The sequence below is a fragment of the Arcticibacter eurypsychrophilus genome, assembly GCF_001730525.1.
Lineage (GTDB): Bacteria > Bacteroidota > Bacteroidia > Sphingobacteriales > Sphingobacteriaceae > Arcticibacter > Arcticibacter eurypsychrophilus.
The window spans coordinates 57,672-109,846 of the sequence record NZ_MDFN01000018.1 but is presented as its reverse complement, the minus strand read 5'-3'; the positions used below and the strand labels follow the sequence as shown (position 1 = coordinate 109,846).

Annotated in this window: 44 protein-coding genes (1 of these 44 only partly in view); 32 read left to right on the top strand and 12 right to left on the bottom strand. The window is 38.7% G+C overall.

Annotated features, from left to right (window positions below; all coding sequences use genetic code 11):
• Positions 1–327: 327 nt before the first annotated feature.
• The 4 genes from BFL47_RS11505 (at position 328) to BFL47_RS11495 (ending at position 5,050) form a co-directional block, all read left to right on the top strand.
• Complete coding sequence (locus tag BFL47_RS11505; RefSeq protein WP_245681356.1) at positions 328–792, top strand: VOC family protein; 465 nt, start codon at positions 328–330, stop codon at positions 790–792.
• Between the two features lie 439 nt (positions 793–1,231).
• Positions 1,232–1,384 carry a hypothetical protein gene (locus BFL47_RS19805; RefSeq protein ID WP_170827312.1) on the top strand — a complete coding sequence of 51 codons (153 nt, stop codon included), beginning with the start codon at positions 1,232–1,234 and terminating at the stop codon, positions 1,382–1,384.
• Between the two features lie 88 nt (positions 1,385–1,472).
• Complete coding sequence (locus BFL47_RS11500) at positions 1,473–2,048, top strand: class I SAM-dependent methyltransferase (protein ID WP_069659941.1); 576 nt, start codon at positions 1,473–1,475, stop codon at positions 2,046–2,048.
• A 473-nt stretch (positions 2,049–2,521) separates the two neighbouring features.
• The gene (locus BFL47_RS11495; protein ID WP_069659940.1) at positions 2,522–5,050 is read left to right on the top strand and encodes a cellulase N-terminal Ig-like domain-containing protein; all 2,529 of its coding nucleotides are present in this window, start codon (positions 2,522–2,524) and stop codon (positions 5,048–5,050) included.
• 120 nt (positions 5,051–5,170) lie between these two features.
• On the opposite strand, the gene BFL47_RS11490 is transcribed toward BFL47_RS11495, so the two are convergent.
• On the bottom strand, positions 5,171–5,632 hold the full coding sequence (locus BFL47_RS11490; protein ID WP_069659939.1) for a helix-turn-helix domain-containing protein: 462 nt from the start codon (positions 5,630–5,632) through the stop codon (positions 5,171–5,173).
• A gap of 139 nt (positions 5,633–5,771) precedes the next feature.
• Here BFL47_RS11490 and BFL47_RS11485 point away from each other — a divergent pair, with 139 nt between their 5' ends.
• Positions 5,772–7,118 (top strand): glycoside hydrolase family 27 protein, encoded by a 1,347-nt coding sequence (locus BFL47_RS11485; RefSeq protein WP_069659938.1) that lies wholly within the window; start codon positions 5,772–5,774, stop codon positions 7,116–7,118.
• A 60-nt stretch (positions 7,119–7,178) separates the two neighbouring features.
• Here the strand turns inward: BFL47_RS11485 and BFL47_RS11480 are convergent, their stop codons facing one another.
• Complete coding sequence (locus BFL47_RS11480) at positions 7,179–8,312, bottom strand: BamA/TamA family outer membrane protein (protein ID WP_069659937.1); 1,134 nt, start codon at positions 8,310–8,312, stop codon at positions 7,179–7,181.
• A 64-nt stretch (positions 8,313–8,376) separates the two neighbouring features.
• Between BFL47_RS11480 and BFL47_RS11475 the strand changes: the two genes are divergently transcribed.
• The 20 genes from BFL47_RS11475 to BFL47_RS11380 all read left to right on the top strand — a co-directional run bounded on the left by BFL47_RS11475 (position 8,377) and on the right by BFL47_RS11380 (position 28,263).
• On the top strand, positions 8,377–9,351 hold the full coding sequence (locus BFL47_RS11475; RefSeq protein WP_069659936.1) for a deoxyhypusine synthase family protein: 975 nt from the start codon (positions 8,377–8,379) through the stop codon (positions 9,349–9,351).
• Between the two features lie 237 nt (positions 9,352–9,588).
• A complete protein-coding gene (locus BFL47_RS11470; RefSeq protein WP_069659935.1) occupies positions 9,589–10,956 on the top strand; it encodes a cytochrome c3 family protein in 1,368 nt (455 codons plus the stop codon).
• A gap of 33 nt (positions 10,957–10,989) precedes the next feature.
• Positions 10,990–14,007: a TAT-variant-translocated molybdopterin oxidoreductase gene (locus BFL47_RS11465; RefSeq protein ID WP_069659934.1), complete on the top strand. Its 3,018-nt coding sequence runs from the start codon at positions 10,990–10,992 to the stop codon at positions 14,005–14,007.
• 29 nt (positions 14,008–14,036) lie between these two features.
• Positions 14,037–15,509, top strand: a complete 1,473-nt coding sequence (gene nrfD, locus BFL47_RS11460) for an NrfD/PsrC family molybdoenzyme membrane anchor subunit (RefSeq protein WP_069659933.1) — start codon at positions 14,037–14,039, stop codon at positions 15,507–15,509.
• A 3-nt stretch (positions 15,510–15,512) separates the two neighbouring features.
• A complete protein-coding gene (locus BFL47_RS11455; RefSeq protein ID WP_069659932.1) occupies positions 15,513–16,049 on the top strand; it encodes a DUF3341 domain-containing protein in 537 nt (178 codons plus the stop codon).
• A complete protein-coding gene (locus BFL47_RS11450) occupies positions 16,042–16,629 on the top strand; it encodes a c-type cytochrome (RefSeq protein ID WP_317042934.1) in 588 nt (195 codons plus the stop codon). Before BFL47_RS11455 ends, BFL47_RS11450 begins: the two co-directional genes overlap by 8 nt.
• 17 nt (positions 16,630–16,646) lie before the next feature.
• A complete protein-coding gene (locus BFL47_RS11445) occupies positions 16,647–17,882 on the top strand; it encodes a quinol:cytochrome C oxidoreductase (RefSeq protein WP_069659930.1) in 1,236 nt (411 codons plus the stop codon).
• Positions 17,883–17,922: 40 nt separating this feature from the next.
• Complete coding sequence (locus BFL47_RS11440) at positions 17,923–19,242, top strand: cytochrome c oxidase subunit II (protein WP_083257136.1); 1,320 nt, start codon at positions 17,923–17,925, stop codon at positions 19,240–19,242.
• A gap of 21 nt (positions 19,243–19,263) precedes the next feature.
• Positions 19,264–21,159 (top strand): cytochrome c oxidase subunit I, encoded by a 1,896-nt coding sequence (locus tag BFL47_RS11435; protein ID WP_170827311.1) that lies wholly within the window; start codon positions 19,264–19,266, stop codon positions 21,157–21,159.
• 56 nt (positions 21,160–21,215) lie between these two features.
• On the top strand, positions 21,216–22,088 hold the full coding sequence (gene cyoE / locus BFL47_RS11430) for a heme o synthase (protein ID WP_069659929.1): 873 nt from the start codon (positions 21,216–21,218) through the stop codon (positions 22,086–22,088).
• A 13-nt stretch (positions 22,089–22,101) separates the two neighbouring features.
• Entirely contained in the window at positions 22,102–22,680 is a 579-nt protein-coding gene (locus BFL47_RS11425) for a cytochrome c oxidase subunit 3 (RefSeq protein ID WP_317042933.1), read from the top strand.
• 7 nt (positions 22,681–22,687) lie between these two features.
• The gene (locus BFL47_RS11420) at positions 22,688–23,377 is read left to right on the top strand and encodes a cytochrome c oxidase subunit 3 (RefSeq protein WP_069659927.1); all 690 of its coding nucleotides are present in this window, start codon (positions 22,688–22,690) and stop codon (positions 23,375–23,377) included.
• A 19-nt stretch (positions 23,378–23,396) separates the two neighbouring features.
• Positions 23,397–23,747, top strand: coding sequence for a cytochrome C oxidase subunit IV family protein (locus tag BFL47_RS11415; RefSeq protein ID WP_069659926.1), 351 nt, complete (start codon positions 23,397–23,399; stop codon positions 23,745–23,747).
• Entirely contained in the window at positions 23,744–24,445 is a 702-nt protein-coding gene (locus BFL47_RS11410; protein ID WP_069659925.1) for an SCO family protein, read from the top strand. The genes BFL47_RS11415 and BFL47_RS11410 overlap by 4 nt, the downstream gene beginning before the upstream one ends.
• Positions 24,446–24,457: 12 nt before the next feature.
• On the top strand, positions 24,458–24,997 hold the full coding sequence (locus BFL47_RS11405) for a DUF420 domain-containing protein (RefSeq protein ID WP_069659924.1): 540 nt from the start codon (positions 24,458–24,460) through the stop codon (positions 24,995–24,997).
• A gap of 12 nt (positions 24,998–25,009) precedes the next feature.
• A complete protein-coding gene (locus BFL47_RS11400; protein ID WP_069659923.1) occupies positions 25,010–25,282 on the top strand; it encodes a hypothetical protein in 273 nt (90 codons plus the stop codon).
• Complete coding sequence (locus BFL47_RS11395) at positions 25,282–25,677, top strand: DUF983 domain-containing protein (RefSeq protein ID WP_069659922.1); 396 nt, start codon at positions 25,282–25,284, stop codon at positions 25,675–25,677. The genes BFL47_RS11400 and BFL47_RS11395 overlap by 1 nt, the downstream gene beginning before the upstream one ends.
• A gap of 432 nt (positions 25,678–26,109) precedes the next feature.
• The gene (locus BFL47_RS11390; protein ID WP_069659921.1) at positions 26,110–26,772 is read left to right on the top strand and encodes a DUF2461 domain-containing protein; all 663 of its coding nucleotides are present in this window, start codon (positions 26,110–26,112) and stop codon (positions 26,770–26,772) included.
• A gap of 9 nt (positions 26,773–26,781) precedes the next feature.
• Positions 26,782–27,600 (top strand): OmpA family protein, encoded by an 819-nt coding sequence (locus BFL47_RS11385; RefSeq protein WP_069659920.1) that lies wholly within the window; start codon positions 26,782–26,784, stop codon positions 27,598–27,600.
• A 141-nt stretch (positions 27,601–27,741) separates the two neighbouring features.
• Positions 27,742–28,263 (top strand): flavodoxin domain-containing protein, encoded by a 522-nt coding sequence (locus tag BFL47_RS11380; RefSeq protein ID WP_069659919.1) that lies wholly within the window; start codon positions 27,742–27,744, stop codon positions 28,261–28,263.
• On the opposite strand, the gene BFL47_RS19295 is transcribed toward BFL47_RS11380, so the two are convergent.
• Both BFL47_RS19295 and BFL47_RS11375 read right to left on the bottom strand, forming a co-directional pair.
• Positions 28,235–28,537 carry a DUF4286 family protein gene (locus BFL47_RS19295; protein ID WP_083257135.1) on the bottom strand — a complete coding sequence of 101 codons (303 nt, stop codon included), beginning with the start codon at positions 28,535–28,537 and terminating at the stop codon, positions 28,235–28,237. The two genes, BFL47_RS11380 and BFL47_RS19295, sit on opposite strands and share 29 nt — an antisense overlap.
• Positions 28,538–28,564: 27 nt before the next feature.
• Positions 28,565–30,469 (bottom strand): tetratricopeptide repeat protein, encoded by a 1,905-nt coding sequence (locus tag BFL47_RS11375; RefSeq protein WP_069659918.1) that lies wholly within the window; start codon positions 30,467–30,469, stop codon positions 28,565–28,567.
• Between the two features lie 186 nt (positions 30,470–30,655).
• On the opposite strand from BFL47_RS11375, the gene BFL47_RS11370 reads away from it, so the two are divergent.
• The 3 genes from BFL47_RS11370 to BFL47_RS11360 are packed head-to-tail and all read left to right on the top strand — an operon-like array spanning position 30,656 to position 34,897.
• Positions 30,656–32,530, top strand: coding sequence for a S9 family peptidase (locus tag BFL47_RS11370; protein WP_083257139.1), 1,875 nt, complete (start codon positions 30,656–30,658; stop codon positions 32,528–32,530).
• A gap of 6 nt (positions 32,531–32,536) precedes the next feature.
• The gene (locus BFL47_RS11365; protein WP_069659917.1) at positions 32,537–34,204 is read left to right on the top strand and encodes a sensor histidine kinase; all 1,668 of its coding nucleotides are present in this window, start codon (positions 32,537–32,539) and stop codon (positions 34,202–34,204) included.
• A gap of 3 nt (positions 34,205–34,207) precedes the next feature.
• A complete protein-coding gene (locus tag BFL47_RS11360) occupies positions 34,208–34,897 on the top strand; it encodes a response regulator transcription factor (protein ID WP_069659916.1) in 690 nt (229 codons plus the stop codon).
• A 2-nt stretch (positions 34,898–34,899) separates the two neighbouring features.
• Here the strand turns inward: BFL47_RS11360 and BFL47_RS11355 are convergent, their stop codons facing one another.
• From BFL47_RS11355 to BFL47_RS11335, 5 genes are all read right to left on the bottom strand, one after another.
• Positions 34,900–35,796 carry a UbiA prenyltransferase family protein gene (locus BFL47_RS11355; RefSeq protein ID WP_069659915.1) on the bottom strand — a complete coding sequence of 299 codons (897 nt, stop codon included), beginning with the start codon at positions 35,794–35,796 and terminating at the stop codon, positions 34,900–34,902.
• Between the two features lie 27 nt (positions 35,797–35,823).
• Positions 35,824–37,077, bottom strand: coding sequence for a metallophosphoesterase (locus tag BFL47_RS11350; protein ID WP_069659914.1), 1,254 nt, complete (start codon positions 37,075–37,077; stop codon positions 35,824–35,826).
• 14 nt (positions 37,078–37,091) lie between these two features.
• Positions 37,092–38,600 (bottom strand): AAA family ATPase, encoded by a 1,509-nt coding sequence (locus BFL47_RS11345; protein WP_069659913.1) that lies wholly within the window; start codon positions 38,598–38,600, stop codon positions 37,092–37,094.
• 20 nt (positions 38,601–38,620) lie between these two features.
• Positions 38,621–39,721 (bottom strand): vWA domain-containing protein, encoded by a 1,101-nt coding sequence (locus BFL47_RS11340; protein ID WP_069659912.1) that lies wholly within the window; start codon positions 39,719–39,721, stop codon positions 38,621–38,623.
• Positions 39,722–39,932: 211 nt separating this feature from the next.
• Positions 39,933–41,258, bottom strand: coding sequence for an OmpA family protein (locus BFL47_RS11335; RefSeq protein WP_069659911.1), 1,326 nt, complete (start codon positions 41,256–41,258; stop codon positions 39,933–39,935).
• A 512-nt stretch (positions 41,259–41,770) separates the two neighbouring features.
• Between BFL47_RS11335 and BFL47_RS11330 the strand changes: the two genes are divergently transcribed.
• A complete protein-coding gene (locus tag BFL47_RS11330; RefSeq protein WP_083257134.1) occupies positions 41,771–42,946 on the top strand; it encodes an acyltransferase family protein in 1,176 nt (391 codons plus the stop codon).
• A gap of 55 nt (positions 42,947–43,001) precedes the next feature.
• Here BFL47_RS11330 and BFL47_RS11325 read toward each other — a convergent pair whose 3' ends face one another.
• The 3 genes from BFL47_RS11325 to BFL47_RS11315 form a co-directional block, all read right to left on the bottom strand.
• Positions 43,002–45,473 (bottom strand): TonB-dependent receptor, encoded by a 2,472-nt coding sequence (locus BFL47_RS11325; RefSeq protein WP_069659910.1) that lies wholly within the window; start codon positions 45,471–45,473, stop codon positions 43,002–43,004.
• A gap of 275 nt (positions 45,474–45,748) precedes the next feature.
• Entirely contained in the window at positions 45,749–46,684 is a 936-nt protein-coding gene (locus tag BFL47_RS11320) for an NADP-dependent oxidoreductase (protein ID WP_069659909.1), read from the bottom strand.
• 52 nt (positions 46,685–46,736) lie between these two features.
• A complete protein-coding gene (locus tag BFL47_RS11315) occupies positions 46,737–47,042 on the bottom strand; it encodes a hypothetical protein (protein ID WP_069659908.1) in 306 nt (101 codons plus the stop codon).
• Between the two features lie 302 nt (positions 47,043–47,344).
• Between BFL47_RS11315 and BFL47_RS11310 the strand changes: the two genes are divergently transcribed.
• From BFL47_RS11310 to BFL47_RS11300, 3 genes are all read left to right on the top strand, one after another.
• The gene (locus BFL47_RS11310) at positions 47,345–48,961 is read left to right on the top strand and encodes a DUF6377 domain-containing protein (protein WP_069659907.1); all 1,617 of its coding nucleotides are present in this window, start codon (positions 47,345–47,347) and stop codon (positions 48,959–48,961) included.
• 221 nt (positions 48,962–49,182) lie between these two features.
• On the top strand, positions 49,183–52,164 hold the full coding sequence (locus BFL47_RS11305) for a SusC/RagA family TonB-linked outer membrane protein (RefSeq protein ID WP_069659906.1): 2,982 nt from the start codon (positions 49,183–49,185) through the stop codon (positions 52,162–52,164).
• 10 nt (positions 52,165–52,174) lie between these two features.
• Position 52,175 carries a 1-nt sliver of a RagB/SusD family nutrient uptake outer membrane protein gene (locus tag BFL47_RS11300; RefSeq protein ID WP_069659905.1) on the top strand. 1,502 nt of this gene lie beyond the right edge of the window, so just 1 of its 1,503 coding nucleotides falls inside the window; its start codon straddles the right edge of the window (only 1 of its three bases is visible, at position 52,175); its stop codon lies off the right edge, out of view.

The following is a 52,175-nucleotide window of genomic DNA, read 5'->3' as shown; positions in this document are numbered from 1 at the left end:
AATCGTGGAGGGCGTAGCCCGTATGCATACGGAGTAGATGCAAACTACATTGTGCTCCGACTGCAACAAGCGTTTGGAATAGCTTGAAAATTGATCATTAATTTTGCGCTATAGCACTGAACATAGCCTCTAACAAATGCCAGTAAATCATGGGATTGAAATTATAATATTGCGACAATATTTATTATTTTTGATAAAAATGTCGTTATGGATTTAATTCAGACAAAGACACAACTCCCCGGACTTAGTGAGCTCCTTGGTGGTATAGACTCATTAACTTACCATTGAATTAGACTTCCAGCTTTAAACCTTTCTTAACAAATTAAAATGAGAATTTTGTCCATTATTGTATTGTTAGCTTCTTCTGTAACTGTCATGAATGATTCCAGTGCACAAACAAAACAGCCCGAGGTAAGTGCTAAATTGAACCACATTGCTTTTTATGTAACCAATTTAGATAAAAGCGAAAGTTTTTATCATTCGTTACTAAATCTAGAAAAAATAGAAGAGCCATTTAAGGATGGTGAGCATGTGTGGTTTACACTAGGTGCAGCAGGACACCTTCATTTAATTGCGGGAGTATATAATAAAATGGAACATAATAAGAATGAGCATTTATGTTTTAGCGTTCGGTCAATTGCAGAGTTCATCAAAAAACTTGACTTGCAAAACATCGAATATTCTAATTGGCCTGGTACCGCCAAAGAGCCAACGATCAGAGTTGACGGAGTAAAACAAATTTATTTTCAGGATCCTGATGGCCATTGGTTAGAGGTCAATGATTCAAAATAGTTCATTTCTTCACTTAAAATGATTGATATAAGTGCGCAACTACTGCATACTTATCAATTTAGAGGGATCGATTGAGTCCTCAAATCTAGATTTAACGATATATTGTTAATTATACAGAAGATCTCTTTTCAGCTCCCAAATGGAATCGCTACATGTATAATCGTTCTCAATAAACGATGGATTGTAAATCAGCGATTGTAAAAAGGTATCCTTGTATAAGGATATTATAGTCTTGGCTGCCTCTGACTCAATTATATTGATACTACGGACAACAGGGGACATTTGCGCAGTACCATTAAATTGATTTTATAAGGGTTTTGCAAACCATCGGATTTCAAATTTTCATGATCTGAGGTAGACGCAACATCCACGAGTTTCGTCCGTATAAATTTTAAGCATATTGAAATCACATGAAACTTACTTTAATTCTTGAATTTTTATGCCAACTGACCCAGAAAATATAAAGGATTTGAAAGTGAATCAAAAAGCAAATGGAAATGGTGAAGTTCGGATTATTTTAGATGATCCCAGCAAAGTTGCCAACTTGGTCTTTTTATCGCAAGAAATAGAAAAGTATAGTCAGCGATACTAATCCTCCAAAAAAAAGCGCTATATCTTAGTTGGACAGTCGTATGACAAGTTAATTTTGAAAAGTACTAAGCCATTTTAATCCGAATAATATGAAACGACAATTAAAAATAAAGACGGCTGATAATCTTGCTCCAATTAGAGGTGAAATAGTTGATAAAATTGATCCTAATGCCAAAGTGATTGAATTTGGATGCGGAAAGGGAGATTTGCTGTTTGACCTTTCTCCAAAAATTAAATACGGATTGGGAATTGATAAGTCGGAAGGTCTAATAGAACATGCGATAAAATATAAAAAAAATCAGAATATTTTGAATCTTGATTTTTTATGTGAAGAGCTAGGGGAGAATTACAAGCATTACGAAACTTTCGATTTTTTAATAGCAAGCTTATTTTTTCATGTTATACCACAAAGCCAATCTGTTAGTATGCTTATTGAAATGAAACAAATATCCAACAACCTTTTGATTTGCGCATTTTCCCGTCCTGAGACTATGAACCAAAAGTTATTATTATGGCTCGACCAACGCTTTTCCGGTCATTATAGAAATTTTATCGCCTATCAGGAGAACGGATATTTTGAAGGGATTCTCGCGAAAACCCGGTTTTTAAATATTTTAACGTATAATACCTTTTTGCCGTTTGTGAAAATTTATAAAATTAGTTAAGCGACACACTTTAAAACTTCTTAAAGATAAATCCTCAGTCCCATGACCTATTAAGCCACCCTTTACTGAAGAGGATACTTCCAATTTTCTTTCAAGTCCAAAACGGGCAATTGCTTGTGAGGTTGTTTTGTCTGTAATTGTATTGACATCCAGGGTCTTGAAAAAGGTTGCTGATCTTGTTGGGCAATACAATGCTTGGTTTTAAGCCATTGTCTGTCAGATAATAGGCCAAGGATTCATGATATACTCCAAGTGGCTTCCCTAACATAACGTATCTTTATGTTAGGGTCTAATTCTTTTGGATTAAGGTGCATGTGGGAAATTGCCATTGAACAAATGGGTGGCTTTTACATAAGAGGACAATTTGAAGATTTTTACTACTTTTTGATCATTTTTTGTCCTAGTATTTACTGCTGTTTACCTTACATTTATACATTAGCAACCAAGTCAGGAAAGGAAATTTTTTAATCAACATGAAGAGACTAACCATTTTATTAGTTGTAGTGCTACTAGGGGCATTCAATTATGCCTCGAGCCAGGAATTGAAGCTCAATGATCTTGAGTATTTCGAGACGCAAGGCGTCAATGTCCTTGTGTACAGTAACCTTTTTAATGGGGGATTTAATGACGAGAAGAACGCCGGCATAGAATTGATCCACCATGGCGTAAGAACATCACAGGGCGGCGCTGTCAGACTCTCCAACACGCCAGAGCAGTGGGATCTTGTTCCTGAAATACTAAACCGAAAGGTAGACCGTGCTTCGAAAACCATTGAAGCTACATTAAGGTATAAAGAATATAATTTTGATTCGCGGGTGGTTGTCACAGCTAAGGGGAAAGGTGTGGAGATATCAGTTTATCTGGATAAACCGGTTCCTAAGGCACTTGAAGGCAGTGCCGGATTTAATCTTGAGTTTTTACCCTCTCAATATTGGGCAAAGACTTATTTGATGGACGAGCGCCCCAGTCTATTTCCCCGCTATGTGGTAGGTAACACCATTGCGAGGCCTAACAGTACGAAACCTAAGCAATTTAAGGGGTATGTGACTTCCGACGATAGGGGAACCGGCAAGTTTATTGATCCACTTCCTCTTGAAACTGGCCGTACCTTTCTTCTAGCACCCGATGCACCTGAACGTATGATAAAGATCACTTCCCCGGATGCTGATCTTATGCTTTTTGATGGGCGTATGCTAGCACAAAACGGCTGGTTTGTAGTTCGCAGTTTACTTCCGGCAGGAAAAACAGGTAAGGTTTTGAGCTGGACAGTTGAACCAAATGCCATTAAAGGCTGGGTAAGAGAGCCTAATATCGGTTTTTCTCAAGTGGGTTACATCCCTTCGCAACCAAAGGTCTCTGTCATTGAACTCGACAAGAAAGCTAAGTCAATTACAAGCGCATCGATATTTAAAATAGGCGAGGACGGCAATGCTGCCCAAGTATTCGATGGTAAAATTGTGCCCTGGGGTGACTATTACAAATACCACTATGTGAAATTCGATTTCTCCTCAGTTAAGACTCCCGGGATCTACTATATTCAGTATGGAGACACCAAAACAAATAACTTTTTAATTGGAGATAACGTTTACAATAAGATCACCGATGCGACCAGTGATATATGGATCCCGATTCACATGAATCACATGTTCGTAAATGAAGCTTACAGGGTGTGGCACGGTGAGCCTTTCAAGGACGGTTATCTTCAGGCTCCGCCAAACACAGATCACTTCGACCTTCATGAACAAGGGCCAACAACTGATACCAAATATAAAGCGCTTGAATTGATCCCTGGATTAAACGTAGGTGGTTTCTTTGATGCCGGAGATTTTGACATTGAGACAGGAGCAAACATTGGCGTGGTGCAGAACTTTGTCCAGACATGGGAATATTTTAAACCCTTACGCGATCAGACTTTTGTTGATCAGAAGCAGCGTTATGTTGATTTACATCGTCCGGATGGGACACCAGATGTGCTGCAGTTTATCGAGCATGGAACATTGAACCTGGTAGCTCAGGCAGAGATCCTTGGCCACATGGCACAAACGCTCTCTAACTCTGTTCTCGATAATTACCATCACCTTGGTGACGCAGCTTCGATAACAGATGGCCTTCCTTATAATCCGAAGCTTGGCCCTCATGAAGTAGCCAGTGATGGCCGGTCGAGTGGAGTTAAAGATGGTATGTGGGCATTTACAAGCCGTAATCCTGGCCTCGATCTTAGGGCTGCAACGATGTTTGCTGCAGCAAGCCGGGCATTGAAGGGTTATAACGACGATCTTTCGGCACGAGCGTTGCAACAGTCAAAAAGATTGCTGAAAGAGGCAACAGAACTAAGTGCCAATCAGCCACAGGATACCACTGGCTGGGGAGGGGGATCAGCAAATATGGCCACCAATCTTCAACTTTACATCGCTACCGGGGAAAAACAATATGTCGATAAGTTTCAGGAACTTTTATGGCCTGCACTTGATCGTAACGTGAGTTGGAACCTTTTGACGGCACTGGATGCTATACCGCACATGGATGCATCCTATAAAGAGAAGCTCCGTCCATATGTTGTAAAGTACAAAGAATACATCAATGGGCTTGAAAAGGATAATCCCTACGGAGTACCAATCGGCCTAAGAAACTGGGCAGGGAGCGGTGACGTGGTGAGCTTTGGAACTACCATTTGCTTTGCTAGCAAATATTTCCCTGATATAATCGAAGCTCGCAATGCATACAAGGCCACCAACTATTTATTTGGTTCTCATCCATATCATAATTATTCGTTAGTGGCAACAGTAGGCGCAACTCGTCCGAAAGCAGTCTTTTATGGTAATAACAGGGCTGATTTTTCCTTTATTCCGGGTAATGTTGCTCCCGGATTATTATTCAGAAAACCAGACCACTTTGAAAATTACGATGACTGGCCATTTCTGTGGGGAGAAAACGAAGGCACAATTGGTGGAAATACCGGTTATTTGATTTTTGGATCAGCTTTTAAGGATTTAGTGAAATAACAGATTGTATTGAACAGTTTTGAATCAGCTACTGGTTCAATACTGTTCAATTTTAAGGCAAGTTATAAATGATATACCTACATGGTTAGGTTATTACGCTGTGAAGTTCTGAAATCCTATTTATTTTAAAAAGTAGAAAAAGAACATCGCTTTGACAATTTGGCTCATAGATCTTTTTCCAGTAGTCCATTCGGATATGCTTTCCCTGTCAACACCTGTATCAAAAGCAATCTGCTTAATTCTAATACCTTTTTCTTTCATTTTTTTCTCTAACCAAACCGGGTTAACTACCGAAGTCGGGGAAGGCAGGTGAGGCAAGGTCTCAACCTTGATAGTGCAATCTGGTAGCCATTTATCAAATACTTCATGTGTCTTTTTTAATAGCGTTGCCTCAGTGGCATATTTCCCAGAGCGGGTTTCAGATTGTGTTGATTCGATATAAATGACGTCGCCTTTTACTTTCAATATATTGAATTCGATGTTTGACTGAGATTTATGGACATCAGCAGCAAGGTCTAGTTCCTCAAGTTGCTCAGCAGTCAATCTGTTGCTTAGATTATCAATACCTAGTATTACACTCATTTCGTGGGTCGCTTTTTATTGAAATATCATTATTAACATAATGAATAGGTCTTTGTTTAATTTAGATTTTATTCGTCATATGTACAATTAAAGTTTAAATTTGGTTAGTACCAATTTAAACATTCATCGTCGATTAACCATGTTAAAAAAAGCATTGATTTTTATAATCCTCTGTGGGGTAACAATTTTAGCTCAGGCACAGCCAAAGTCTTCATTTAAATCCTGGGCGCAAACTCCTCCAATGGGTTGGAACAGCTGGGATTGTTATGGTTCAACCGTTACAGAATCTGAAGTTAAATCAAATGCTGACTATATGTCCGCTAACCTGAAAAAGTTGGGCTGGCAATATATTGTGGTTGATATCCGCTGGTTTGTTGAAAACGATAAAGCGGGTGGCTATAATCAAACGGACCCTCGGTATGTGATGGATCAATACGGACGATATTTACCATTCAGCGGGCGTTTCCCTTCAGCGGTAGATGGGAAAGGATTTAGGCACCTGGCAGATTATGTACATAGCAAAGGATTGAAATTTGGGATCCATATTATGCGGGGTATTCCTGTAGAAGCTGTAAAACGGAAGCTCCCGATAAAAGGAACCAATGGAATTACTGCCGATCAGATCTATTCCACTGAACTGCAGTGTAAATGGCTTCGGGACAATTATACCGTTGTGGCTGACAAGCCAGGGGCACAGGAGTATTATAATTCATTACTTGAGTTGTATGCATCATGGGGTGTCGATTTTATAAAAGTGGATGATTTGTCCAGACCTTATCATCAAGGTGAAATTGAGTTGATCCGTAAGGCGATTGACCGTACAGGCAGGCCTATAGTTTTGAGTACTTCTCCTGGAGAAACTCCTGTTGATAAAGCAGATCATATTAAAGAGAATGCCAACATGTGGCGCATGGTTGATGATGTATGGGACGTCTGGAAGGATCTGATTCACCTTATGAATGTAAGTAAAGGTTGGTATGCTCACTCTGCTTCAGGCACTTGGCCTGATTGCGACATGATTCCTCTAGGTAGGATAGCGGTGCGTGGCGAGCGTGGGGTAGACCGCATGACCCGTTTAACGAAAGATGAGCAGGTTTCTTTAATGACGTTTTTTACTATTTTTCGTTCGCCCCTTATGTTTGGCGGTGATTTGCCCTCTAACGATGCTTTCACACTTTCATTGCTCAATAATAAGGAAATCCTTAAAATGCACAAGGAAGGCACCGATGTACACCAGTTGTTCATGGAGAACGGGAAGCTGGCTGTTACTTCGAAGAATAGTAAAACCGGAGAACGCTACCTTGCATTGTTTAATATCGGGGATAAGGATGTGGAAACCATCTCCGTTAATCTTAGTGAACTAGGATTGAAGGGTAAATACAAGATTAAAGAATTGTGGACTGGCAACATATCCCGTGGATCTGAAGCAATTTTTGCTCAACAGATCGCACCGCATTCGAGTAAGGTTTTTAGTATCGTTAAGTAAACAACCTTTTATTGCAGGTGATGGCATTTTAAATAGCATGAACTTTTAATCTGTATGCGTTTAAAAAGCCTCTGCTAAGGCAAGATAAAATCCGGTTTGACGTGCTTCGTTTGGCCTTTTTTCTCCTACTGCATAATCCATACGGAGGGTTAGTCCTCTGCCCGGATCGACAAAATAGCGGACGCCTGCTCCATAATTGGGCTTCAGGTTCGCGAGTTTAAAAGCACCGTTACTGAATACAGTTCCTGTGCCGGCAAATGCTGCGACTCCAAATCGGGGTATGAATCGGTACCGCAGTTCGGCATGGGCAGTAAATAGGTTTTGATCCCGGTATCTGCCTGTGTAATACCCTCGCATGATTTGATCATTTCCTAATTGTGGAAGTAAATAAAATGGAGTTTTCTTTCCGTAGACTCCCTCGAATGTGGATTGGAAGCCAAGTACGGCCTTTTTATTCAGACTTGTAAAATGGCGAAGATCAGCTTTAATTAAACTTCCTGAAAAATCATTTGATCCAAATATAGAGGGTGCATACGAGTAATTCAATCTGAAATAGCTTCCTCCAGTGGTATAGGTATTGGTGTTTCGGGTATCTAGTATCGCCGATGTTCCAAGGTACATTACCTGTGCGGTTTCATTTATTGTGAAATTTCCGGTATCATAAATGCCTCCGGGTTCCTTATCCGAATAGGCATAATTTTCGTATCCAATATTCAGACCTGCATATAAACCTCTAACCATTTTCTTTTCAGCTTCAGCCTGAACGATGAATAGACGCTGAACAATAGGATCTTTATCCGATTCAAGAGTTTGATCGCCCACACCAAAGAAATCGAAAGGAAACTTTTTGTAACGCAAAGTTCCGGCGAAATGGTATTTGTTTCCCGGAGACCAGATATCCGGCTTGATTACAAAGTTAGATTGCTTTTTGGTGGTATAGGTAAGGATGGCGTTTATCGTCGAGCTGCGGGTAGATGTGTCGATTTTATCGGTATAAAAAGAGGTAATGGATAGTCCGCCAAATTCAATTCCGGTTTCCTGTGAATAGGCCGCAGCGGGAAGAATGATAAAACTAGTATTTCTACTTGTATCACTCTCACTGGATAAAAACTTCTTTATTAATTTCTTTTGCGCGGTGCAAATTGAAGTAATGAGAAGAGTTAAACAAAAAATTAGTGTTATGCTTTTGTTCATGAGCCGCTAATTTAGTGTTCAAAGTTTTTAAAATTGCTATTTTTGATGCTTTAAATTAAAATTAATGGAAAGAGGACCTATTTCAAAGTTTATAGAAAAGAATTATTTGCATTTTAATTCTGCCGCGCTGGTTGATGCAGCTATTGGATATGAAAAATATATCGATGCTGGTGGTAAAATGATGATCACCCTGGGTGGTGCGATGAGTACTGCTGAACTTGGGATTTCCTTAGCGGAAATGATCCGTCAGGATAAGGTGTCCATTATTAGTTGCACTGGCGCTAATCTGGAGGAGGATATTATGAATCTGGTTGCACATTCTCATTACAAAAGAGTGCCAAATTACCGTGATTTAAGTCCGCAGGATGAATGGGATCTTTTAGAGAATCACTATAACCGGGTTACGGATACTTGTATCCCCGAAGAAGAGGCTTTCAGAAGGATTCAACAACATATTCATAAGATTTGGGTGGATGCTGAGGCTGCAGGAGAGCGTTATTTTCCGCATGAATATATGTATAAGTTGTTGAACAGCGGTATATTGGAGCAGTATTATGAAATTGATCCTGCAAATTCATGGATGCTTGCCGCTGCTGCAAAAAACCTTCCTATCGTTGTTCCGGGTTGGGAAGATTCAACTATGGGAAATATTTTTGCTTCTTATGTCATTAAACAGCAATTGAAGCCTTCTACGATGAAAAGTGGAATAGAATATATGGCTTATCTGGCGGAGTGGTATACGAAGAACTCTGCTGGTAAGGGAGTTGGCTTTTTCCAGATTGGGGGAGGTATTGCTGGGGACTTTCCGATATGTGTAGTTCCGATGTTATATCAGGATCTTGAAATGACTAATATTCCTTTCTGGGGTTATTTCTGTCAGATTTCCGATTCGACCACTTCTTATGGCTCTTACTCAGGTGCTGTTCCTAATGAAAAGATTACCTGGGGTAAGTTAGATATTCATACTCCTAAATTTATTGTCGAATCTGACGCCACTATTGTAGCGCCATTAGTATTCGCCTGGATTTTAAAACAATAATTATTATTACAGGTTAGCATAAAAATGTCTCCTGCTTGTACTATTTCTTAAGGAGAAATGAGTATTTTAGGAGACATTTTTGTGTTTTTTATGCTTTGTTTAGAATGGATATAAATTGTTTTTCAAAGTCGCTAATGTGTCACAGATCATTTTTTTAATTATATTTTTGTCATCCTTAATTGTGATTTTAAACACAATTTTCAATTTTACATATAAATTAAAGCGTAAAATAATAATATGAGAAGCATCTCATTGATTTTTAGAAGTGTTGTAAAACCGTTTATTTTTGTTTCTGCTCTAAGTTTTGGTGTTCAGGGATATGCACAAGATACCTCTGCTGCCCCGGCGGCGGCGGGTAGTGTTGCTGGAAGTGCCACTGCTGCAGTGGCTTCTACTGCATCTAAGGGAGATGCCAGTGCGGGCGCTGCTATTTTTAAGCAGAAGTGTACTGCATGTCATGCGTTAAATCGTAACGTAGTTGGTCCTGCTTTAAAAGGCATCAGCGAGAGGCAAAGTGAGGAGTGGTTGATCAAGTGGATCAAGAATTCCCAGGCTCTTATTGCTACCGGAGACCCTGATGCTGTTAAAGTATTTAATGAATACAATAAAATAGTCATGACTCCTTTCCCCGAATTAACGGATGGGGATATTATTAATATCCTTGCTTATGTTAAGGAAGAGGGTGATAAACCGGCAACTCCTGCTGCTGGAGCCGCTGGTACTGCTGGTGCAACGGGAACAGCCATTGATACAGGTGGGGTTAGTAATTTTATGCTGGGTGGTTTGATCGTAGTGGTCATCATCACGTTATTGGTTGTGCTGGTATTAAACCGCGTAATCAGTACATTAAACAAACTTCTTCTACAAAAAAAAGGGGTTCCTGTTGAGGATGAAAAGGTTGCTGAGCCGGGAGAAAAGGTTTACGACAAGCTGAAAAGACTTTCGAAGAATAAGAAACTAGTATTTTTTACTGTTCTGTTGGTTACTATTCTACTTGGATCATGGAGCTGGCGTACGATGTGGAATACAGGTGTTCATGAAGGGTATCAACCGGAACAACCTATTAAATATTCGCATCAGTTACATGCCGGTACATTAAAAATTAATTGTCAATATTGCCATACAGGTGCTTACAAATCAAAGAATGCTTCTATTCCTTCTTTGAATGTATGTATGAACTGCCATAATTATGTTCAGGCGACTGAAAAGTATAATGGTGAAATCTCTCCTGAGATTATGAAGATCTATAAGGCACTTGATTATGATCCTGAAACCAAACAATATGGTTCCAATACAAAACCTATACAGTGGGTTAGGATTCATAATCTGCCGGACTTTGCTTATTTCAACCATTCCCAGCACGTTTCAGTAGCAGGAATAGAGTGTCAAAAATGTCACGGTCCAATTCAGACTATGCCTGAAGTATATCAATATGCTCCTTTGACCATGAAATGGTGTATCAACTGTCACCGTACAATGGAAGTAAACGCCAAAGGAAATGGCTATTACGATAAGCTGGAAGAAGTGCATAACTTGTTGAAACAAGGGAAAAAAGTCACTCCTGCAGTACTAGGTGGTATTGAGTGTGGTAAATGTCATTATTAACAATAAATACAGATACAGTTACATATAGCTTAAATGAAGAGCAATAAAAAATACTGGAAAGGCTTAGAAGAGCTGAAAAGTTCTTCTGATTTTGTGGAAAAGAATAAAAACGAATTTGCTGAAGAGATTCCTTTGGAAGATGTCTTGAGTGAAGGAGGACTGAATTCAGTTACACCAAGGCGTGACTTTTTAAAGGCATTAGGGTTTGGTTTAGGTGCTGTTTCTTTGGCTGCTTGTCAAACGGCCCCTATCCGGAAGTCTATTCCTTATCTTATAAAACCAGAAGAAATTACTCCTGGAGTGGCTAATTATTATGTATCCAGCTTTCATGGACAGAGTATCTTAGTTAAAACAAGAGAAGGCCGTCCGATTAAAATTGAAGCAAATCCTGCTGGATTATTTGAAAATACAGGAACAGATGCGGTAACGCAGGCTGCTGTGCTTGACTTATATGATGTATCCAAATTAAAGGGTCCTGTGCTTAATAAGGCGGAAGTGACCTGGGATAACATGGATTTATATGTTAAAGGAGAATTAAATAAGCTTCAGGCATCGGGAAAGAAAATTCGTCTGGTATCGGCTACCGTTACAAGTCCTTCTACTAAAGCGGTTATTGCTGATTTTATTACACAATTTCCGAATACTATGCATGTTCAGGTGGATGCCGTTTCATATAGTGGGGTCCTTCAGGCAAATGCAGCTAGTTTTGGAAAAGCAGTATTGCCCCGTTACCGGTTTGATCGTGCAGATGTGATCGTCAGTGTGGCTGCTGATTTTCTTGGTACATGGATTGCAGGCGAAGAATATAGTCGTCAATATGTAGGAAATCGTAATTCAAAGTCGCTGAAGAAGGGAAAGATGTCCCGCCATATCCAGTTTGAAACAGGTATGAGTATGACGGGTACTAATGCAGATTCTCGCATCCCTGTAAAGCCGTCTGAACAAGGCCCTGCTATTATTGCTTTGTATAATGAAGTTACGGGCAGCACATTAAGTGGCGCAGAGGGACTTTCTGCAAATGCGGTGGCTAATACAGCGATCAAGCTTGCAGCTAAGGAATTAGTTCAGGCAAGAGGACGTGCTTTAGTGGTATGTGGATCTAATGATGTTTCTATGCAGACATTAGTTAATGCGATCAATTCTTCTTTAGGAAGTTACGGTACTACAATTGATCTGGATAATCCTCATTTGAATTATGCAGGTAATGATGCGGTATTTGCTTCTTTTATAAGTGAAATGAATAGGGGTGAGGTTGGTGCGGTATTCCTTTTGAATACGAATCCTGCTTATAGCTATTTTAATGCCAGGGCGTTCACAGATGCATTGTCAAAGGTGCCTTTGCGTGTTTCCTTTTCTGATCGGGAGGATGAAACGGCTAGTCTATGTAATGTGCTTGCACCAAATTCTAACTTCCTGGAGTCTTGGGGTGATGAAAGCGCAGTAGATGGTTACTATACAGTGGTTCAGCCAACTATTAATCCGGTATTTAATACCCGTCAGGCGGAACAAAGTTTATTGGCCTGGTCTTCAAACTCACAGAAAAACTATTATCAGTATGTGAAATCATATTGGGAAAAGAATATATTGCCTACAGCAGGCAAGTCCTGGAAGCAGTTATTGCAAACCGGATTTGCTTATACTGGTGAGAAACCTGCAGGTACGTATGTCTTCAGTGCTTCACTACCTGCTATAGCACAAACTATTGTTACACAAAGTAAAACGCTTGCTAAGGATATAGAAATCCACTTATACCAAAGTATGTCTATGCGGGATGGCCGTTATGCAAATAATGCTTTCCTTCAGGAATTACCGGATCCTGTTTCTAAAGTGACCTGGGATAATTATGCTGCTGTAGCGCCCAAGTATGCTGAAGAGCAAGGTTGGAGTGAGTTTGATAAGATTGAAATCAAAGGGGCTAACGGGCATAGCATCACGCTTCCTGTATTACTGCAGCCGGGACAGGCGCGTGGAACTATATCCATAGCCGTTGGTTACGGACGTGAAAAACCGGGCCAGATTGGTAAGGTAGGGGAGAATGCTTATCCTTTTGCTACCAGTACGAATGGTTCCATCCGCTTTTTTAATACCGCAACGGTGACTAAAACTGGTGAGAAATATGAGCTGGCTCAGACACAAACTCATCATTCTTATGAGGGTCGTGATATTGTAAGAGAAACATCTTTTGCGAGTTATGTAAAAGATCCTCATTCAGGTACTGGTAAACATGCAGGTGGTCATCATGAATATGATTTATGGCCTGAACATAAGAAGATAGGGCATAACTGGGTAATGGCGATCGATCTGAACGCGTGTACGGGTTGTGGTGCTTGTATTGTAGCTTGTAATGTAGAGAATAATATTCCAGTTGTAGGACGTGATGAGGTTAGAAATCGTCGTGAAATGCACTGGCTACGAATTGACCGTTATTATAGCTTTAAGGAAGGCGAGAAATCGGTAACTGAAGAGAAGGAAATTGAGAAGCTGGAGAACATGGATGATATTTCCGTGGTGCATCAGCCGATGCTATGCCAGCATTGTGATCATGCTCCCTGTGAAACAGTTTGTCCGGTTATAGCCACCATGCATTCGTCCGACGGATTAAACCATATGGCTTATAACCGTTGTGTAGGTACGCGTTACTGCGCAAATAACTGTCCGTATAAAGTACGTCGTTTCAACTGGTTTAACTACTGGAATGACTCCAGGTTTGATAATTACCTGAATAATGAGTTTACGCAATTGTTGCTCAATCCGGATGTAACTACCCGTTCAAGGGGGGTTATGGAGAAATGCTCCATGTGTATACAAAGGATCCAGGCTGGCAGACTGAAAGCTAAGTTGGAGAAGAGGCCACTTGTAGATGGTGAAATACAGATGGCTTGTCAGCAGGCATGTTCAGCAAACGCTATCATTTTTGGTGATTTAAACGATCCGAATTCAGCTGTTAGTAATGAATTGCGTAACGAACGTACTTATTATGTGCTGGAAGAGATTAACACTCAGCCGGGTGTTGGTTACCAGACTAAGGTTAGAAACGTAGTAGAAGCTTAATTGATATTAGAATAAGATTTTAAAAGATTATGTCAGCACATAACGAATCCATATTAAGAGAGCCATTAATCACAGGTACGAATATAACCTATTCGAAAATTACTGATGATGTTTTGGTTCCAGTTGAAAATAAGCCCAACATGGCCTGGTGGATAGGTTTTGGAATAGCTTTAACATTGGCTCTTACCTGGGTAGTAGCGATAAGTTACACTTTTTGGGTAGGACTAGGTGTCTGGGGTCTGAATAAAACTGTAGGTTGGGCATGGGATATTACCGGTTTCGTATGGTGGGTAGGTATTGGTCATGCGGGGACATTGATTTCAGCGGTGTTACTGCTTTTTCGGCAGAACTGGCGAAATTCAATTAACCGGTCGGCGGAGGCAATGACCATCTTTGCCGTGATTTGTGCCGCTACTTATATTATTGCGCATATGGGTCGTCCATGGTTAGCCTATTGGGTTTTCCCGCTTCCAAATCAGTTTGGTTCTTTATGGGTTAACTTTAACTCGCCATTGATCTGGGACGTATTTGCGATTTCAACGTATTTCTCTGTATCCCTTGTGTTTTGGTACACAGGTTTACTGCCTGATATTGCTACTATACGTGATAGGGCCTCCGGTTTTAGAAGAAAAGTATATTCAATCCTTTCTTTTGGATGGGCAGGGTCAGTAAAGAACTGGCAACGTTTTGAATCTGTATCCTTGATTCTGGCAGGTATTTCTACTCCATTGGTATTATCGGTGCATACGATTGTATCTATGGACTTTGCTACATCGTTGGAGCCGGGATGGCATACTACTATATTTCCTCCTTATTTCGTTGCAGGAGCTATATTTTCGGGATTTGCTATGGTACAGACGCTTTTGTTAATTGCCCGTAAGGTGATGAAATGGGAGAATTACATTACGATGTTCCACATTGAGTCAATGAATATTGTCATCATTGTAACAGGATCTATTGTTGGGGTAGCTTATTTAACTGAACTATTTGTAGCCTGGTATTCCGGAGTGGAATATGAACAATACGCATTTTTAAACAGGATTAGTGGGCCTTACTGGTGGGCGTACTGGAGTATGATGACTTGTAATGTGATCTCTCCGCAGTTGTTTTGGTTTAAAAAGATTCGTACCAGCATCTGGGCATCATGGGTATTGTCAATTGTGGTAAACATTGGAATGTGGTTTGAACGTTTCGTAATTATTGTGACCTCCCTTCACAGGGATTACCTGCCATCAAGTTGGGCTATGTTTTATCCAACACCAATAGATATTCTGTTGTTTGTAGGATCAATAGGCGTGTTCTTTACTTTATTCCTTTTATTCCTTCGTGTATTACCGGGCATTGCAATGGCTGAAGTGAAACTTCTTCTGAAAACGTCAAGTGATCAGGCTAAGCAAAAACTAATCAGAGAGGGTACGATAGATGCAGAACAGGCTGAGTATTACCAACAGTCTTTAGAAAAATTTGATAGTGTTTCAAAAAGTGATTACGCTAAAACCTAAAACATGAGTAACGTAAAATATATACTAGGTCATTTTGAAGATCCTGATGAAATGATGCACGGGCTTGATAAATTGCTGGAAAACAACATAGGTATCTATGATGTATACACACCCATGCCCATCCATGGAATTGAAGAAAAGCTTGGGTATAAGCGATCAAGACTGCCTATAGCTGCATTTTGTTTTGGAATTACCGGAACACTGACTGCGATATCTATGATTTATTATATGATGGTTTATGATTGGCCGATGAATATCGGGGGAAAGCCATCTTTGGCCATGCCAGACTTTGTGCCAATAGCCTTTGAGCTGACTATTCTGTTTGCAGCCTATGGAATGATGTTTACCTTTTTCTATGCTAATCATTTGTTTCCGGGACGTGCACCAAGGGTAATGGATCTGAGGGCAACTAATGATCGTTTTGTTATTGCTATTGATGCGAAGACGAATCCTTATCCGGATAAAATTGAAAACTTGTTAAAAGATGCAGGAGCTGTTGAAGTGATGCACAACGAAAGGAAGTATGTTAGCTATGAATAAACTCAGGATATTAAGCGCCGCATTAATTGCTGTAGCAGCATCTGCTATGGTCTCTTCATGTGGGGGTGATAAAAAAAATCCAGGTCTGGAGTTTGCCCGGAATATGTACGATCCGATTGCATATAATCCGGATCAGATCAATAAGAACTTTGCAAATGGCCAAACTGCTCAATTACCTCCATCTAATACAATGCCGGTGGGTTATGATAAGGTTGATGAATATCCAAATACACCTGAAGGTTACCTGGCAGCAAGTAATTATTTGTTTAATCCTCTAACAAGAAACAAACAGACGTTAACTGAAGGCCATTCATTGTATCTTAATATGTGTTCACACTGTCACGGTACGCAAGGAAAAGGGGATGGACAAATCATTAAACTGGAGAAATTTCCTGCTCCTCCATCTTATTCTACCGGTAATTCTTCCAGGGGTGGAGCGATGAAAGACTTAACAGACGGAAAGATTTTTCACACGATTACATACGGTTTAAACCTTATGGGACCTCACCGTGCACAACTTAATCCAACTGAAAGGTGGAAAATAGTTATGTACGTTAGAGAATTGCAAAAACTTCAATAGTTAATGTTTTAAGCGAAATGGGAACTCACAATCAACATACTCATAATTTTACACAGCAGTTTGAATTTTCAGGTAAAGCAAAAACCTGGAGCCTAATTGCTATTTTAATAGGCGTTGCAGCAATTGCATACGGCTTCTTATTGGATACTACAGAATATCATTCGGTACGTACATTTGCTAATCTCCTGTTAATGGGATATTACTTCACTTGTGTATGTGCGGCTGGTGCTTTTTTTCTTGCACTGCAATTGGTTACACAATCCGCATGGTCAGCTGGCTTCATTCGGATCCCTCAGGCTTTTGCTAAAGTATTGCCGATTGCCTCGGTTATATTATTGGTGATCTGTGCTGCAGGATTATTCTCGCACAACCTATATCATCATTGGAATGTAGAAGGTATCACAGAGGTAGGAAATGAACACTATGATGCTGCTATTGCAAAAAAGGCAGGCTTCTTGAATACTCCTTTTTTTCTGATCAGGCTGGTGTTTTTCTTAACTATATACAGCACATTTGCTCTCGTCCTAACTCGGTTTTCTAATAGAGAAGATATGTCCGGAGGTTTATCGAACTATAAAAAGAGCTTTAAGATTTCAGCAATATTCCTGGTGATATTTGGATTTACTACTCCAATCTGGGCATTTGATACGATCATGTCACTAGAAGCACATTGGTTTTCTACGATGTTTGGCTGGTATAACTTCGCCGCCATGTTTATCAGTGGTTTATGTGCTATTACTGTCACCGTGATCCTGTTAAAAAAAGCTGGTTATATGAGCTGGGTGAATCATAATCATATCCATGACTTAGGGAAGTTTGTTTTTGCTTTCTCTATATTCTGGACCTATATCTGGTTCTCGCAATTTTTATTAATCTGGTACGCTAACATACCTGAAGAAACCGTTTATTTCTTTAAAAGATGGGAGCCTGAATATATGCCATGGTTTTGGTTAAATATTGTGATCAACTTCCTGGCGCCAGTTTTGATTTTAATGACCCGTGATGCAAAAAGGCGTACTAATACTTTACTAGCGGTATGTATCTTGTTATTATGTGGACATTGGCTGGATTATTACCTGATGATTATGCCGGGTACGGTAGAAAGTAACCGTGAGTTTGGAATAACGGAATTAGGAATTTTTATAGGTTTTGTAGGATTATTTAGCTTTTTGATGATGAGTCAATTGGCAAAGAAACCTCTGGCGGCAAAGAATCATCCATTTCTTGAAGAAAGTTTACATCATTCTATATAGATAGACGAAAAAGGAATTTACATTAGAATCTTATAAAGAAATGCGTTTTAATACATTATTTAAGATCAGAAATACCATTGCGGTGCTTGCTATTGCCTTAATGGCTTTCGGCACGCCTCTGGCTGCCCAAGATACAACAGCAGTGATTTCGAAAGGAGTTTCCGGCCCTGTAAAAGGAGTGGCTGCCGACAATGATTTAGATGCGTTTGCTAAGGGACTGGCAAATATAAGTAAGGATGCAACAACAAATGATGCTACTACAGCTACAATTGATGTTGCTGTTGTGGCTAATCATGATGCTGTATATAAATCAGCTGGGTTTTATGCAATCCTGTTCATTTTGGTATGTATTTTTATTGCTATAACCGGTAAAATCATACGTGTATATGAGATCACTCAAGAAGTTCAAGGAAAGAAGGCAGGATTGAACTGGAACAATATCCAGGGGATTATCTTAGTTTTATTTCTGATATTAGGCTTATATGGTACGTATTGGAGCTACAATACCTGGGGTTGGGTAGTAACTAAAGATTCAGCATCGGTTCATGGAGCAAGAATTGATACTATGATGATTGTTACTGTCGCCATTACTACAATCGTTTTTGTGCTGACACAATTCTTGTTATTCTGGTTTTCATATAAGTACCGGGGACAGGAAAATAGGAAAGCTTATTATTATCCACACAATAATGCCATTGAGCGTTTGTGGACAATTGTTCCCGCGTTCGTTCTCACTGCGCTTGTCGTTTTTGGATTCTTTACTTGGAGAAGTATTACCAATCCTTCTCAGGATGATAGAAACAATGCGCTTTCTCTTGAAGTAACCGGAGAACAATTTAAGTGGAATGTACGGTATTCAGGTGAGGATAATCAATTGGGCTTGAAAAATTATAAGCTAACAACGCCAACAAATGGCTTGGGTATTGACTTTACTGATAAAAAGAGCTGGGATGACAGACTAGGTCCTGAAATCGTTTTACCAGTAAACAAGTCAGTACGGGTCACAATTAATTCAAAAGATGTTTTGCATAGTTTCTATATGCCGGACTTTAAGGTTCAGATGAATGCAGTGCCGGGTATGGCAACTTACTTTCAGTTCACTCCTAGGTTTACTACTGAGGAAATGCGTGAAAAGAGCGGCAATGCAAAATATGATTATGTATTATTGTGCGCTAAAATTTGCGGAAGTGGGCATTACAATATGCAATATAAGGTGAGAGTGGTTAGTGATAAGGAATATAAAGAGTGGATAGTAAAACAACCTCTTTTCTTTAATGATGACATGAAAAAAGAAATGCAGTTAAAGTCAGCATCTGTGTCAAAAGAGACTTTAAGAAATAATAAGTTAGCAATAAATTAGTAAATCAGATAGATCGATAATATGTCAAGCACAGCGATTAATCATACATTGGAACATTCAGGACATGCACATGATGAGCACGCTCATCATCAATCGTTCCTAACTAAGTATATTTTCAGCACAGATCATAAGATGATCGCAAAACAGTTCCTGATTACGGGTATCATAATGGCCGTCATTGGAATGTTTCTTTCTATTCTTTTCCGGATCCAGTTAGGATGGCCCGATCAAAGTTTCCCTTTATTGGAAACATTCCTTGGGAAATGGGCAGAAGGTGGAAGAATAAAACCAGATTTTTATTTATCCTTGGTCACTATACATGGTACCATTATGGTATTTTTTGTACTGACGGCTGGGCTAAGTGGTACCTTTAGTAATCTGTTAATTCCCTTGCAATTAGGAGCCCGGGATATGGCATCACCTCTGGTAAATATGCTGTCTTATTGGTTTTTCTTTACTGCCTGTGTGATTATGATGGGTTCCTTTTTTACGGAAACAGGGCCGGCGAGTGCTGGATGGACAATTTATCCGCCATTGTCTGCTTTGCCTAAGGCGATTTCGGGATCGGGTATAGGGATGACTCTTTGGTTAATCAGTATGGTGTTTTTTATAGCTTCTTCGTTAATGGGAGCCCTGAATTATATCAGTACGATATTGAATATGCGTACCAAGGGTATGGATCTTTGGAAAATGCCCTTAACTATCTGGGCATTATTTTTAACCGCTATACTCGGAACACTTTCTTTCCCGGTTTTAGTAGCGGGAGTTGTGCTATTAATCTTTGATCGTAGTTTTGGAACGAGTTTTTACTTGTCCGATCTGGTTGTGCAAGGACAAATACTGCCACAACAAGGAGGAAGCCCTATCTTGTTTCAGCATCTATTTTGGTTCCTTGGGCACCCTGAAGTATATATTGTGATCATGCCTGCGTTGGGTATTACATCAGAAGTGATCGCCACTAATTCCCGTAAGCCTATATTTGGCTATCATGCCATGGTTTACTCTTTAATTGGTATTACTGTTCTTTCCTTCATCGTTTGGGGGCACCATATGTTCGTAACGGGTATGAGTCCATTCCTTGGGGGAGTATTCATGATCACTACACTGATCATTGCGGTTCCTTCAGCTGTGAAGACTTTCAACTACCTGGCTACTTTATGGCGGGGTAATATTCGTTTTACTCCAGCTATGTTGTTTGCAATTGGATTGGTTTCCTTCTTTATTTCAGGTGGACTGACCGGGATTTTTCTGGGTAATGCAGCATTGGATATTAACTTACATGATACTTATTTTGTAGTGGCACATTTTCACCTTGTAATGGGTTCTGCTGCTATATGTGGTATGCTAAGTGGTGTTTATCATTGGTTCCCTAAGATGTTTGGAAGGATGATGGATGAGAAACTAGGCTATTTACATTTCTGGTTCACCTTTATCGGTGCATACCTTGTGTTTTTCCCGATGCACTTTATGGGACTGGATGGAGTACCAAGAAGATACTATGCTTTCACTGAGTTTGAATTCATGAAAGAATGGTTAACGGTAAATACCTTTATCTCATGGGCGGCTATTATATCTGCATTAGGACAGGTTGCATTTTTATGGAACTTCTTTCATTCTATATTTTATGGAAAGAGAGCGACTCAGAATCCTTGGCAGTCCAATACTTTAGAATGGACTACTCCGGTAGAACATTTACACGGAAACTGGCCCGGAGAGATTCCTACCGTATACCGTTGGCCATATGATTACAGCAAGCCAGGAAGTCCAGTCGATTTTATCCCTCAGACCATACCTTTCTCAGAAACAATGAGCTCTAATTTTTCTCACGATTTTGAAGGTAATCCTGAGGCTGAACGTATACAGTTAGAATGGCAGAAGAATGATGAAGCTGAAAGGCTTGCAGAGGATAAAGTTTAATTATCCAACTTTGATCCTAATAATGGGAGATTTATCCCAAAAATTGAACTATTTGAGTGAGTGAAGTTTCTTTTATATCAGACTTTAAAAGTCTAATAAAACTTAGGTTAACCTTTTTGGTTGTTTTTTCAGCTTCCGTCTCTTTTTTAATAGGAAGCAAAGAGCAGGGGTCAATAAATTGGAGTAACTGGTTGATATTGACATTAGGTGGATTTTTGGTTGCAGGAGCAGCAAATGGATTTAATGAAATTATAGAAAAGGATCTGGACAAGCTGATGTCGCGAACCAGTGACAGACCGATTCCTTCCGGGAGGATGACTACCGGACAGGCCTTGGTACTTAGCTTGTTTATGGCCTTAGCAGGTACATTAATTTTAGTACGGCTCAACTTCCTTACAGGAGTTCTTTCTGTATTTTCTATTTTTCTTTATGCAATTGTTTATACTCCAGCGAAGAGATTATCACCGATAGCCGTTTTTATAGGAGCGTTTCCTGGTGCGTTACCTCCTCTGATTGGTTACTTTGCTGCCTTTGACAGGCCATCAATATCATGGATTCCATTGGTATTGTTTTTAATACAGTTTGTCTGGCAGTTTCCTCATTTTTGGGCAATAGCATGGGTTCTGGATGATGATTACAAGAAAGCAGGATTTAGATTGTTGCCTACCAAGAAAAGAGATAAAGTTAGTGCAGGATTTATAGTTTTTTCTGCCTTGGTGTTAATTCCGGTGAGCCTTTTGCCAACATTTATGGGGTTTGGAGGTTATATTATTGGAATTGTTTCATTGATTGCAGGAATAGTTTTTTTATATTTAAGTGTTCAACTGTTCAGGGATTTAGAGGTAAAAACAGCTAGGAAAGTGATGTTCTGTTCCTTCTTTTATCTTCCTATTGTTCAATTGATCATGTTGTTCGATTTCATTAAATAAACGTATGTTATATATGACCAAGATTCCTTTAGAGCAGGAGATTCAAAGTTTAAAGCCAAAGAAGTTTTTGATGTGGCTTTTTATTATTACATCGTGTATGCTGTTTGCGGCTTTAACGAGTGCGTATATTGTGTATACGGGTGGAAACCCGACAAGAGGAATTAAGGTTCAGCTTCCAGTTGCTTTTCTATATAGTTCCTGTCTAATTATTATTAGTAGTTTAACGATGCACTATGCGTTTAAAGCTACTAAAGAATTGCAGTTTGCCAAACAACGTTTATTTCTAGCACTAACCATCTTGTTAGGTTTTGCATTTTTTGCCTCTCAATGGATTGCCTGGACCGTATTGTTTGAATCTGGAGCGCCATTTGTAAACTCCAATGCTTCAGAATCCTTCATATATGTGTTTTCCGCATTTCATATCTTACATATATTTGCCGGAATAGGAATGATGGTTTACACTTTTATCAAACAAAATAAAGGCATACCGCAGTATAGGAATATGTTCAACATGGAGCTAACTTCCTTGTTCTGGCATTTTCTGGATATACTATGGATTTATTTATACGTTTTCTTACTTTTGAATCAATAAGCTAAAAATGGATACTACTGTTTCACAATTAGACAAAATTAAAACTGGTCCCTGGAGCGGAGGGAGATCTCCCTTTGATGTCGAGTATGGCAAGATAATTATGTGGTTTTTCTTGCTTTCAGATGCGTTTACTTTTTCTGCTTTGCTTATCTATTATGGAGCACAGCGTTTTAGTAAAGTAACCTGGCCAGATCCTGATGTGGTTTTTCAATCCATTCCATTTGTTGCTGATCATGGATATCCACTTGTATTTGTTGGTATTATGACCTTTATTTTAATTATGAGTTCGGTTACTATGGTTTTAGCAGTAGAAGCGGGACATCGGGGAGCAAAGAAAGAAGTGATCAACTGGATGATTTGGACCATTATAGGAGGTTTTACCTTCCTTGGCTGTCAGGCTTTGGAGTGGACACATTTATTTCATGAGGGTTATGGATGGGGACATATTCCTGAAACTTACAAGGGAATGGATGCAGTGAGTGCTACCCAGTTTGCAAACCTATTTTTTACAATCACAGGATTCCATGGGTTCCACGTTTTTAGTGGTGTAATGCTGAATATAATAATTCTGTGTATGACCGTGGCTAACGTATTTGAAAAGCGAGGTACATACTTAATGGTTGAAAAGGTTGGTCTTTACTGGCATTTTGTAGATTTGGTATGGGTATTCGTGTTTACTTTTTTCTACTTGGTTTAATCTTCTAAAAATATCTAAAATGACAACAGAGCATACAAAAGGTCAGGAACATGCAGATCAGGCAGATCATGCGGGCATGACAAAAAAGAGAATCTGGCAAGTATTTTTTTATTTGTTAGGAATTACAGCTATAGAGTTTTTCATAGCCCTTGTTTTAATGCCAAGGGGATTTAATCACGGCTTGGCTAACTTTACTTATATATCACTTACCTTGCTAAAGGCCTATTATATCATTGGCTATTTTATGCACCTTAAGTTTGAAAAATCGGCAATGATCACCGCAGTAACAGTAGGTCTGATCTTTATTGTTTATTTCATTGTATTGCTTTTAACAGAAGGATCCTATTTGAATCTTCATATGAACCAATGAGGAACACATCTTCATGGAAAAAAATAGTAGTCCTGGTATTCATACTAATGGTACCGGGATTTTTATATTATTTACTGCAGGAAAAAGGTAAAAATCGTTATCGTCCCTTAAGTATTTTTGGTCCAAAGGAACTTAGTGGAACGTTCCATATAAAAAGAGGAAAACAGATTCCTGATACTACCTATCATCAGATCAGGGATTTTAAGCTGAAAGATCAGCAGGGGAAAGAGTTTTCATTCCCTCTGGATAGCGGCAAAATTACCATCTTTAACTTCTTCTTCACCCGCTGTACCAGTTTTTGCAAGCAGATGAATGGCCAAATGGACTTTCTTGCAGATAAATACGACGATAATAGAATGCTTCGCTTCTGCTCTGTTTCTGTGGATCCAGAATACGATAATCCCGAAATTCTAACAAAGTATGCGCAGACCTTTCATACAAATCCAAAGAAATGGTTTTTCCTTACGGGGGATAAAAGTCTGATCTTTAATCTGGCTAAAAAAGATTTTTTAGTAGATGCTTATGCGGATCATTCGGATACCTCTACTATTGTGCATAGTCCTATGCTCATTCTGGTTGATCCACAAAAGAGGATAAGAGGATATTACGATTCAGATAACAAAGAGCAAATGAGTAAGTTAGATGACGAAATTAAGGTGCTCATCGTAGAAGAATTGCGTAAGGTTACCGATCGTTAAATCAATAAAAATATGAATGATAAAATTATATTTCGCTTAATTGCTGCTGTCTCAGTAGTCGTTTTCGCTGTGGTTTGCATTCTTCAGGCTAAGCTCATAACTGTTTTCCCCGAAGGTGCCATTGTCCCTTCATGGGTTTATTTTTTACCCAAACTAAATGCAATCTTAAATGGTACCTGCAGTGTTTTTCTGCTAATTTCCTTATATCAGATCAAAAAAAGAAATATTCAAGCTCATAAAGCGATAAACATTGTTACGTTTATTTTGTCTTCCATGTTCCTGGTCAGCTATATTATATTTCATGCTACAGGAATAAAGACCACTTATGGAGGTGAAGGATTGATCCGGCATATTTATTATTTTATACTGATTACTCATATTATACTTGCCGCAGTAGTTTTGCCGTTAGTATTGTTGAGCTTCCATAGTGGTTTACGTATGAACGTTTTACGCCATAGGAAATTAGTTAGATGGAGCTATCCAATCTGGCTATATGTAACCGTTACGGGTGTTATTGTGTATGTCATGATATCCCCTTATTATACATTTTAACCGTTAAAAAAAATGAAGTTATTACGCTATCTGACTGTATTAATTTGCTTTATGAGCTTGTTTTTGGTAAGTAATAAAAGCTATTCTCAATGCTCAATGTGTGCCGCTACAGCTGATAATTCAACCCAAAATGGCAATACAGAGGGCAACGGATTAAATGATGGAATTTTATACCTTCTTGCTGCTCCTTATTTGGCCGTTGCAGGCATTGGTTTTTTATGGTATAAAAAGTATCGGAAAGATCATAATAATTTGGATCCAAATAACGAAAACTTCAATAGATAATGGTGAAAACAACTACGCCGCAACTATCTGCCATTATAAATTGTAAGTGTCCAAAATGCAGGAGAGGTAATGTCTTTGAAGGCCCTATGTATGGTTTCAAAGCCCAAAAAGTAAATGAGGATTGTCCTCATTGTGGATTCCATTTTGAAGTGGAACCTGGTTATTTTTATGCTGCGATGTATGTCAGCTACGCATTAGTGGTAGCCCAGTTAGTGACTACCGGAATTCTTACTTTTTATTTAAGTAATAAAAGTGAGTCCCCAGTGTTATACCTTGGCGTGATGGCTGCAATTACTCTTGCATTTTCTCCTTTTAATTTCAGATATTCAAGAGTTATACTTCTTCATTGGTTATCACCAAACGTGAAATATAACCCACTGCTGGACAAAGATTAGAATGTAATTTAATCTGAACCAAACAGTTAAAGCTTTTAATGAATAGAGCATATAATATATTTACATAATATAAACGATCCATTTACCGAATGAAAATTAGAAAAGAACATCATTCGAATAGGAGTGGTTTTATCTAAAGTTTATAAGTTATCAGCCCCCTGCTAAATGAAAAAATGAATGGAGCTCTTTCTGGACAGGCTTTGTTCAAAAGGAATTAAGTTATTAATTGATATGCCAATGGGATGCAGAATACTACGTAATTCCATTGAAGGAGATCTTGAACGAAATTAGGAAAAATTGAAAATGCAATCTTTAATTGATTGGGAATATAGGGGAAGCCATTTTGAATTTAATAGATCTAAGTTCATTTATATAAATAATTTAAACTTTACGGAATAAAGATTTCACCCAATTAGCAGGACGGAAATAATCATGATACAGCAATCAACTTTTAATTTTCTTAAATCTGTCGCAGAAAACAATAATAGGGAGTGGTTTAAAGATCATAAACAAGAGCATGATGCCGCAAGAGAAGATGTGTTTCAGTTTGCACAGGATCTTATAAAAGGAGTTTCTGCATTCGACTCCACTGTTCCCAAAGACCTCGATCCTAAAACATGTGTGATGCGGATCTATCGCGATGTCCGGTTTAGCCTCGATAAATTGCCATATAAAACTAATTTCGGCATTGGCATTTCATCGCTTGGTAAAAACTTTCCTGGCCCTGGTTATTATTTGCACATCCAACCTGGAGCCTCTTTTATAGCGGGTGGTAGCTGGTATCCCGAAGCAAACGAGTTAAAAGCTATCCGTCAGGAAATTGATTATAATACTGCTGATTGGCACCATGTTATCGATCAAAAAGATCTTATAAATAGCTTTGGCGAATTGGGACCAGAACATAAGCTGAAAACAAGTCCCAAGGGCTATCCAAAAGACCATCCTGAGATGGAGTATTTAAAACTTAAAAGTTTCATTTTTAGCAAACAGTTAACCGATAAAGAACTGCTTAAACCAAGTTCTCCAAAGGATATTGCTGAACTTGCAGCAAAAATATTTCCCTTTATGGTCTTTTTGCGTAAAGCGATTTCTTAATATTGTAGCATGAACAAATCGCTGTATTTTCTATTAGCTGTTTTTTTATTCAGCTCATGCATGGTTTTATCTCCTAAAAAGTATAAAGCGCTGGTTGCAGAAAGAGATTCATTGAATACGACTTTGAATAGCGCCAATGCCAAGATAGAAAGTCTCGATGATGAAGTTGCCCGGTTAACATCCGAAGTCGCCAATTTAAACAGTCAGATAGATGATCTTAGATCTAAAGTAGGCGGATTAAACTCCAATAATGCCAGTTTAAGGGCATCTTCCGACAAACTATCCGGAGATCTTAAAGCGCGCGAAGCAAGATTGCAGGAGGTAGAGGCCGTTCTTCGCAAAAGAGATGAAGCAACTAATGCACTTAAGGATAAACTTCAAAAAGCACTATTTGGCTTTCAGCAAAGTGGCTTGACAGTAGAAGTACGCAATGGAAAAGTTTATGTTTCGTTAACCGATAAACTTCTTTTTAGTTCTGGTAGTATTATTATTGACGAAAAAGGGAAATTGGCACTATCCGGTTTAGCCACTGTTTTGAAAACTCAACCAGAAATAAATATTTCAGTAGAAGGACATACCGATAACCAAAAGGTGATTAACCTGGGACAGATTAAAGACAATTGGGATCTAAGTGTGTTACGTGCAACTTCTGTAGTACGGTATCTCACAGAGCAGCAAGGGATAGAAAATATGCGAATCACAGCTACAGGAAAAGGGCAATACCAAGCTATAGAGGATGCTAATACCACTGAAGCAAGAAGTAGAAATCGTCGTATAGAAATTGTGCTCTCTCCTAAGTTGGATGAGCTCTATGATCTGATAAAATAAAATTTGCTTCGTATATTTAATAAAAAAAGACCGCTCCCCAAAATGAGCGGTCTTTTTTTATTAAATTTGATAACATTTAAAGTATAAATTCCGTTTACTAATATAATTAATAACCAAAGTCGTAATCCTAAACCCTAAATAATGAAAACTGCTCTCATTTATATTTCACGTCACGGTACTACAGAGATAATTGCTCAGCATATAGCAGCACTTATAGGGAGCAATGTTACTTTATACAATCTGGAAAACGAACCAGATCCAGTAATTACGGATTATGATCAGGTCATTATTGGAGGCTCAATTCACTATGGCTCTATTCAAGATCAGGTAAAAAACTTTTGTAAGCGTAACCTTGCCACTTTATTAGATAAAAAATTAGGGCTTTTTATTTGCTGTATCCTTGATTCAACCGATTCCGGTCAGTTCTCTCGCGCCTTTCCTGCAGTATTAGGAGCCCATAGTGTAGCACAGGGGGTTTTTGAAGGAGACCTGGTATTTAAAAAACTAAATTTTATCGAAAGAATACTCTTCAAGCCATCTGTTGATGGGCAGGATGTAATAAAATTGAATGAGAAAGCAATAGCCAGTTTTATTAAAGACCTGACCGTTTCACATGGATTCCAAAGAAGTATGCCTACTCCACATATTCCATCAAAGTGCTAAATGAGACACAGCGATTACTGAATTTCTCTGTGTGCAGCTCCATTATTTTCGGGGCATGATTAGACACGAACTGGTCATATTGAGCGGCAGACTCCGCAACAAGCTGAATGCAGTAAGTAATGCCTTCATTTGGTGAACTAAGCACCTTTAAAATGCGATGCGATATAAAAAGGGACGTATCAGATATTTTAGGGATGAAAGTCGATTTAATCCAGTTACGCCATTCTAAATCAATATTTTCGTCAATTATTACAGTCAAATTGTATAAAATCATGTAGCGAAGTTACATGCAAGAGCTGAACTATCCAAGTGAATCGCCTCTTAACTTTCTAAATCGTAAGCGGGCTTCGGCTATATACAAGCTTCCCGGGAAATCCATAATGATCTTCTCATAATAATGTTTTGCCTTTTCAGGCTCCTTTAATTTTGACTCATACAGCGTTCCTAACATAAATAAGGCATCATCTGCCCATACATCGTAACTATACTGACTCACAATGGAATCGAGGCAAGATATGGCGGACAAATTATCCTCTTGCTTCAAAAATATCCGTGCTTTCAACATTAATATATCATCAGCAAGCGAATTTTGAGGGTATAAGGTGTTTATGCTATCTAAAATACGAATCGATTGCTCCGGATGATTGCAAAATAAGGAGAAATCAGCTTCAGCATATTTTGCTAACACATTAGTATCCGCTTTACTCATTGTGTTTTCGGTAATCAGAATGCTCAAGTTCAGTGCGTCATTTGCAATTAGTTGACTAGTAGTGCTTTTTAAAGCATCAATTTGAACTTTAGCCCATACAAAGTCACCTCTATAATAAGATAGTTTAGCATTTCTATACTTTGCATCTAGTCCCAGAGGTTTATTCTTAAACTCTTTTTCTACCTGACTATATAACAAAGTTGCATCCCAGACATTAGCGTCAAAAATATAGATATCGCCCAATTCTAATTTTATTTGTCCTTTTTGAGCCGAAGAAAGGTCAGGCAACGCTAAAGCTTTCTCCAATAAGCTACCAGCTTTTATATATTCACGAAGCTGATATGCCCGAAAATCAGCTAACTTCCGCATAGCAAAAAACAGTTCCTGAGGGTTATCCTTTGCTTCATTAAAAAATGCTACATACTCAGCTTCCAATTTATTTACTTCCCCCGAAGGCAATTCTCCTTTTCTGGACTTAACATCCTTCAAGGTATTGTTATCTTTATTGTCGCCAATCAAAAGTAATTCAGCTTTCCCGAATTTATCACCCAGCGAATTACTCAGCAACTCAGTCTTGCAATACAGTATCCGGGCCTTAGAAGGTAAATGATACGAGTTGTCGATACTTTTATTATCTAAGTATTCAAATGCCATTAGAGCCTCTTTAAATGCTTTGTTGAAAAGTAAAGTTTCCCCCAGATTGAAAATTTGCTCTCCATTTGTCTTCCCCTTTTTATCCAGACTGATCAGTTGTTTCAAAGCAGCACTGTAATTACCCTGTTGCAGATACGTCCAGGATAAAAGCTCAGCAAAAGCGATAGACTGCGATTTTTTTGCCAATGCCGCTACCAACGAGTTTTCAAGAAGGGTATAATCCTCAGCGGTGTCGAATACCGTATTGAAATTATTCTGTGCCTGCCTAATAATCAATGGATCAGGAGTTTTGGACAAAATGTTCATATACTCAAGCACCAACATCTGTTTGTTTTTCTGATACCGATAAAGGGAAATTAGGTCAAATCCGAATGCCTGTGGGTCATTTAATGCTTTTCTTCCGTATAAAAATGCCTTTATCGAATAGTCCAATGCATTAGCACGGTAAAACGATCCTGCCAATTCTCTGATGGCAAATTCGTTTTTAGGAATCGTACGCAATAACTCGTTGTAAAGTTCATCGGCTTTTTCTTTAAAGCCCTGCTCCTGCAAAAGTCGCCCATAATCAATCTGATACATCGAAGAACTCTTATCCGACGCTATCATTTTCTTAATCAGTTCTTCAGCAAGCTGATAGCTTTTAGTCTTCAGTAAAACGGATAGATATTGATCATAATACTCCGGATGAATACCGTCAGCGTAAAGTTTCTGATATACGGGCAAAGCCTGTTCAAACGCACCAGCCTGATAGTACTCCATTGCGAGTCGGTCCTCCACTTCCGACTGTGCAAATGCAGGCAGTGACACAAGAAAAAATAGAAAGCGAAGAAGAAAACTTTTCATATCTTAAACACTCAGCGATTTACTAATATAATGCTTAATAAATAAATCTTTCAAGGGGATGAAATTATACACAAAACAGCTGTATTCTAATTGTTACTCAATCCGCTTTTATAAAATGATAATTTAGTACTTTAAATCTGTACTTTACAGAAGCCGTAAGTTGAGCGGTATTGAATGAATATGCGAATGAAGATAAAGATAATATATGGATTAGTGTGGTTGCTTCTTTTTGCATCATGTGCTCAGGATAAAAAAGCACAGCGGATCCCCCTTGAAGATTTTTTTAAAAACCCTAAAAAGACTGCGTTCCAGCTTTCTCCTGATGGCCAATATATTTCCTTCCTTCAACCATATAAAAATCAGATGAATGTATATGTACAAAAACTGGATGGGAGTAAAATTACGCGTATCAGCTCTGAGCTTAATTATAGCATCTCTTACTATGTCTGGGGAAACAATGATGAGATTGTTTACCTGAAAAACAATGATGAAAAAGGTCCCAGTCTTTATGTTGTTAACAAGAAAGGAGAGAAGTTTCGTCCCCTATTTTCAGAGGGGAAACTTCGTTTAAAGTTTATTACCCCCTACCGGATTATAGAAAATCAATTGTTAATTGCCATAAATAAGCGGGATTCCACTTTTTTTGATGCTTACCGGTTAAATATCAGGACGGGCGAACTGAAGCTTGCAGAAAAAAACCCTGGGAACATTAGCCATTGGATTGCTGACGAAGATGGACAAATTAAACTAGCCGTGGCCACTGATGGTGTAAACGAAACATTGCTTTACCGATCTAAAGAAAGGCAGCCCTTCAAACCGGTAGTGACAAATAGTTTTAAAACAAAAATTGCACCCATTGGATTCTCTTCCTCGAACGAAGGGGTTATATATGCATTATCAAATCAGCACCGGGATAAAATGGCATTGGTGGAGATCAATTGTGTCACAGGAAAAGAAGAAAAGCTAATCTATTCCAACGATTCGGTTGATGTATCTGAAGCAGGTTACTCTCCATTGAATCATCGGCTTCTTTATGCAGGTTATGAAACCTGGAAGAAGAAGCGCTTTTATCTCGATGATTCCATACGAAACCTATACCAGCATCTCGAAAAGCTCCTTCCGAATACTGAAGTTCAAATTACAGGAAATGATGGCGCAGAGAAAAAATTTATTGTTAAAACCTTCACCGATAGATCTCCAGGTACTTACTATCTGTACGACTTGGCTAAGGGAAAATTAACAAAACTGAGTGAGATTAACCCATCATTGCCTCAAAATGCGATGTGTGAAATGAAGCCCATCTATTTTAAAACAAAGGATCATCGAACTATAAATGGATATCTGACTTTGCCACTTGGTTTTAAAGCAGAAAATCTCCCCTTGATTGTAATTCCGCATGGAGGTCCAACATCCAGAGCCTCATGGGGATTTAATTCAGAAGTACAGTTCTTTGCCAATAGGGGATATGCTGTCTTTCAACCCAATTACAGGGGTTCCAAAGGTTATGGTAAGAGCTTCTGGATTGCGGGCTTTCAAAAATGGGGAAGTAATATTCAGGACGATATAACTGCCGGAGTAAAATGGCTAATCACCGAAAAAATTGCCGATAAAAATAGAGTTGCGATCTATGGAACCGGTTTTGGAGGTTTCAGCGCCTTACACGGTTTATGCTTTCAGCCCGACTTGTACCGCTGCGGTGCATCTCAATCCGGATTTGTTAACCTGTTTACCTATATTAAAGCTGTTCCGCCTTACTTCAAGCCCATGCTGAGAATGTATTATGAGATGGTAGGGAATCCGGAACAACAAATGGATTACCTGCGGGCTGTTTCCCCGGTGTTTCATACCGACAAAATTGTCGCTCCTTTATTCATTGCACAGGATTTAAAAGATCCCAGGGCCAATATTAACGAAACAAATCAGTTTGTGAAGGAGTTAAAGAATAGAAAGATTCCAATTACTTATTTAATAAGAGAAAACGACCAGTTGAATAATTTGGAAGAACAGATGAACTTCTACCGTCAGCTTGAAGTATTTTTATCTGACAATTTAAACAAATAGCATCATATGCCTAAGGCAAGATTTCAATATCGCCGTAACAGCGCACTAAATGTTATTTTCCTGCTACTCATTACTCTTTCCTTTATTGGGGCCATGTTTCTAGCACATCGCTTAACCGATAAGTATGTTGAAAATGAATTCAACCAACGTAAAATAGATGTTTTAGAAGAAACGCTCAAGCCATACAATGAGTTTTTTCAAAAAAAAGTACCTGAAATTTCCTTTTACCAGGGCTATCTTGATTCCTCTTCCTCACTGAAGTATGCCGATTCGGTTTTTCAGGAATATACTTTTGTGAAAGGTGTTGAATTTTACGATACCGAAATCAGCAATCACCCGATTCAAAAAGCTTTCCGGATTAACCATTTTTCCATGAATCCTAAAGCTGTTTACGACTATAAAAGGAATAAACAAGGGAGCGCGGTGTCTAGCCAACGAAAAAAAACCACTAACACCGCTTCTTCAACCATGGAGGAGTTTAACCACATGGCCGTTAAATTTGCCTTATATATTGAATCCGTAGACTCCGAAAAACCGCTTCAGTCAGCCGATTTTATTAGTATTTTTTACCATGTAACGCATAACCGTATCACCTATATGAATATCCCCAGGGATGAGGACATGCAGACGTTCAAAGCGCTCATGCTGAAAGAACAAGCACTCTCTCCTGTCTTTCAACAAGATATTGTGTCTTTTATTCTCGATCCGGAGAAGCTTATTATTAAAAATACCAATAAGGAACTCTATCAATATATACATATCACGCCCATTGTTTATGAGTCGCTGATTACGGATCCTGATATCCTGAGTACTGATCTCCCATTAACAGGAGCTTTCGCTGATTATAAACTCCATTTTAGCTCATCCCGAAGTCATCTTAACAAAGAGATAAACCATCGATTGATCCCTGTTGCTTTTGCCATTGTTCTCATATTTAGCGTATTGCTTTTTATCGCCTATCTCATATACAGCAATCTGAATGTGAACCGGAAAATGTTCAGTCTGCAGTACAATTTCATTAACAATCTTACTCATGAGTTTAAAACACCTGTAAGCGTCATCAAAATAGCAGGTAATAACATTAAAAGTGCAAAAGAACTATCTGACAGGGAACGGTTCCACTATGGGAAAATATTAGATGAGGAAGCAGACAAACTTAATGATCTGATGAATAAGCTGCTGTCTTTCACCCAAATAGAAAACCACTCTATCACTATTAAAAAAGAGAAAATAGATCTTCTAGTCTTCATCCAGAACATGGTTGACGCCTATCAGATCAAGTATCCTGATTTCAAAATCACACATTCAACCGGGTCGGTCACTAGTTTTAAAACGGACCCTGTACTGCTATCGAGTATTTTTCAGAACCTGATGGACAATGCCTATAAATATTCTTTACCTCAAAAAAAAGTTCTTAACATAAAAGTTTACCTCGAAAAAGGAAATATTGTGTTTAAATTTATAGATCAGGGTATAGGTATTGCAAAGGCCGAATCGGAGAATGTATTTAAAAAATTCTATCGAATACAGAGTCAGTATAATCAGCAGGGGAGTGTAGGTTTAGGTCTTGCTTTTTGCAAAGAACTGGTTAATTTTATGAGTGGCAGTATTGCCCTTAAAAGTAAACAAGGAGAAGGTTCCGAGTTTACTGTTGTTTTACCATTTGAACTATAAATTATGACAAAGGAAATAAAAGTTGCAGTAATTGAAGATGATGAAAACCTACGCTTTTTAGTTGCACACCGACTAAAAGGGGAAGGGTATACTGTAGTTGAATGCGCCAATGGTGAAGACGCTGAAGCCTTGATCATGGCTGAACATCCCGATATTGTCTTATTAGATTGGATGCTCCCTGGTAAACAAGGACCTGAAATTTGTAAAATAGTGCGCGATAGAGGTTTCGAAAAGTTCATTATCATGATGACTGCCAAAGCACAGGACGTAGATAAAATAGATGCCTACCATTTTGGTGTTTCCGATTATGTAACCAAACCGTTTAATATGGATGTTTTGGTTGCCCTTATTGAAAATAAGGTAAAGTTTATTGTCCATGCTGGAAATTCAGATGTAAATCGCTTTGGCGACATGGAACATACGCCTAATACCCATTCCCTGGTAAAGAATGGAAAGAAAGTAGAGTTAACTATATTAGAAAACAGGATCCTTTTATACTTCCTTCAGAATATCAATAAGGTGATCAAGCGTGAGGAACTGATGATGGTGGTATGGGGATACAATTCTGATGTCAACACCCGGACACTGGATATGCATATTGTCAGATTGCGTAAAAAGATTGAAGACAATCCGGACACGCCTCATTACATGCAAACGGTACGTGGAATAGGTTATCGGTTTGTAGCTGAATAGTTTTAAATAAGGCTGAAAAGGACCAGGAGTACAAACTGTAAGATCATCGTACCATCCAGGTAACCGAAATAATAGTATTCATCCTTGTTGAAGTCGGATTTTAATATCAGCCATCCGGCTAAAGTAGTGGTTAGTGTGAGGGCCCAGAAGTCTGCATTAAAATGATGCGTGAACAATAAGAGCAGGCCAATGTTGGTCAGGAGCAGAAATTGGCAAAACAGGTAGGCCTTTTTCTCTCCAAGCATGACCGGAATGGTCTTCAGATTGAAACTTTTGTCCTGAAACAGGTCGCGGATATCAAAAGGAATCGTAATCGCAGCAATAAAAAGAAAACGTTTGCCCACCAGTAAGATCGTGGAGGCCAAAGAAATATGAACAGCTTGGTTTGCCGAGCTTTCCACTATAGGAAGCAGTACACTGCTGAATGACCAGATCATAGCAATAAGAAAAAGCTTCAAACCCGGAATATTCCTCAGGCCGAATTTGTGCTCATTTAAAGTAAAAAGTGGCAGGTTATACGCGATCGATACCACCCCTAAAAATGCAAGTAAAACTAGGGAAGGCATGGAAAGAAACAGGATAAGCGGCATAATGGCGACTACTACGATTATCGTCATCGTTACCGTTAGCCTATAATGGCTAAAAATCCATCTCACTCGTTTGAAGGAAGACTTAAGAGGATGTTTAGGCTTCGACAGCAGCATGCTGAAATTATACAAAGCGAGCGTAGAGCAGAACAAGAGTGCCAAAACATACTGATCAGGCTTAACCTTGAGTAGGTGATAGGTGACCAAGCCCTGTGCAACAGCACAAAGCGCAATAAAAATATTGCTGAAAAGAATAAAATCCAGAATTGATCTAAGGGTATTACTTAACGATGGGGATTGCCTATCGGCCATGTAATAAGGATTAAACAGGGTGAAACACTATGCTCTCTTTAATTCAAATATTGTAATTTCAGGTAAGACTCCAACACGTCCCGGATAGCCTAAAAAGCCATATCCCACATTTACATATAATTGTTGTTGCTTTTCTTTATAGAGTCCGGCCCATTCCTTATAAATATACTCAATCGGGCTCCATTGATACTCTTTCGTGCGCACTCCAAATTGCATTCCATGGGTATGTCCGCTAAACATCACATCAATATCAGGATGATTCAATACCTGTGCACGCCAATGCGATGGATCATGCGACATGAGTAATTTTACAGGTGCATCATCTGTATTTTGGATAGCCAAATCGAGCTTACCATATTTCATAAACCGGCCAGCACCCCAGTTTTCCACGCCCAGAATAGCAATTTCTTCACCATCTACGCGGAGTCTCCTGTTTTCGTTCAATAGCAGATCATAACCCATTAACTGATGGATCTTTTTTACATCGGCCAGGTTCTTCGCTTTAGCAGGCGAGGCCTCTCTTCCAAAATGATAATCGCCATAGTCATGGTTTCCCAACACAGAGAATACACCTAACGGTGCTTTAACCTTTGAAAAAATATCCTGATAGTCCTTCATTTCTGTTGCCATATCATTCACCAGGTCACCGGTGAAAAATATAAAGTCAGGCTTTTCGGCCAGCAATATATCTACCCCTCTGGCAACCGCCTTTTTATTATAGAAACTTCCGGAGTGAATATCTGAAATCTGTCCCAGTTTAATTCCTTCAAATGCCTTCGGCAGATTCGGTAGAATTAAAGTTTGCCTCTTCACCTGATAATCATATCCACCCTTGGCAATGCCCCAGGTAAGGGATGCAAGAGGCACTGCAGCCACTACAATTCCAGCTTTAACCAGAAACTCCGAGCGGGTAATAGGCGCTGAAACAGTATTAACCTTTAACTCAGGATCTTTTGCAGGACTAACTTTTCTAATGACCCAGGTAATCCCTCTGCGGATATCATCCACAAAAAGGAAGAGAATAAAAAATAGTTTAGTCACAAACGTTAAAAAGAACGCCACCAGAATGACCGCCCTTAACGAGAGAAAAAGATTTAAAAATATAGCAGAAAAAACGCCGAGGATCAACAATATGGAGTAGCCCCACCAGATAAAGCTAAATAGAGTTACCCTTCGGGCAGACGTTTCTTTGCTAATAGACTTAACGGCATTAAAAATGTAAAAATCAATTATAAGTAGTAGAAGACTAATTATAAGTAACGGAATAATACGATCGGACATGTTGAATTAAAATATTAATAGCGGTTATCCTCATTCAAATCGTCCTCTTCATCTTCAAAACCAGTGTTGAATAAGCTGCCTAACATATCTTTAAACGCATAACCGTTATCCAAAGCGGACTTACTCACCTGAGAAAACTCTGATAAACCATGTAACAAGAATTCCATCAAAAGTAACTGTTGATTCTTACTTAGAGTAGGATGAAACTTCTTTATTACATTTTTTAATTCAGGAACGCCATTTAAAACCGCTTTATATTCGTCCAAAACATAACCGTCCAAAATATCAATCGTATTTCCACCATCAAACCAGTTAATGATAGGCGCATAAGGATTAGCCTTTTTAGAACGTTTTTGTTTCTCTGGATCAGGAAAATAGTTGATCATCAGTGCTTTGATGGCTTTCCCTAACAAAATACTGGCCACTTTGCCTGAACCTTCTTGTTCACCTTCGTATACCAGCTCAATTTTTCCTGTAATTGCAGGAATCACACCCGCAAAATCAGACATCCGCACAAATGTGCTTGACTCCCCATTAATGAGCATCCTACGTTCCGCTGTGCTGATTAAGTTTTCATACGCTGAGATAGTCAGTCGTGCAGAAACCCCCGATTTTTGGTCTACATATTCCGAATTACGAGCCTCAAAAGCAATCTGCTCAATCAAATCTTTTACCAGGCCATCGGCCTCAATCTTTTCACGTTGTTCCGGTGAAATAGAAGCCTCTTGTTGGGTAATCTTCCTGGAGATTTCAATGCTCCTCGGGTAATGTGTCAGGATCTGACTCTCAATCCGGTCCTTCAAAGGCGTCACAATCGATCCTCGGTTGGTATAATCCTCCGGATTAGCGGTAAACACAAATTGTACATCCAGTGGCAAACGAAGTTTAAAACCACGGATCTGAATATCTCTTTCCTGTAAAATGTTAAACAGCGCCACCTGAATCCTTGCCTGAAGATCGGGCAGCTCATTGATTACAAAAATACTACGGTGTGCACGGGGTATTAACCCGAAATGGATCACCCGTTCATCCGAATAGGTCAGCTTTAAAGTAGCCGCTTTAATCGGATCCACGTCACCAATTAAATCCGAAACCGTTACATCAGGAGTAGCAAGCTTCTCGGTATAGCGGTCCGAACGATGAAGCCATGCAATCGGCGTATCATCACCTAATTCCGTTAGTTTCTGATGTCCAACCCAGGAGATCGGTGTAAAAGGATCATCAAAAAGCTCAGATCCTTCAATATAAGGCACATACTCATCAAGCAGGTTCACCATTAAACGTGCTATCCTGGTTTTCGCCTGTCCGCGTAAACCCAGTAAAAGTATGTTATGCTGCGAAAGAATGGCCGTTTGCAAGTCTGGGATTACCGTATCTTCATACCCGATTATGCCTTCAAATCCAGCATCTTTATTTTTGAGCTGAAGGATCAAATTTTCCCGCAATTCCTGTTTTAATGACCGTGATGTATAACCGGAGGCCTTTAATTCTCCGAAAGTTTTGATATTTAACAAATTCTCCATAAGTGTGCAAGACGTCAATCCTATCGGTACGTCTTTCTTCTGTTTTTTATGTAATCTTCAAAAATATATTCCCCTAATCCTTTAAGAGAACTGTAGAATGCTTTTCCGCCATTAACCTCAGTAAACTGACGTACAAATTGTTGCAGATATGGATCGCGCGCAATCATAAACGTCGTAATCGGAATATGCAGACGCTTACATTGGGCCGCCATATTGAGCGTTTTGTTGATCACTTTGCGGTCAAGCCCAATACTGTTTTTATAATAACGGTTCCCCTCTTTTAGACACGTAGGTTTCCCATCCGTGATCATAAAGATCTGTTTATTTGTTGTTTTTCTCCTTCTCAGGATATCTGTAGCCAACTCCAACCCCGCATAGGTATTCGTATGATAAGGACCAACCTGTAAATAGGGTAGGTCTTTGACCGTAATCGGCCAGGCATCATTCCCAAAAACTACAATATCAAGCGTATCCTTAGGGTACTTGGTACTAATGAGTTCAGCCAAAGCCATGGCTACCTTTTTAGCAGGTGTAATCCGATCCTCGCCATATAAAATCATCGAATGCGAAATGTCGATCATCAGCACTGTAGAAGTAAGCGTCCTGTAATCCATTTCCTCTACCTCCAAATCGCGCTCAGTCATCGTAAAATCCCCAATACCATGATTTAACTGTGCATTATGAATGGAGGCAGTCATGTCAATCTGATCCAGGCTGTCGCCAAACTCAAACTCACGACGGTCCGCATTTTTCTCCTCACCCTGTCCGGATAAATTTGAATTATGACTTCCCTTACCTGACTTTTTAAGTTTGCCAAAGATTTCTTCCAGAGCGGACCTCCGAATGGTTTGTTCGGTTTTAGCCGTAATTTTAAAGCCATCCTTTTTGTCACCATCCTGATCAATGAAGCCTTTATCTTTCAATTCGTCAATAAAATCACCCATTCCATAGTCATTGTTGGTGAAATGGTGCTGTTTATCCAGCTCATTCATCCAGGCCAATGCCTCATTTGGATCACCCGCCGTGAAATTCAGCAGTTGAGTGAAGATATTCATTAAGCCATCAAACCCACCTTCCTGAACTTTTTCAGGTATAAATTTAGAAAAAGAGTATCCCCGCATATCGCCGTTGCTTAAATGGTAAACATAAAATCTAAATTAAAAGTTTGACACGATTAAGATGTTTATGTTTTGTAAAAATGTAGGAATCTTGCTTTATTTAATTGTTTCAACCTATTTATCAAGTTTTTGAAATTACCTGACCTTTATATTTGCCAACAAAAAAGGCGTTCTCAAAGAGAACGCCTTAAAAAACTGTTTAAATAGGTCTTATCTAGTATAAGGTAAACTCTACACGACGATTCTTTTGTCTACCAGCTTCAGTATCATTAGAAGCAATTGGTTGATCTTCACCATATCCGGTTGCTTCAACACGAGATGCATTTGCGCCCCTGCTTACCAGAAATTGTCTTACTGATTCAGCTCTGGCCTTTGATAACTTGGTATTACTTGCAGAACTGCCTACATTATCCGTATGGCCGGAAAGTTTAAGACTGAAGTTTTTATTGATCAATAAACTTGCAACACGAGTTAAACTTGCGAAAGAAGTCTCGCGAATTGTAGTCTTTCCAAAGTCAAACTCCAGATTTTTAATCGCATCAGCAACTACCTTTTTGTCTTCCTCAGTGATGTAAACTTTCACATCAGGTTTACGTTCCGCGAGGGGACAGCCTGAGCCATCCACTACTGTCTTTTCAGGAGTACCCGGACATTTGTCGAAAAGGTCAGCCACACCATCTTTATCTTCATCCGCCATAGCTTTATTAAAACGTTCCTCTAAGCGCATGTTTTTATCTTTTTCAGCATCCAGTTGTTGTACCAGGTCATCATAACGACCAACGTAGTCGTTTTCCAAATCAGCAACCACATTATGGGCAGCTAACTGAGGTTTCGAGCTATTTCCCAAAGCAAATTCCAAACCAGCATGGCCGTAAGAATATTTATCATTGGTTCCCCTTGTATAACCGTCAATATTGTCGGAATTAACAAAAGTTACGGTATAACCTAAATCAAGATTTACACCTTTGGTCAGGTTGAATTTTACACCTGCACCAACAGGAATGATCACCTCTCCAATATTATGGATTTCAGTAGTTGCACCAGCAGTATTGGTAGTAGAAGGTTTATATTCTGCCAAACCAGCACCTAGAGTAGCATAAGGTTGTACGAAGTTCTGACGCTTTCTGAAGTTTATATTCGCCAATGTGAAATTGCCACTTAAGCTGGCAGCCCAATGCAGATCTGTCGAGAAAGATGCGATGGGACCAGCCTCATCATGATTGATCAGATTGCTTCTATTTGCAGAAAGTTTGCCACGGAAATAATCAGCCTGTAAGCCAAATGCAGGGAGAATTTGTTTTTTGATGTATCCTCCGTAACCCAGTTCGGTTTTTCTGCCGGCATAGTCGTCATTGCCAAAGAAAGATCCAAGGTACATGGCACCACCATTAACTCCGATTGACCACGTCCGGAAAGCGTTAGGTTCAAAAGGTTTTACATAATCAGATGATCCTGCGGAGGGAGTCTGAGCCAGCAAGCTGCCGGATACTAACAGAGCGGATAAGAAAGTGCTTGTTTTTAATAAGTTAAAGTGTTTCATTATTAGTTATTTAATTTTTTGCAGGTTTTAGACCTGATTACATGGTTAGAAACATGTGAATTTGTGTAAAGTTTTTATAGAGTTAATTGTTTGTTTAGAGTGTCAATCAATGAGGTGGTTATAGTTTAAAGAATAGTGAGAAACTGAACAGATAGGTATGATGCTGTGACTTTTGTACTAATGATAGTGTAATGCTACTGGCTTAAGTCCAACATAAGTCCATGTTTTGCCATTAAAACATGGACTTATGTTGGACTTAAGCCAGATTTAATTTGGATTTATTGATAGCAGGGTTAGTCTTTTGACAATTTACAGCAATCCAAGAAGACAAGCGATTCTCGATTTGATCTCAGGAAGTGTAATGATAAAATTATAGCAGTGTGCAAAAGTTTAACTAACACAGAAAATTGCACGTGAACAGAAACGACATAAACTGCTAACAGAGGCATACATTTAAAATTTCTATATGGATTATAATTTTACTTTAGTAATTTGTGCGTTTCGAAAAGTATATGAACCAACCTAAGCCATCTCCAAGCAGTACTGCTACTATAACTAAAAATTCAACTTTTCTGGAATCGAAAAGTCACTATGAAATTCTGGATGGCTTACGTGGTGTAGCTGCTCTTGTTGTGGTTGCTTTTCACTGTTTTGAGGCTTATGCTGACGGTAACCGCTTTAACCAGATTCTTAATCACGGTTATTTGGCCGTCGACTTCTTTTTCCTTTTGTCCGGTTTCGTGGTAGCTTACGCTTATGATGATCGCTGGGGTAAAATGAGCCAGTGGGATTTTTACAAGCGTCGTCTTATTCGCTTGCAGCCAATGGTTATTATGGGATCCATAATTGGTGCGATACTTTTCTATTTTCAAGGTGGTGAAATGTTTGGGATTATTAATCAAACGCCTGTTTGGAAGATGCTGCTTGTCATGGTGGTCGGTTTTACATTAATTCCAATACTTCCTTCAATGGATATTCGGGGTTGGCAGGAAATGCATCCATTAAATGGCCCTGCATGGTCGTTGTTTTTTGAATACATTGCGAATATCCTTTATGCGTTGTTTATCCGGAAATTCTCTAAAAAGGCACTTGCTGTGTTTGTTTTTTTATCAGCCTGTTTGTTGATTCATTATACCGTAATGGGCCCAAAGGGCGACGTTATTGGGGGTTGGAGTGTGGATACAACCCAGCTCAATATTGGATTTACCCGTTTGCTTTATCCCTTTTTTGCAGGTGTACTGCTTTCTAGAATAGGCAAGTTAATTCATATTAAAAATGCTTTTTGGATATGCAGTCTTCTGATTGTTACTATTCTTTGCTTTCCAAGAATCGGGGATGAAAATCATTTGTGGATGAATGGATTGTATGAGTCATTTTGTATCATCATTCTTTTTCCGGTCATTGTTTCAATGGGTGCTGGGGGGAGTATAAAAAACAGATATTCAAGCAATTTATGTAAGTTTTTTGGCGACATCTCTTACCCGCTTTATATTACTCATTATCCGTTGATTTATCTGTATACTGCTTGGGTAGTAGACAATAAAGTTCCGGTGAGTTATGGTATTCCAATGGGGCTGCTATTGATTATTGTTAGCATTGCTGTTGCTTATGGCTGTCTTAAGCTTTATGATGAGCCTGTGCGTGAATGGCTGAAGAAGCGGTTTTTGATTAGAACTGTAAAGGCTTAGAATTGGGATTTTATGCAAATGCAGATCCCACTCTTATTAAGAGTGGGATCTGTGGTTAAAAGTTATATGTAAAGTTAGCTGAGAACGTTCTAGCTGCCTGAGGACTGATGGTAGACCATCCTTTGTAATAATCCTTATTCGTGATGTTATCTAACTTTAAAGCAATTCTAAAACTACTCGCTTCATAGAAAGTAGAGGCATTGATTAGCGTATACTTGGGTAATGTGAAAGTTCCTCCAATTGTTCTGTTAAATATTTCATTTTCACTTGCATAATTACCTCCAAAGCCTATGCCTATGCCATTTAAATTGCCTTTTAGGAATTTATAACTAGCCCATAAATTAACTAAGTTCTTCGGACCGGCACTTTCTGGTCTTTTGCCTTCAAAGTCGGTGTCTCCTTCTGTAAGTTTACTATCGTTGTAACTGTAGCCGGCAATTAGGTTTAATCCACTAAGCGGACTGGCTATAACGCTACCTTCAAATCCTTTGCTTAATTGTTTGCCTCCCTGGGAGTACACATCCTGAGCGACATTAAGCACTATATCGGAAACTTTAATGTTGTAGTAGCTGAACGAAGCGTAAAGCTTGTCATTCAATAAATTAAGTTTGGTACCAAATTCATATTGATTGGCTTGCTCTGGGTCAAAGTTTAATACAGTGTTAGTAGTTCTGATAATGGCTGGCGCGACATTTTTGAATCCGTTCATGTAATTACCAAAAATGGATACTTTATCTAAAATTGGTTGAAAGACTAAACCGAATTTGGGTGATAAAGCGGTTTGGGTAAAATCATTATTATCAAAGCGGTCAATTCTTAAACTTACCATTGCAGAAAGCTGTGGAAAAAGTGTAACTACATTAGAAATATAGGCACTGTATGTTTCTTGCTTGGATTTGCTGTATTGGGCTCCAGGGATGTCAAGAGCAGCAATACCTGCGTCTGCTCCAGCTTGCGTTAGGATACCTGTATCGTCAGTGGTTTTACTTGCATCTAATGTATTGTTATTTGATGGAGTTTTAAAATATGCATGTAGTATTGGAGCTATGGCTTGAAACTGAGCTAATTTATTTCCTAAATAAACAAATCCTTGATTCCCGTAACCGGTACCATTTGAAGTCACATTTTGATTAAAGTAATCAAAACCAATTAATACTTTGTTTTTCACTTTGCCGAAGTTGAAGTTACCTACGAAGTTTTGCTGTATATCAGAACCTGTGGTCTCAGAACTTTGTTTACTGGTGTATCGACCCAAAATGATACCGTCGGTGAGCGTTGTTTTTGCGAGAAATTCAGCTAAACTTGTTCCTTCATATAAATAGGAATAATAGCCGTCTGATTTTGCTGAAGTACTTGAAAATACAGTTTGTGATGTCCATTTATCACTTATCGTATAATGCATTTGGCCTTGAAGGCTAAATGTTGGCGTTTCCATGTGTAAATCATTTCCTGTATACGAACGCTTTCTATCGTATCCTAACTCTTCTATATTATGAACACGTAATGGAGATCCTCTATCTACAAAAAGCATAGGCTGATTGGTGCTTTTACCTTGATAAAATTCAGTGTTCACAAAAAATGAAAGTTTATCATTTACCTCATAAGATAAAGAAGGCGCTACAAAAAGGGATTTTTTGAAGCCTGCGTCCTGAAAACTGCCTTGTGTGTGATATGCTGTATTTAAACGGAAAGCAATATTCTTTTCTGTGCTCAGCATGGTATTCACATCTGCAGCAATCCTGTTTAAACCGTATGATGCAGTTGTATAAGAGATGTTTCCGCCAAAACCATTGTAGGGACGTTTAGTATTTACGTTGATTAATCCACCGTAAGAGATTAAGCTACTACCATACAGCGTTCCCGATGGGCCTTTTATTACTTCAATGCTTTCAATATTAGCAATGTCGGGAGATCCATTTGTTAAAGCAGGTAGGCCATTGACCATAGTGGGTTGAACAGGAAATCCTCTTATTGAGAAATAGCCTGCGCCATCGCTTCCTCTTCCTGTAGATTCCCATAATTTATCTATTCCGGGTGCATTTTTTAATGCATCATCAAAATTAGTTACGATTTGCTCCTTTAATAAGAGGTTAGAAATGGAGTTATAAACCTGTGGGTTTTCAATGTCTTTCAAAGGCATTTTTGAAACTGTTATGCTTTGCTCCCTGTTGAATTTGTTAAGTTTTAAGTCATTTATAATTACTTCATCTAAATTAGAACCAGCTTGCTGTAGAATGATTGGGGGGATAGTAGTGGTTGAATTTGCAGATACTTTGATACTGATTGATTTAGATGCAAAGCCAAGATGGGAAACGCTTAACGTATAGTTTCCTCTCTGAATGGAAGAGATGTGAAAGATGCCATCTATATTTGTGCTTGCTCCTGCATTATGATTGACTATTTTGATACTCACGTCTTGAATGGCCTCTTTGTTTTTATTGATCACCTTACCTTCTATATCACCGGTTTGGGCCAGTGCTGCAATACTTAGTATGGTTAGACTGAATAACGTAATTGCTTTATGCATATTTAGATTAATTATAAATAGACTGCAAAAGTATAAGGAAATTTGAATATTCCAAATTATTAAGAATGATTATGGATAATTTACTAAAATGGAAATATATTGGTGTTTTATTAAGAAATGCGCAGAAGAGTTTAAGTTAGAGGAAGTGATTAACTGAGATGTGTTGACATATTTATAGCAGCTTGATGTTTATGAAAACTTCGAGTATATTGTTTTTGAAGGAACTAGGGGTTGCTATAAGCTGTTAGAGATCATAGATGGGAATTGCTATTTTTTTATATCCGCACCACTATTTTCCCTTTGGTATCATGAGATTCTATGGCCTTATGAGCTTGTATAATATCTTCTAAAGGAAACACGCTATCTATTTCAACTTTTAACTTATGATGTTCCAACAGGTCTGCGATTAACTGCAACTGATCTCTGTTCAGGTACATCATAGGCCAGATTAATTTAACCCTATGTTTGATGGCAAGTGCTAAAGCTTTTGGGTCATCCTTAGTAGAAGAGGGAAGGCAAACAATGGTGCCGCCTGGTTTAACGCAAGCGATTGAACGGTATAGCACATCACCCCCTATAGCGTCGAGTACAGCATCAAGAGGGGGAACTTTATCTTCAAATCTTTCATTTTTATAATCGATCACCTCATCAATACCTAGTTGTTTTAAGAATTCTGTATTTTTTGCTGAGGCTGTTCCATATACATAAGCGCCATTTATTTTGGCGAATTGCACTGCAAGGTGTCCTACACCTCCGGCAGCAGCCTGAATAAGCACTTTTTGGTTAGGTTTCAATTTCAAATGGTCGTTAATGGCCTGGTAAGCTGTTAATGATGCTAAGGGAGCAGCAGCAGCTTCTTCAAAACTCATCTCTTTGGGTTTTTTAACAACGGAATCCGGGTCAGCCAAAGTAAATTCCGCATATGTTTTACCAGCGTTATTACATCCAAATACGGACTCGCCTGGTTTGAAATACGTTATGTTTTTGCCTACAGAATCTATAATTCCACTTACATCTTTTCCTAAAATAGCAGGTAAGTGAAGGTTTTTAGAGCTGATATGATTTCCTGATCTGATCTTGGTATCTACAGGATTAATTCCTGCTGCCATCACTTTAATAACTACCTGGTCGTCATTTGCGATGGGTTTATCCATTTCTGCCAGGTGTAACTCTTCTGCGGGTCCGAATTGGGTGATGATGACTGCTTTCATTTCTTACATTTTAAAAAACGTTAATCATTAAGAAAGAGTAAATATTGCAAATTTACTTCATTGCAATTTTTTTTACATCAATTAAATCAGGGCCATTTTCCACAGGGTATCCTTCTACTTTGCTTCCTGTTATGCGGACTTCTTTACCCACGTAATCGTCTAATTTTACAATATCGGTTTTTAATGCATATGTTTTGCTCTCTGTTTTCAGAAGATGCGTTCCATACTGAAATGTCGATATGCCCATTTTCTCTACCGTTCCTTTAAGTAGGAGAACGTTATTTTCTGCAGATGGTTTAATGGTTTTACACCCGATGATTGTGGAGACTAAAATCAATAAGAGAATTGTTTTCTTCATAGTATTGAAACGTAGAAATGTGGTTTTATGCTACAACAGACGATGATCGTATTGGTTTAATAAAGATCTTCTGTATCTATGGATCTTAAATTCTTACCTTACTAAATCTAGATCAATCGATTTTATCCTTAGGCTGAAGAGCCGAAAAAAGGATTCCCACTCAATAGTGAGTTTATGTAGAAGTAATAAATTATTATTGTTGATAAATCTCCTGCTTTGCATAGATTTATGCCTGATTCAATGCAGGCCATTTTTGAATCAAACTAACTACCGGAAGAACAGATCCCAGACCATCAACACTAATGAGGAAGTTTATATTGTCTTTTATTCTTTTATTTTGCACACTTTCCGTTTTTCCAATTACGGACACGTTATTTAATGAGCTCGAACGGGTATTGTCAAAAAAAGATGTTTATACGCAGCAAAAATTAGAAAGAATAGAAAGGCTTAAGAGTTATGTAAAGAAGTCGGATGGTCATTCATTAAGGACCTATAACCAATACGTAAAGATTTTTGAAGAGTACAAAACGCTTAATTTTGATTCCGCATTAACTTATGCAGGTAAAATAAAACAGGAAGCTGAATCATTAAAAGACCCTGCTAAGATTAGCCATTCCAAAATTAATATTGCCTTTATTTTACTATCATCCGGAATGTTCAAGGAGACTCATGAGGAATTTAAGAATATCGAGATAAAAAATTTAAGCTATGCGGATAAAGTAGAGCTATTATCGTTAAAGGCCCGTTATTATTATGACTTATGCGATTTTGTGAAAAATGACACCTACTGTTCGGCGTATATATCTTTAGGGAATGAACTTGCTGATTCAGCCATGGTTTTAGCTCCACGTGGATCATATCGCTATTATTTCATTTCAGGATTAAAAAATCTGCGGACAGGTAATCTTGATGATGCTTTACGGGATTATTTACAAATAGTCGATCGACCTACGCTTACACAGCATCAGTATGCGATAATTGCAAGTACATTGAGCTACATATATCTGCGTAAGCAGCGAAACAATCAAGCGATGCAATTTTTAATAAAGGCCGCTATTGCAGATGTGAAATCCTCTACAAAAGAGAATGTGGCGATGTTTAAGCTTGCCGATACTTTATTCGAGACTGGGGATAATGAAAAGGCATATAAGTATATCAGGATGGCCATGGCCGATGCGGAATATTATGGTGCCCGCCACCGGCAGTTTGAGGTAGGAACTCTTTTGCCGATTATTGAAGGAAAGCAGCTCATGATGGTTGAAAAGCAAAAGAATGTCATCATTACTTATGCCGCAATCGTGACTCTTTTGATTGTAATTATCGCAGGTTTTATTGTGGTGACCATAAAACAAAATAAAAAACTGCAGTTGGCTCAAGTTATCATCTCTGAAGCAAATGATACACTTCAAAAAACTAATCTGGAGTTAACTGAGGTTAATAAAGCCATAAGGGAGGCAAATAGGATTAAAGATGAGTATATCGGGTATTATTTCAATATCAACTCTGATTATATTGATAAAATTGAACGATTCAAGAAATCCGTTTCTCAAAGATTAACGCTTGGAAGGTATGATGAGATTAAACAAATTATCAACAAGATAGACTTGAAGAAAGAACGGGAAGATTTATCCGTCAGCTTTGACCGTGTATTCATAAAGCTATTTCCCTATTTTCTAAAAGAATTTAATGGCCTTTTTGATGAAAAGGATCGGATCATATTACCTGATGGGCAGCTATTAAATACGGAATTACGAATATTTGCTTTGATTCGGTTAGGAATTCACGACAATGACCGGATTGCGAAAGTCATGAATTTTTCTGTCAATACTATTTATGCGTATAAAACCCGGATTAAGAACAAGTCATTTATCTCTAATGATGAATTTGAAGATAAAATAATGGCAATTAAAGCGGATTAACTCTCTGATTTCTTATCCTACTACTTTAAATAATTGATATTACAGTGGTGTTTGTCTGCTTGCAATCTGTTGGTAGTCAATTAGATATATAAATATTTCTTTTTTAGAATCTATACAGCCCTCATGGCTTGTTGGAATAGTTCTGATTAGATGATTCCTTTGTATGTGCAATGGCCAAAACCTCCAGTGCATTTAATTAACCTCTATAAAATCAATAACCAATGAAAAAACTTTATTTTCTTAAGTATGGGTTTCTGGTTTGTTTTATTTATTCATCAATTGCTGTTTTCGCCCAAACGGGTAGTATCAGTGGTGTTGTCCGAGATGAAATGAATCAGCCATTACCCGGAGCCTCTGTTTCCTTAAAAGGCCAAACTAAATCCACCAGTACCGGCAACGATGGTCGGTATAAACTTACAGAGATCGCTACTGGATCGCAAACCATTGTAGTGACGTTTATTGGCTATCAACCCCAGACAAGAACGATCAGTATTAGTGCTGTTACTGAAGTTAACTTTCAATTGCAAGCATCCTCATCATTTCTTAATGAGGTAGTTGTTGTTGGGTATGGTACGCAGCGAAGAAGAGATGTGACCGGTTCAGTGACAACAATTGCAAGTAAAGATTTAAATCCCGGACCGATAACTAACCCCTTACAACAAATTGCGGGAAAGGCAGCTGGTGTAAATATTACTCAAACCGGTAGTGAGCCTGGATCTGCACCTTCTGTTCGAATAAGAGGTATTACTTCTTTAATTGGAGGGAACGATCCGTTAATTGTAGTGGATGGTAATCAGGGTGGTTTGGATCTTTTGAGTCAACTTCCACCTTCAGAAATTGCTAATATTGAAGTGCTTAAAGATGCTTCGGCAACAGCAATTTATGGGTCAAGAGGTGCGACAGGTGTCATCATTGTGACCACTAAGAAGAGTAAAGCGGGATCTACTATAGTAGAATACAATGCAGTTTCTTCTATAGATGTAATTTCTAAACAACTGGAATTACTGGATGCAAATGAATGGTGGACTGAAGCACAGAAATGGGGCGTAACGGGAGCTAATAATCATGGCGCTAATACCGATTGGTTCGGCTTACTGACCAGAAATGGTTCGACTCAAAATCATAACGTGGCAATGGGAGGAGGAACAGATAATTTTAATTATCGTGCTTCAGTGAGTGCTATTCTGCAGGATGGTATTGTCATTAACTCGAAAAATCAAAATTACATCGGGCGTCTGCAGGCCACACAGAAAGCTCTAAATAATAAGCTTACTGTTAATATGAATCTGAATACCAGTTTTAGAAATAATACAGGAAGTCCTACCGGCATTGGTAGAGCTATTTTCAGATCAAACTTAATTTCCAACGCTTATGTAACCCGTCCTACAGATCCGGTTTATAATACAGATGGAACTTATTTTATTCCATCTGAACTATTTGAACCTAATAATCCCTATGCAATAGCGCAAACTGTTCAGAATGATGGGAAAATAAACGACACGCAGGGGAGCTTAAGAGCTGACCTGGAAGTTGCTTCAGGCTTAACTGCAGGTGTATTTGGAAGCTGGAGGAAATTGGATGAAAATACAGGTTATTTTCTGCCAGCCGAATCTACCGATGCAACCGCTATTAATGATAAAGGCTCAGCGGAAATTAACAGCAAGCAAACGAACGAGCAATTATTGGATTTAAGTCTGAACTATAAAAAGACTTTTGGTGATCATAGTCTTGATGTTATTGGGGTTTATGAGTGGCAAAATCAATTATATCAGGGAAGCCGTACCAGGGCGAGAGGGTTTGGTATTGAATTATCCTCTTATAATGATTTGAGATGGGCTGATATAACTAAAGTTCGAGCGGAAGATCTATTCTCTTATAAAAATGATAGAACGCTAATATCCTATTTGGGCCGTGTCAATTACTCTTATCTGGATCGTTATTTATTAACTGCCAGTATTAGGCGTGATGGTTCATCTGTCTTCGGAGCGAATCATAAATGGGGAAACTTTCCATCTGCTTCTCTTGCATGGAGGGTAGATCAGGAACCTTTTATGAAGAATCAGAAGGTTTTCAACAGCCTTAAGCTTCGTGGATCTTATGGAGTTACCGGAAATCAACAAGGTTTGGTACCTCAAAAGTCACTTAACCTGGTTGGAATAGGATCACCTTCTACTGTTTATTTTGGTGGAGAGTTAATTAATAATTATGCTACTATTCAAAATGAAAATCCTGAACTGCGTTGGGAAACCAAATATCAAACGAACATTGGTTTAGATTTTTCTGTTTTGAATAGCCGTTTAAGCGGTACTTTCGATGCCTTTACTGCTACTACTAAAAACCTGTTATTTGATTATGCAGTACCATCACCACCTTTTGAATATACTAGTATAGTAGCAAATGTGGGTTCTGTATTGAATAAGGGGCTGGAAGCTTCATTAAGCTACGACGTAATTAAAACTGATAACACAACCCTTACTCTTGTTGCTAACGGATCTCTTTTGAAAAATGAGGTATTGAGTTTGAGTGGAACGATTGGAAAAGCAGGAACTGCTTTAACTACCGATTATGTAGCATGGGGGAATCTTAATTCTTCATACCTGATTGTAGGCAAGCCAATTGGAGCTTATTATATTTTACAGCATGAGGGTATTGATCCGGCAACCGGACAAGAACTTGTGGTAGATCAAGATGGGAATGGGATAATTGATCAGGGAAATGAAAGTCCGGATCGTGTTCTCTCTGGACAAGCTTTGCCGAAATATAATTATGCCTTTACACCTTCTTTTTCTTACAAAAGCTTTGATGTATCCATGGTTTGGAGAGGTGCAGGAGGAAACAAAATTTACAATAGCATTCGCAAAAGTTTAACCCTAATGGAAAATATAGGTAAGTCGAATATGTTGAAGAGTGCCATTCCTGAAGCGATGTTTACATCTCCTTACGGTTCTGATTTTTGGTTGGAGAACGGTTCTTACCTGCGCTTTGAAAATTTAACCTTAGGTTACCGTTTTAACGTAAGTAAATTAACCTACATAAAAGGGGTGCGGTTGACATTGACTGCTAATAATCTTGCCTTATTCACTAAATATTCTGGTATCGATCCGGAGGTAGCTGCAAATGGTGGTAATAATGCAAGTACGGATAATGGCATTTACCCGCGGGTTAGAAGTTTTGCTTTAGGTTTAAATATATCACTTAAATAAGCTTATTAAAA

Excerpts from the sequence above, each read along its gene's own strand:
- BFL47_RS11505 (WP_245681356.1), top strand. The coding sequence starts at position 328 with ATGAGAATTTTGTCCATTATTGTATTGTTAGCTTCTTCTGTAACTGTC.
- BFL47_RS19805 (WP_170827312.1), top strand. The coding sequence starts at position 1,232 with ATGCCAACTGACCCAGAAAATATAAAGGATTTGAAAGTGAATCAAAAA.
- BFL47_RS11500 (WP_069659941.1), top strand. The coding sequence starts at position 1,473 with ATGAAACGACAATTAAAAATAAAGACGGCTGATAATCTTGCTCCAATT.
- BFL47_RS11495 (WP_069659940.1), top strand. The coding sequence starts at position 2,522 with ATGAAGAGACTAACCATTTTATTAGTTGTAGTGCTACTAGGGGCATTC.
- BFL47_RS11490 (WP_069659939.1), bottom strand. The coding sequence starts at position 5,632 with ATGAGTGTAATACTAGGTATTGATAATCTAAGCAACAGATTGACTGCT.
- BFL47_RS11485 (WP_069659938.1), top strand. The coding sequence starts at position 5,772 with ATGTTAAAAAAAGCATTGATTTTTATAATCCTCTGTGGGGTAACAATT.
- BFL47_RS11480 (WP_069659937.1), bottom strand. The coding sequence starts at position 8,312 with ATGAACAAAAGCATAACACTAATTTTTTGTTTAACTCTTCTCATTACT.
- BFL47_RS11475 (WP_069659936.1), top strand. The coding sequence starts at position 8,377 with ATGGAAAGAGGACCTATTTCAAAGTTTATAGAAAAGAATTATTTGCAT.
- BFL47_RS11470 (WP_069659935.1), top strand. The coding sequence starts at position 9,589 with ATGAGAAGCATCTCATTGATTTTTAGAAGTGTTGTAAAACCGTTTATT.
- BFL47_RS11465 (WP_069659934.1), top strand. The coding sequence starts at position 10,990 with ATGAAGAGCAATAAAAAATACTGGAAAGGCTTAGAAGAGCTGAAAAGT.
- nrfD (WP_069659933.1), top strand. The coding sequence starts at position 14,037 with ATGTCAGCACATAACGAATCCATATTAAGAGAGCCATTAATCACAGGT.
- BFL47_RS11455 (WP_069659932.1), top strand. The coding sequence starts at position 15,513 with ATGAGTAACGTAAAATATATACTAGGTCATTTTGAAGATCCTGATGAA.
- BFL47_RS11450 (WP_317042934.1), top strand. The coding sequence starts at position 16,042 with ATGAATAAACTCAGGATATTAAGCGCCGCATTAATTGCTGTAGCAGCA.
- BFL47_RS11445 (WP_069659930.1), top strand. The coding sequence starts at position 16,647 with ATGGGAACTCACAATCAACATACTCATAATTTTACACAGCAGTTTGAA.
- BFL47_RS11440 (WP_083257136.1), top strand. The coding sequence starts at position 17,923 with ATGCGTTTTAATACATTATTTAAGATCAGAAATACCATTGCGGTGCTT.
- BFL47_RS11435 (WP_170827311.1), top strand. The coding sequence starts at position 19,264 with ATGTCAAGCACAGCGATTAATCATACATTGGAACATTCAGGACATGCA.
- BFL47_RS11425 (WP_317042933.1), top strand. The coding sequence starts at position 22,102 with ATGACCAAGATTCCTTTAGAGCAGGAGATTCAAAGTTTAAAGCCAAAG.
- BFL47_RS11420 (WP_069659927.1), top strand. The coding sequence starts at position 22,688 with ATGGATACTACTGTTTCACAATTAGACAAAATTAAAACTGGTCCCTGG.
- BFL47_RS11415 (WP_069659926.1), top strand. The coding sequence starts at position 23,397 with ATGACAACAGAGCATACAAAAGGTCAGGAACATGCAGATCAGGCAGAT.
- BFL47_RS11410 (WP_069659925.1), top strand. The coding sequence starts at position 23,744 with ATGAGGAACACATCTTCATGGAAAAAAATAGTAGTCCTGGTATTCATA.
- BFL47_RS11405 (WP_069659924.1), top strand. The coding sequence starts at position 24,458 with ATGAATGATAAAATTATATTTCGCTTAATTGCTGCTGTCTCAGTAGTC.
- BFL47_RS11400 (WP_069659923.1), top strand. The coding sequence starts at position 25,010 with ATGAAGTTATTACGCTATCTGACTGTATTAATTTGCTTTATGAGCTTG.
- BFL47_RS11395 (WP_069659922.1), top strand. The coding sequence starts at position 25,282 with ATGGTGAAAACAACTACGCCGCAACTATCTGCCATTATAAATTGTAAG.
- BFL47_RS11390 (WP_069659921.1), top strand. The coding sequence starts at position 26,110 with ATGATACAGCAATCAACTTTTAATTTTCTTAAATCTGTCGCAGAAAAC.
- BFL47_RS11385 (WP_069659920.1), top strand. The coding sequence starts at position 26,782 with ATGAACAAATCGCTGTATTTTCTATTAGCTGTTTTTTTATTCAGCTCA.
- BFL47_RS11380 (WP_069659919.1), top strand. The coding sequence starts at position 27,742 with ATGAAAACTGCTCTCATTTATATTTCACGTCACGGTACTACAGAGATA.
- BFL47_RS19295 (WP_083257135.1), bottom strand. The coding sequence starts at position 28,537 with ATGATTTTATACAATTTGACTGTAATAATTGACGAAAATATTGATTTA.
- BFL47_RS11375 (WP_069659918.1), bottom strand. The coding sequence starts at position 30,469 with ATGAAAAGTTTTCTTCTTCGCTTTCTATTTTTTCTTGTGTCACTGCCT.
- BFL47_RS11370 (WP_083257139.1), top strand. The coding sequence starts at position 30,656 with ATGAAGATAAAGATAATATATGGATTAGTGTGGTTGCTTCTTTTTGCA.
- BFL47_RS11365 (WP_069659917.1), top strand. The coding sequence starts at position 32,537 with ATGCCTAAGGCAAGATTTCAATATCGCCGTAACAGCGCACTAAATGTT.
- BFL47_RS11360 (WP_069659916.1), top strand. The coding sequence starts at position 34,208 with ATGACAAAGGAAATAAAAGTTGCAGTAATTGAAGATGATGAAAACCTA.
- BFL47_RS11355 (WP_069659915.1), bottom strand. The coding sequence starts at position 35,796 with ATGGCCGATAGGCAATCCCCATCGTTAAGTAATACCCTTAGATCAATT.
- BFL47_RS11350 (WP_069659914.1), bottom strand. The coding sequence starts at position 37,077 with ATGTCCGATCGTATTATTCCGTTACTTATAATTAGTCTTCTACTACTT.
- BFL47_RS11345 (WP_069659913.1), bottom strand. The coding sequence starts at position 38,600 with ATGGAGAATTTGTTAAATATCAAAACTTTCGGAGAATTAAAGGCCTCC.
- BFL47_RS11340 (WP_069659912.1), bottom strand. The coding sequence starts at position 39,721 with ATGCGGGGATACTCTTTTTCTAAATTTATACCTGAAAAAGTTCAGGAA.
- BFL47_RS11335 (WP_069659911.1), bottom strand. The coding sequence starts at position 41,258 with ATGAAACACTTTAACTTATTAAAAACAAGCACTTTCTTATCCGCTCTG.
- BFL47_RS11330 (WP_083257134.1), top strand. The coding sequence starts at position 41,771 with ATGAACCAACCTAAGCCATCTCCAAGCAGTACTGCTACTATAACTAAA.
- BFL47_RS11325 (WP_069659910.1), bottom strand. The coding sequence starts at position 45,473 with ATGCATAAAGCAATTACGTTATTCAGTCTAACCATACTAAGTATTGCA.
- BFL47_RS11320 (WP_069659909.1), bottom strand. The coding sequence starts at position 46,684 with ATGAAAGCAGTCATCATCACCCAATTCGGACCCGCAGAAGAGTTACAC.
- BFL47_RS11315 (WP_069659908.1), bottom strand. The coding sequence starts at position 47,042 with ATGAAGAAAACAATTCTCTTATTGATTTTAGTCTCCACAATCATCGGG.
- BFL47_RS11310 (WP_069659907.1), top strand. The coding sequence starts at position 47,345 with ATGAGGAAGTTTATATTGTCTTTTATTCTTTTATTTTGCACACTTTCC.
- BFL47_RS11305 (WP_069659906.1), top strand. The coding sequence starts at position 49,183 with ATGAAAAAACTTTATTTTCTTAAGTATGGGTTTCTGGTTTGTTTTATT.